The sequence below is a fragment of the Allobosea sp. RAF48 genome, assembly GCF_052114025.1.
Taxonomy (GTDB): Bacteria; Pseudomonadota; Alphaproteobacteria; order Rhizobiales; family Beijerinckiaceae; genus Allobosea.
In genome coordinates, this window is sequence record NZ_JBFRDZ010000002.1 from 1 (window position 1) to 56834 (window position 56834).

Genomic DNA, 56834 nt, shown 5'->3' on the forward strand with positions numbered 1-56834 from the left:
CGACGAGGTCCAGACGGGTCTCGGCCGCCTCGGCGACCATTATTTCGGCTTCGAGCAGCAGGCGGTGCGGCCGGACATCGTCGTGCTCGGCAAGCCGCTCGGCAACGGCCACCCGATCGGCGCGGTCATCACCACCCGCGCCATCGCCGAGCGCTTCGCCGAAGGCCCTGAATACTTCTCGACCTTCGGCGGCTCGAACCTGTCCTGCCGCATCGCCTCCGAGGTGCTCGACATCGTCGAGGAGGAAGGGCTCTCAGCCAATGCCAAGGCGATGGGCGACAAGCTGCTCGCGGGCATGCGCGCGCTGATGGCGGACTATCCTTGCGTCGGCGACGTCCGCGGCATCGGCCTCTTCCTCGGCCTCGAGCTGGTCACGGATCGCGAGACGCTCGAACCTGCGACCGACGCGGCCGCCCATGTCATGAACCGCCTGCGCGACATGCGCATCCTCGTCGGGCGCGAAGGCCCGGCCGACAACATCCTCAAGATCCGCCCCCCGCTCACGGTCGGCGCTGATGACGTCGAGATGATCCTCGACCGCCTCAGGATCTGCCTGCGCGAGGTCGAGGCCGCGCGCTGAAGGCGGCTCCGGCCCGTCCTCAGGGATGGGCCGGCATCAGCTGGCGGGACGACGCTCAGCCAGCCTTCGACTCGTCCTGCAGCGTGTAGCGGAAGTTGCAGTGGGTCGCGCCGCCCATGATCGTCTGCGTGCGTTCGAGGGTGATGCGCGGGTCATAGCCCGTGCAGAACACGCCGTCGCGGTTGCAGGAGAGCAGATGGCCGATCTTGCCGAGCCCCATCTCGCGATAGGTCTCGGCATAGCGGCAGCGATGGACGTTATAGTCGAACTCGGTGTCCGTCGCCTTGACCACCTCGATGACGAGCGCATCGTCCTGCGTCCAGAGCGCCTGCAATTCCTGGAAGCTGCGCAGGCTGGTGCCGCCCGGCGTCTTGGCGGCGAAAGATTGGCCGGCTGCGATCGCCGCCTTGCGGATCGCCTGATCGAGGATCGATTGCGCGATCTCCTCGCCCAAGCGCTCGCGCATCTCCTCATAGATCGGCGCGATGATGCCGGCTTCGATCCGCCTGCGGGCCAGGATGCCGATCTCGCCGTCGAAGACCGGGTTATCGCCTTGCTCGACCGGTTTCTCCGTCTCGCTCATCTCCCGCCTCCGTTTGTCTGCATGCGGCACCGCAAGTTTAGAACGATTAGAGTTCGCCGGGAAACACGCTGCCCCCACGATCATCGACCGCGGCGCGGCGGCGAGGGCAGGAAATCGAGCTTCTCCTCGATCACGGCGCCGTCGTCCGAGACGATGGCGAACCAGCGCCGGTTGCCGCAATGCACGGAGAGCCGCCAGCGGCCCTGATCCTCGCCTTCGCCGCGCTCGACGCGGCTCGTCACCAGGCCACGCCGCTGCATGCCCAGCCATTCCCCCGCCGACCAGCCGAAGCGCGCCGCAATGCGCTCGGCATCGAGCACGAAGGCACCGCTGGCGTCGCGAAGGATCGGGAGATCGGCTGGGTCAGCGCGCTGCTGTTCCATCTTCCACTTCCGGAGACGTGGCCGGCGGCGGCATGACCCGCAGCGTCTCGGCCAGACACAGGAAGAGATGATAGAGGACACGGGACGGCAGCGATACCGGCAAAGGCCCACCGGCACGGTCGAGCTGGTTGTGCCAGAGCCCCGTCCGTGCATCGACGAAGTGGCGGAACATCAGCTCGATATGGCGCGGCAGCCGCAAGCCTGCATCTTCGTCGCCTGCGAATTCGAAACGCGCCCCGAGCGCCTTGATGAACTCGGTCTGCGGCCAAAGCAGCTTCGTCGGCGCAACGACAGCCCCGTCTGGGTTGACGCCATCGAGCACCAGCGCTGGGTACCCCGGATCACGGTCGAGCCCATGCGCGAGGCCGAAGCCGTAAAGCCCGTCGGCAAGCGCACGCGCCTTGTCCCAGCCGGTCAGGCGGTGATGGTGATGCAGCAGCCAGACCCACTCGAACTGGTGACCAGGCTCGCGCAACTGGCCAGCATCGCCGGCAACGGGCCGCCAGTTTGTGTCGAAGAACTCGCCGAGCGTGCCCTTGGCGTCGATGAAGCGCTCCGCTGCCAGCCGGACGATGCCGTCGGCTGCATCGAACCAGCGCTGGTCCCCGGTCGCTTCCGCTAGCGCGTGGAAGGCTTCTAGCAGGTGCATATGCGGATTCTGGCGGCGCGGCAGCGTTCCCAGATCGTCTTCCGCATAGCCGCCGAACGGGGCGGCAAGCTCGGTCTCGATCAGGTCCATTGTCACCCCGGCTAGGCGGATGGCGGCAACGTCGCCGGTCGCCCGGTGGTAATGCGCGCAGCCGAAGAGCAGGAAGGCCAGGTCGTAGAGATCGCGCTGCGGGACGCTCGCTGCACCATCGGGGAGGAAGCGCTTCGGCACATAGCCGTTGGCCTGATGCGCCTTCAGCAGAAGCGCGAAGCCGTGCTGCGCCGCCTCCATCGCCGCCTTGCTCCCGCTCAGCCGGGCGGCATGGCTGAAAGTGTAGGTCAGGCGCGCCGTCGTCAGCGCACTGCGATCGGGCGCGGCGACCGGCAGGCCATCCAGCGAGACCCCCTCGACGAAGCCACCCGTCTTGCGATCGACCGCACGCTCGATCCAGGCCGGGATCAGCGTCCCATAGGTCCAGCGCTGCAGGCCGGCGGGCGACAGGTCAGGCATGGGCCGCCTCAATGCGCCTGAGTCTGCGCGTGCAGAATCTGGCCGAGGAACTTGCGCGTGCGCTCGTTCTGCGGCGCCGTGAAGAACTGATCGGGCGGCGCGACCTCGACGATCTCGCCCGCATCCATGAAGATCACGCGGTCGGCGACCTTGCGGGCGAAGCCCATCTCATGGGTGACACAGAGCATGGTCATGCCGCTCTCGGCGAGCTCGACCATCACATCCAGCACCTCGCTGACCATCTCCGGATCGAGCGCCGAAGTCGGCTCGTCGAACAGCATGATCTTCGGATTCATGCAGAGCGAGCGCGCGATCGCGACGCGCTGCTGCTGGCCGCCGGAGAGCTGGACAGGGTATTTGTGCGCCTGCTCCGGAATATGGACGCGCTCCAGAATCTTGCGGGCGTTCGCCTCGGCTTCCGCCTTGGGAATGCCGCGCACCTTCATCGGCGCGAGCGTGCAGTTTTCCAGCGCCGTCAGATGCGGAAACAAGTTGAAGCTCTGGAACACCATGCCGATCTCGCGGCGGATGTCCTCGATGCCCTTGAGCCCGGCATCGACGGTCGTGCCGTCGATGACGATCTCGCCCTTCTGGTGCTCCTCGAGCTGGTTCAGGCAGCGGATCAGCGTCGACTTGCCCGAGCCTGAGGGGCCGCAGATGACGATGCGCTCGCCCCGCGCCACGGTGAGGTCGATATCGCGCAGAACATGGAAGTCGCCATAGAACTTGTCGACTTTGCGCATCTCGATGATCGGGGCGCCGATCTCGGCTTCGGTTGAGGCGATAGCGGCCATCTGGAAAACCGTTCTGGACTGGCTGGTGGAAGAAGAGCCCGGTCTATGACCGGGCGCTTCCGCTGTTACAGGAACCGATGCGATCGCGCTGGCTCGTACGTCGTCCCGGATTCAACCCGGGACGACGTCGTGGTTGCGTGGGCAATCAGAATTTTCCGGATTCGAACACCGGCATGGGCGGCAGCTTCGGAAGCGGGATGCCGAACCACTTCTGGTTGATCTTGGAGAGTTCGCCGTTGCCCTCGATCTCGGCGATGAACTTGTTCGAGAACTCGGCCAGCGCCGTGTCAGCCTTGCGGAAGGCCATGCCATTGGCCTGCTCTTTCAGCGTGATCTTCGGCTCGATGCCGAGCTGCGGATAGTCCTTGTTGAGCTGGGCGAGGATGGTGTTGCTCGCGCCCATCGCCTGGACCTGGCCGGAAATCAGCGCCTGCAGGGTCGTGGCGTCGTCGTCGAAGCGCTTGAGCGGCGTGCCCTGCGGGACGACGGCGCTGAGCGCGATGTCCTGCGTCGAGGCGCGCGCGACGCTGATGGTCACGTTCTTCAGGTCTTCCGGCGTTTTGATGCTGAGGCTCTTGGGAGCCAGCACATAGATCGTCAGCGTGCTGTAGGGGTTGGAGAACAGCACCTGCTTCTGACGCTCGGGGGTGATGCCGAAGGTCGCGATCAGCAGGTCGACCTTGTTGGTCAGCAGATAGGGGATGCGGTTCGGGCCGGTGACCGGGACGAGCTCGAGCTTGACGCCGAGCGACTTGGCCATGAGGGCGGCGACGTCGGCATCGTAGCCGGCGGGCTGCTGGTTGGCGTCGGTGCCGCCGAAGGGCGGGTAGTCGGTCAGCACGCCGACCATCAGCTTGCCGCGGGCCTTGATCTCGTCGGGCGTCGCGGCCTGCGCCGGGGCGGTATTGAGCGCGGCGGCGGCGAGGCCGGCGAAGACCAGCGCGCCGAGGCTGCGGCGGCAAATCGATTTAAACAGCGACATGGACGTTCTCCTCTGTGGTGTAGGCTTGGTGTTGCGCAGCCGCGCTCAGCGCGCGGCGACGAGGAGCTTCTGCTCCATTCTCTTGCTGTAGGCCGAGAGCGGCCGGCAGATGACGTAATAGACCAGCGCGACGAGCGCGAAGATCGTGAAGGGCCGGAAGGTCGCGTTGTTGATGATCTGCGCCGCGCGGGTCAACTCGACGAAGCCGATGATCGAGGCGAGCGAGGTGCCCTTGATGAGCTGCACGAGGAAGCCGATCGTCGGGGGAATGGCGATGCGGACCGCCTGCGGCGCGAGGACGAGCACCATCTTCGGCCAGTAGCGCAGGCCGAGCGAGGTCGCCGCCTCCCATTGCCCGCGCGGCACCACCTCGATCGCGCCGCGCCAGATTTCGCCGAGGAAGGCGCTGGCATGGAGCGAGAGGCCAAGCGCGGCCGCCGTCCAGGGGTCGACCGACCAGCCGAACAGCCCGGGCACGAAGAAGGCGAGGAACAGCTGCATCAGCAGCGGCGTGCCCTGGAAGACCTTGATGTAGCCGGCCGAGGCGATCCTGAGCCACTTGTACTCGCCGGTGCGGGCGAGCGCGACCAGCGCGCCGCCGAGCGCACCGCCGACGAAGGCGACGAGCGAGAGCAGCAGCGTCCAGCGCACCGCCATGATGATGTAGATGATGTCGGCTGATCCGAGCGTGCGCATCGTCGTCACCTCACCGGGTTGGTTTGCGCAGGAAGGCGCGCTCGATCCCGGCGAACACCGTCCAGAAGAAGACGGACAAGCCGAGATACATGCAAGTGACGACGAAATAGACCTCGAAGCTGCGGAAGGTGCGCGACTGGATGTCGCCCGCCACCGCAGTCAGCTCGCTCGCCGCGATCGCCGAGCAGACGCTGGTGTTCAGCATCAGCAGGATGAACTGGCTGGTCAGAGATGGGTAGATCGCCTGGATCGCCGGCTTCAGGATGATGTAGCGGAAGATCTGGAGCGGGCGCATGCCGAGCGACTTGCCCGCCTCGACCTGCCCCTTGTGGATGCTCTCGATGCCGGCGCGAATGATTTCGATGCCGTAGGCACCGACATTCACGACGAGCGCCAGCAGCGCCGCCATGTTCGAGGACATCTTCAAGCCCATCGAGGGCAGTCCGAAATAGATCACGAAAATCTGGATCAGGAACGGCGTGTTTCGGATCAGCTCGATATATTCGTCGATGATCCGCCGCAGCCATTTCGGCCCCGAAGTCTTGCCGAGCGCGCCCGCGATCGAGACCACCATGCCGATCGCCATCGCCAGCGCCGACAGCACGAGCGAATTGAACAGCCCCTGCAGCAGCTCGGGCCACGCCGCGAAGACGTCGGCGAAATCGAATTCATAGCTCATGCGAGCCGCCCGTTCCGTGGGGCGAAAGCCGAACCGCCTTCATGCGCCTTCCTCATCCAATCCTCCCGGCCGGCATTGTTCCACCAGCTCGGCCGATGTTGTCGCACCATCCCTACAATCGCGGAATCAGCAAGCCGCCATCGACGTTGATCACTGTTCCTGTTGCATAGGCGAATTGCCCGCTGGTCAGAGCAGCGACGCAGGCTGCGACATCCTCGCCTTCGCCCCAGCGCCCGGCGGGGATCAGCCCCTCGGCGATACGCGCATCGTATTTGGCGGCGACCTTCGCGGTCATATCGGTACGGATCACACCCGGCCGGACCTCGAAGACCGGAATTCCCTCGGGAGCGAGCCTGACGGCAAGCGCCTTCGCCCACATCGAAAGGCCGAGTTTCGAGACGCAATATTGCGCGCGGTCGATCGAGACGAGTTCCGTGCTGGCCGAGGTGACGAAGACGATCGCGGGACGCTGCGGCTTGTCCGCGAGCATCGCCCTGGCGACCTCCTGGCTCAGGAAGGCGGCACCGCGCAGGTTGACATCCATCACGACGTCGAAGCTCTCCGGCGTGATCTCCAGCATGTCGCCGCGCACCGGCGCGCCGATGCCGGCATTCGAGACGAAGAGATCGAGCCGGCCGAAGGCAGCCTTCACATCCGCGACGAGAGCGGCATGGCTGTCGATCGCCGAAACGTCATGCTTGAAGAACCGCGCTGCAGCGCCGGCCTCTTCGAACAGCTTCAGCGCCTCGCCAACCGCCTCGTCCTCGGCAATGTCGGTGAAGGCGACGTCATGGCCCGCCTTTGCGAGGGCGATACCGATGGCGCGGCCGATGCCGCGCCTTGCGCCGGTGATCAGGGCGACGGGACGCGTCATCTCACTCTCCCCGGTAATGCGGCGCGCGCTTCTGCTGGAAAGCGGCAACGCCCTCCTTCACATCCTCGGTGTAGGAGACGAGCGAGCTCGCCAGCGCCTCCATGATCGCGCTGCTATCCTCGTTCTCGGCGGCGTTGATGAGCTGCTTGACGACGAGGTTCGCCACCGGCCCGCGCTGGCTGACGCGCTCGGCCATCGCCTGCGCCGCCGCGAGCGCCCCGCCCTTATCGACCACCTGATCGACGATGCCGAGCGTCAGCGCCGTCTCGGCGGTGACGATCTCGCCGGTCAGCGCCAGCCGGCGCGCGACCTGCCCGCCCAGCCGCTTCACCAGGCGCTGCGTGCCGGACCAGCCGGGGATCATGCCGAGCCCGGTCTCGGGCAGGCCGATCTTGGCCTGCACCTCGCAGATACGGATATCGGCGGTAACGGCGAGCTCGAGGCCGCCGCCCAGCGCATGGCCGTTCATCGCGGCGATGACCGGCGGCTTCATCCGCGCCAGCTTGTCGAAGGCGCGGTGGCCGGAGCGCACCCAGCCCTGCCCCATCTCCAGCGGCGACAGCCCGCCCCAGGCGACGATGTCGCCGCCGGCGCAGAAGGCCTTGCCCTCCCCGGTCAGGATGACGGCGCGCACCGAGCGGTCGGCATCGATCGCGTCGGCGAAGCGGCCGAGCAGCCCGACCATGACATCGTCGAGCGCGTTGAGCTTTTCCGGCCGGGCGAGCGTGATCGTCGCGATGCCGGAGGCGATGTCGAGGCGGGCGGGGTCGCTCATGCTGCCCTCCTGGGAACGTTGAGGCCGATCAGGGCCTCGTCGAACAGCGCGGCATCCATCAGCTTCGGCGGCTTGGGCACCAGCAGCGGGAACTCGCTCTGGCTGAGGATGTCGCGCTCAAGATCGACGCCCGGCGCGATCTCGGTGACGACGATGCCTTCCGGCGTCAGCTTCATCACGCAGCGCTCGGTGATGTAGGTCACGTCTTGACCTTGCGCGACAGCGCGCGGCCCGGAGAAGGAGATGTGCTCGACGGCCTCGACGAGCTTCTTCACCTTGCCCTCCTTCTCGATGACGAGCTTGCCATCGGCGATCGCGAGCTTGGCCGCGGCGCTGAAATAGCCGGAGAAGACGATGCGCTTGGCCCGGGCGGTGATGTCGATGAAGCCGCCGGCGCCGGCCGTGACGTGAGGACGCACACCAAGCTTCGAGACGTTGACGCAGCCCTGCCTGTCGATCTGCAGGAAGGAGAGCAGCGACATGTCGAAGCCCGCCCCCTGGAAATAGGTGAACTGGTAGGGAGACGGCACGATCGCCTCGGCATTGGAGGCGCAGCCGAACTGGAATTCGAGCAGCGGCACGCCGCCGACGGCGCCCTGCTCGATCACCCAGGTCACGGCGCCGTGCTGGCCCTCCTCGATCAGGATGCGCGGGACATTGGCCGAGATGCCGAAGCCGATATTGACGGCATCGCCGTGGCGCAGTTCCTGCGCCACACGCCGCGCGATCACCTTTGCAACGTCGAAGGCCGGTGTCTCGAAGCTCGACAGCGGCCGCCGCACCTCGCCGGAGATGGCGGGGTCGTAGACGGTCTGCGTCGTCTGCATCTGGTCGGGCGCGACCACGATCGCATCGACGAGGATGCCGGGCACGAAGACGGCCTGCGTGTTGAGGCTGCCCGCCTCGACCACGCGCTTCACCTGCGCGATGACGACGCCGCCATTGTTGCGCACGGCCAGCGCCTGATCGAGCGGCCCGAGCAGGCCACCCTCATGCTCGTAGGACAGGTTGCCGCGCTCGTCGGCCGTGGTGGCGCGGATGATCGCGACTTGCGGCACGATGCTGCGGAAATAGAGCCAGTCCTCGCCGTCGAATTCGACGCGGCTGACGATCGGCTCGGCCATGGCGCGCGCATTCATGGCGCAGCCCTGGTGCTTGGGATCGACGAAAGTGTCCATGCCGATCTTGGTCAGCACGCCCGGTCGCTTGGCGGCGGCTTCGCGATGCATGTCGAACAGAATGCCGCTCGGGATATTGTAGGCCGGGATCTCGTTGCCCGTGACCATCTTCCAGATCGCCGGCGGCTCGGCCGAGGACGGGCCGGAGGGGTAGGAGCCGCCCATGATCCGGGCCAGCAGGCCGGGCTTTGCGATGTGATCGACGCCCTTGACGCCCCACATGTCGCCGGCGGCGATGGGGTGCAGCGTGGTCAGATTGCGCGGATGGCCGGACGCATCGAAGCGCCGGCCGATCGCCGCCAGCACCGCGTCCGGGCAGCCAAGCCCCGAAGAGGAGGAGACAGTGACGATCGCGTCGTCCGGGATCAGAGCGGCGGCTTCGTCGGCGGAGAGGATGCGGGGAAAGGCCATGGTTTTTGTCTCTGGATGAACGTTTCAGCCGGCGGCAGCGAGCGCACGCTGATAGGCGCCGCAGGATTCGCGGATGACGAGGTTGGCGGGGCCGATGAAGCTTTCCGGCTCGGCGGCGGGATCGGCGATCTGCTTCAGCAGCAGCGCGGCGGCGCGTTCGCCGAGCCCGACGGGATCGACCGCGACGGTGGTCAGCGCCGGCGAGACATGGCGCGCCTCGCTGGTGTCGTCGAAGCCGACGATGGCGATGTCGCGGCCGACCACGAGCCCGTGCCGCGCCGCTGCCAGCATCGCGCCGATGGCGACGACGTCGTTATAGCAGACGACGGCGGTCGGCCGGTCTGCGAGGGAGAGCACCGCGCTCATCGCGCCGAAGCCGCCGTCGCGCGTCGGCATGCTCTCGAGATTGAGCGCCGGGTCGACATTGCGGCCGGCCGCTTCCATCGCCGAGAGGAAGCCGCCATGGCGCTCCTGCCGGACGACCATGGAATGCATGCCGCCGAGGAAGGCGATGCGCTCATGGCCGAGATTGATGAGATGACGCGTGACCCGGCTGGCGCCCGCGACGTTTTCCGGCACGACGAGACTCGCCTCAGCGCCCGGCAGGCGACGGATCGCCACCAGCAGCGCGGTGCCGGCCGCCTTGACCCAGTCGAGATGCTCAGGCCGCGTATCCAAAGCCGGGCAGAGAATAATGCCGCCAGCACCGTGCTCGCGCATCATCCGCATCACCTGCTCCTGCCGCACCACGCTCTCGGCGGTATTGGCCATGAAGGCGACATAGCCCGCCATCTGGAGCACCTTCTCCACCCCAATGGCGAATTCGGCGAAGAACGGATTGGAGAGGTCGTTGAGGACGAGGCCGACGATATGGGACTGCGCATTGCGCAGATTGGCCGCGCCGCGATTATAGACATAGCCCAGCCGGTCCATGGTCTGGAGAACCTGCTGGCGCGTCTCGGATTTGACGCTGCCGCGCCCGGTCAGAACAAGCGAAACCGTCGATTTCGAGACGCCGGCGGCGTCCGCGATCTCGATGATCGTCACCTTTCCCTTGCTGCCTTTCGGCTGCGGCATCGTTTCATCCCTGAAGTGGCGTACGCCATTCTTATCTTGGAACGTTCCATTATCAGCCTTTGATCACCCACGCAATCTCCCTCTTTCAAACGATTTTATCGCCATGTATAACGCCTCCAGCACGTTTCATTGATGGAACGTTCCAATAATCAAGATCGGAGGAAGCGATGGCCGAGATCACCCTGCCCCGCATGGACGGCAGCAGCGAGCGCTACAGGCTGGCCCCGCCCTCGCCATTTCCGCGCACCGCGCCGGCGAACGGCGTCCGCACCGTCTATGCTGCCGCCCATGTCGTCGCCGACCCGCTGAAGCTCCAGGAGCCCTGGCGCGTGCCGGCGGTCGATTGGGACGCCACCCTCACCTTCCGGCATCACCTCTGGGGCCTCGGCTTCAAGATCGCCGAAGCGATGGACACCTCGCAGCGCGGCATGGGGCTGGACTGGCCGAACGCCGCCGAGTTGATCACCCGCGTCCTCGCCGAGGCCAAGGTAACGCCGGGCGCCGATCTCGCCTGCGGCGCCGGCACAGACCAGCTCGATCCGCAAGCCGCGCGCAGCCTCGACGACGTGATCCGCGCCTATGAGGAGCAGATCGGCCATATCGAGGAGCACGGCGGCAAGATCATCCTGATGGCCAGCCGGGCGCTCTGCCGCGTCGCCAAAAGCCCGGAGGACTACCTCTCCGTCTACAGCCACCTCATCCGCCAGTGCCGCGGCAGGGTGATCCTGCACTGGCTCGGCGAGATGTTCGACCCCGCGCTCGCCGGCTACTGGGGCAGCCGCGACTTCAAGCCGGCCATGGAGACGGTGCTCACCCTGATCCGTGAGCACGCCGCCAAGATCGACGGCATCAAGATCTCGCTGCTCGACGCCGGCAAGGAGATCGAGATGCGTCGCCTCCTGCCCGAGGGCGTCGTGATGTATACCGGCGACGACTTCAACTATGCCGAGCTGATCGGCGGCGACGCGCAGGGCTTCTCGCACGGCCTGCTCGGCATCTTCGATCCGATCGCCCCGGCCGCAGCCGCGGCCTTCGCCAAGCTGGAAGGGGGCGACCGCGCCGGCTTCCACACCATCCTCGATCCGACCGTTGCGCTGTCGCGCCGGCTCTTCGAGGCACCGACGCAGCATTACAAATGCGGTGTCGTCTTCCTCGCCTGGCTCGGCGGCTTCCAGAACCATTTCCGCATGGTCGGCGGCGCCGAATCTGCGCGCGGCATCCTGCATTATGCCGATCTCTTCCGCCTTGCCGACCAAGCCGGGCTCTTCGTCGATCCCGAGCTCGCGGGGCACCGCATGGCGCATCTCTGCGCCCTCAACGGCATCGCCTGAGGAGAAAGCCATGCACGCCCCTCTGCTCGACGCCGAGATCTACGACCAGATCCGTGAGACCGCCCGGCGCTTCGCCGAGGATGTCGTCAAGCCCGTCGCCATCGATCTCGACCGCGACGAGACCTTTCCCGCCGAGATCTACCGACGGATGGGAGAACTCGGCCTGTTCGGTATCACCGTGCCGGAGGAGCATGGCGGTGCCGGGCTCGACGCCTTCGCCTATGCGATCGTGATGGAGGAATTGTCGCGCGGCTATTCCTCCGTCGCCGACCAATGCGGCCTCGTCGAACTCATCGGCACGCTGCTCACCCGCTACGGTACACCCGAGCAGTTGAGGCACCTGCCTGACATCCTCGCCGCGAAAACCCGCATCGCCTATTGCCTGACCGAGGCCGAAGCCGGCTCCGACCTCTCAAACGTCCGCACCGTCGCGCGCGAGACCGCCGAGGGCTACGTCATCGACGGCGGCAAGCTCTGGATCCACAACGCGCCGGTCGCCGATCTCGGCTTCGTGCTGGCCTCGACCGATCCCGCCGCCGGCCATCGCGGCATGAGCATCTTCCTAGTCGATCTCCATGCGCCGGGCGTCTCGCGCGGGGCGAAGGAGCACAAGATGGGCCAGCGCGCGAGCCAGGTTGGCGCGCTGACCTTCGACGGCGTGACCGTACCGCGAGAAGCGCTGCTGGGACCCAAGGGGCGCGGCTTCCACATCATGATGAGTGTGCTGGAGAAGGGGCGCGTCGGCATCGCCGCGCTGGCGACCGGCATCGCGCAGGCGGGGCTCGAGGCGGCGCTCGCCTATGCACGCGACCGGCGCCAGTTCGGCAAGCCGATCCTCGACAATCAGGGCCTGCAGTGGATGCTGGCCGACATGGCCAAGGACATCGCCGCCGCCCGCGCCCTCGTCGAGCGCGCCGCGCTCTTGATCGACCACGGCAAGCCCGCGACCTCCGCCTCCTCGATGGCAAAGTGCTTCGCCAGCGACATGGCAGTAGCGCAGACCGCCAACGCCGTGCAGATCTTCGGCGGCTCAGGCTATATCCGCGGCTTCGAGGTCGAGCGGCTCTACCGCGATGCCAAGATCACCCAGATCTACGAGGGCACCAACCAGATTCAGCGCACCATCATCGCGCGGGAGCTGATCAAGGGCGCCTGACGGCGCCAGGCGCGCTGGAGAAGCGACAGGCGCCCCAGCAGAGGTGGTCACGATCGGACCGGGCGCCGCCCGTGCTCCGCCATGCCTGAAGAATGCGTCAGGCCACCAGGACGACGACGTCGTCCTGCCGCGCATAAAAACTCTGCGAATGGCATCGCTTCAGATGTGCCTCGCGCAGCTCGAGCGCCGCATCGGACAGCTCGGGCGAATGGTGGACGCAGGCAAGGCGCTTCGCCCCGGCAGCCTCCAGCAGGCGCAGTCCCGCTTGCCAGGTCGAGTGCCCCCAGCCGCGATGCGGGTCGTAGTCGGTCGCTTCGTCCCACATCGCGTCGTAGACGAGAAGATCGGCGCCTCGGCAGAAGGCGGTGAACGCCGGGTCCGCATCATCGCCGGCATGTTCATGATCCGTCAGGATCACAAGTGTCTGCCCGCCATAGCGGAACCGAAAACCGGCCGCGCACGGATCATGCTGCAGCGCGATCGTCGCGACGTCGATGCCCGAAAGACCGAGATCGCCACCCGCCGTGAAGCTCGAAAAGCGAACCCGGCTGGGAGCCTGGGCAAAGCTGACGGGGAAGAACGGTTCACTGAACAGAGCCGACAGATTCGCCTCGGCACGCGCTGCCGTGCAGGCCGGCACATGCATCGCAATCTCGCCGGGCATGCGCCAGAGCGGCGCGAATGCGGTCAGGCCGATGACATGGTCGAGATGGAGATGGCTGAACAGGAGCGTCGCATCACGCTCCCCGGCAGCTGCCATGGCCTGCCCGAGCCGGCGCAGTCCGGATCCTGCATCGACGATGACACGGCGACCGGCGATCCGGACCTCGAAGCACGTCGTATCCCCGCCGAAACGATTACAGGAGCGGCCGGAAACCGGAATCGATCCACGCGTTCCCCAGAACCGGATGCCGAAGCTGCAATCGAGCAACCGCGCCGTCTCAGTCACGCGCCGGGCCTTCGAGCTCGCGCTTGGAAACAATCGCGACATTGTCCTGCAATCGCTTGACCATCAGCCGCATGACGGAGAGCGTCATGTCCGGAAATTCTTCCATCAAGGCGATGAACACCTCCTTACGGAGCTTCAACGCGGTCAATTCGCTGGTCGCCCGGATGGTCGCCGATCTGACCTCTCCGGTGACGACTCCCATCTCGCCGACGATCGCAGGAGCCTCGATCCGGGAAACGCAAACGGCGTTCTCCGGAGGTCCGATCAGGACGTTCGCGGTGCCGGCCATCACGACATAGGCCGCATCGGATTCCGCCCCCTGCTCGAACAGCAGGTCGCCGGCGGCGAAAACGGTTCGCTCGCTGGTAAAGGCCAGCAGCTTGATGCGCGCAAGATCGAGATTGGCAAAGATCGGCACGGCTCTTAGCGCTCTGACATCGTCACGCTCGCTGCCTACCTCGTCGATCGGTGCCCCGGCCGCCGCGGGTTGCAGGCCGGGAACCGGGCGCAGCCTGGCGCCGTCGAAGACGACGGAGAGGTCCATGGGAATATCACCGTCGTCATCACGCGCGACGACGATCAGGGTCCTGCCCTTCATCGCATCGCGAAGGCGCCGCAAGATTGCCTTGCCCTCCGTCGGGCTCAAGCTGCTCAAGGCGTTGTCGAGGATCAGCAGCGCGGGGCGCTTGATCAGGCAGCGTGCCAGAGCAACCTGGGCTTTGACCGCCGGGAACAGCAGGCGGCCAGCATAGCCGGCCGGCTGCGCAAGGCCGATCCGGAAAATCTCGTGATCGAGCCCGAGCTCGGTCATGGCATCGCGAACGGCCTCGTCGACCCGCTCGCGGACACCGGCGCTCGCTTGCGTCACCCGCCCGAACAGGATGTTCTCGCGGACCGATGCGGCTCCCCATTCACCGGAGTCGTAGAAATCGATGATCTTTGCGGCGTCCTGCGAAATGCGTGCGCGAAAGGCGTGACGTGCCAGCAGGATGCGCCTTTTCATCCCCTCGTCGAGAAGGCCGAGGCGGTGCAGCGGCTCGGCGTAGAGAAACGACAGCTCCAGGAACCGGGCCCGATCAGTCTCGTCGATCTGCCCGGCCTCGGCCCGCGCCAGGCGCTCGCGATAGGCGGGAAACTCCTCTGCGGCGATGAAGGAAAAGCTATCGAGAAGGAGGTGGTCCGGGGTCAGATCCGAGAAGATTTCGAGCATGGTCGCGGCGATGCGCAGACCGACCGTCGTCAGATCATCGCTCAGGGCAAGCGAGTCGAGAACGTCCTGCGTCAGCGCATGCTCGGCCAGCCTGGTTCCGCTGATCGCGGCATCGTTCGGAACGCCGAAGAGGATGTTTTCGCCGATCGTGGCGGTGTGGATGTAGTGCGTCGCATCGTAGGGCTCGACGGCATCCTGCGCTCCTCGTGCAGCCAGTACCTTGCGGATATGCGCCCGGATTTCCCCCAGCCGGCCGACCAGAACGGGGACTTCGTCCGCGTTGGGTCTGCTAGCGAGGCCATAGCGGAACACGACGCCGGAAAGACCGACGATGTGCAGCGTTGCAGCCAGTTGAGCTGCCGACAGCTCGTCGTCGGCCGTTCCCAAGGTCTCGCCTTCCCTGGTCGGACCCACATCGCGATCTGTCTTCGAGGCGTGACCGCGCAGGCCGTAGACGATGTTGTCGCGCAGGGTTCCATCGAAGATCGCCGGCTCACTGCCCGCATAAGCGATGCAGCGGCCGCGAGCCGCCTCGGAAATCCTGTCGAGCGAGACATCGCCGATCTTGAGCGCGCCACCGCTCGGCGTCAGCCGTCCGCCGAGGATGCGCGCGACGCAACCCGCGCCCTCTCCCATTCCCGACAGCAGGACATGCTGCTTCAGCGGCAGTGTCAGGGAAACCCGGTCGAGCATTCGGTCGCCCGTGGCGCTGACCGCGCTGAGCCCCTGCAAGGCGATCACGCCGGTCTCGGGGAATTGGTGGCTGACCGGCTCCCTTTGAGTTGACGGAGCGGAGAGTGCGAACTGCTCCGTAACCTGCTGAAACTTGGCTTCGACATCGAGACGCTGCTGATCCCAGTCGATGAGGTCCTTCACGGGCGGCGGCAGGTCGCGATAGGCCGCGATCACCGCCACAAGCTGGCCGATCCCGAGATTCCCGGTCAGGGTGGCGTAGCCGCCGATCGTGTAGAACAGGAACGGGGTGATCTGCGCCATCAGATTGTTGAGGGCTTTGACGGCGAATTTCCGCCCGTACAGCCGGTAGCGAATGCCGAACAGAGTTTCGAGCCGTTGTGCGACCTGTCCGCGTTCAAGCGCGGCGGTCCCATGATTGGAAACCTCGTCCAGCGTCTCGACCACCTCCCCGATCTTGCCAGCCAAGGCGCGGGAAGCGATTTGGCGCTGCTTGCCAAGCCGGATCTGCTCTCGCCGCAGCCGCGGAATGACCAGAACCTGCGAGGAGATCATCGCGACGGCGACAAGGCCGAGCAGAGCATTCTGCATCAGGATGAAGATGAGTGCAGTCAGGGCCTGCCCGCCCAGGAAGACCGGCTGAACGAACGCATCTCCGACGAAGCCACCGACGGGCTCGACCTCATCCTTGATGATCGAGGCGGCTTCCGAAGGCTTCAAACGCTGACGCTGCTCGGGCGTCGACAAAAGCAAGGACGAAAACAGATCGAAGCGGAGCCGCTGCAGTAATCTCTCACCGAGAGCCCCCTTTTTCATGTTGATGATATACTTGAAATACCCATTGATAACGATCAATATAAGAAATAAAAAAGACAGAATGAAAAGATACGAAATACGATCGACTCTAATTCCTCCGGATTTTATTTCCAATCCGAACAGACTTATACCCGTATCGAACGGCATAAATATCGCATATTCTTTTCCATCATCGAAAGCTTTTCCCTGCAATGCACCAGATATGATATATTTCGGCAGTTCAAGAGAAAGATAATAAAATGGCAGAGATAAAACAACAATCGAGATAATTCCGACCTGATCACGGTAGCTATTCTTCCATATATAGGAAAAAAGCTGGTTCACATGGGGCATTATTTTTCCCGCTTCGAAACGCACACGAGTCTTAGGCGCCTCAAGCCGTGGAATAAAACGCACTTCTATGAATACGAGGGCGAAGCGATACGATCCAGGCGGAGCATCTATAGAGTATTCAAATCAAAAGGAGACGGGCTCCTAAGCCCGTCTTCAGGTCGTCAGCCCGTCGCAAGCTTCGCCGCGATCTGCGCGACGTGGCGACCCTGATAGCGGGCGCCGGCAAGCTCGTTCTCGGACGGCTGGCGCGAGCCGTCGCCGCCGGCGATGGTGCTGGCGCCGTAAGGAGAACCGCCGCTGATCTCGGCCATCGTCATCTGACCCTGGAAAGCGTAGGGCAGGCCGACGATGACCATGCCCTGATGCAGCAGCACGATCTGGGTCGAGAGGATCGTGCTTTCCTGCCCGCCATGCTGCGTGGCGCTCGAGGAGAAGACGCTGCCGACCTTGCCGACAAGCTTGCCCTGGAGCCAGAGGCCGCCGGTCTGGTCGAGGAAGTTCTTCATTTGCGCCGGCATGTTGCCGAAGCGGGTGGGCACGCCGAGGATGATCGCGTCGTAGCCGGGGAGTTCGTCGATCGTTGCGATCGGGGCGGCCTGATCGAGCTTGAACCCCGATTTGCGGGCGATTTCCTCCGGCACGAGTTCCGGCACGCGCTTGACCACCGCTTCCGCGCCGGCCTCGCGTACGCCTTCGGCGACCGCCTGCGCCATCGCCTCGATATGTCCGTAGCTGGAATAGTAGAGAACCAGAACCTTCGTCATGAGAGCGATCCTCCTTTGGGTGCCAGCCGCCGGGGCCGCCGGCCCTGGCGGCAGCAGGTTAAGGAAGCAGCCTCATCGTCCGTTGACAAGGGCGCCAGGCGAGCCGCGCCAAACGTCGCGCAGCGTCGGCCCGCCCGAAAGCGACCGGAGAACCGGGCCGGCTATCACGCGGGCCACGATCGATCCTTGACTTGGCGCAAACAGCGCGCTTCATTCGCTACAAGCATCAACTCGATAAGTTGATGCATAGAGAGAATTGCTATGACCCAGACCACAGGTCCAGAGGCGTCTCCCTGGCTCGATGCGAAAGCCCTGATCGCGGCGCAAGCGCGCGCCAACATCATCGAAATGAGCCGCCAAGCCGAGGCCGCCGTAATCCAACCCCGCGATCCCGGTGGATTTCCCGCACAGTGGCGCATCGCGATGGCAGCGCGCATCGCGGCCCTGAACGGCCTGACGGATCTGGCCAAGCACTATCTCGCATTGATTGCTGAGCCGGCTTTTCATGACCTTGCCGATCCTGCCCAAACCGGCAGCGATGCGCGGGAACGGGCCGTCGTTGCCTTCATGGACAAGGTCGCCGCCGAGCCGCGTGCGGTCGTCACCGGGGATATCGGCGGGCTGAAGTCGGCTGGCGTCGCCGAGGCCGACATCGTGCGCCTTTGCGAACTCAATGCCTTCATGAGCTACCAGTGCCGCGTCTTCGCCGGGCTCGCTGTACTCAAGGGAGCTGCGGCATGAGCCGGGTCGTCCATCGCTTCACCCGCACCGTCCCGGAATGGCAGCCTCGGGTCACCCCGGTCGATCTGGCCAGCGCCACCCCCGAGCAGCGCGACGCGCTGAAGATCACGCCGTCGAACACCAAGGTCTCGGACTATGTGCTAGTCTTGGCGCATGATCCGGAGACGCTGGCGGTGCGCTCTCCGCTGTTCAACGCGATCATGTACGATCCCGGCGGCATGAGCCGGGCCGAGCGCGAGCTCGGCGCCATCGGCGCCTCGATCGTCAATCGCTGCATCTATTGTGCCGCCGTGCATGCTTCCCGCCATGCACAGCTCAGCAAGGACACGGCCGTCACCGACGAGCTCTTCGCGCGTGGCGAACAGGCAAAGCTTTCGCCGCGCGACCAGGCGATCTTCGACTTCTCGGTCAAGCTCTCGCAATCGCCCCCGGCGGTCACCGAGGCTGATGCCGCCAAGCTGCGCGAGGCCGGCATCAGTGAGGCCGAGGCGGTCGACCTCATCCTCTCCACGGCGCTGTTCGGCTGGGCCAACCGCCTGATGCACGTGCTCGGCGATCCCGTCCGTAACGACTGACGCAATGAGCCGCCTCAAGACCCTCGAGGCGTATCTGCAGGTTGCCTCACTGGGCAGCGTCACCGCGGCGGCGCGCCATCTCGGCGTGTCGCAACCTTCGGTGAGCCGGATGATCCAGGAGCTGGAGCGCGACCTCGGCCAGCCGCTCTTCGAGCGCGCCGGCCAGCGGCTGGTCCTGACGCCGAAGGGCATGGTGCTGCGCGACGATGTCGAGCGGGCGCTGGCCGGTTTCGTCAATCTGTGGGAGCGTGCCCGCGAAGTCGTCGGCGAGGCCGAGCCGCCTATCCGGGTTTCCGCAGTCTCCGCCCTTGCCTTCGGGCTGCTGACCGATGCCTGGAAGGCGATCGGATGCCTCGACGAGCCGCCGCGGCTCGCAATCGAGGTCGAGAATCCCGACCGCGTCCAGAACTCCGTGATGTCTGGCACTGCCCAGATCGGCGCGACCAGCGCGCCCTTGCTGCATCGCGATCTCACCGTCGAGTGGCTGGGCACCGCGCCTTGCGTCCTGGCCGTGCCCGAAGGCGACCCGCTGGCGCGTCGCGAAGGGCCCGTCGAGCTGCAAGCGCTCGCCGGGCGCAGTCTCGTCGGCATGTCGATGCGCCGCGGAGTGCCCGCGCGCATTCGCGCAGCCCTCAACGCAGCCGGCGTCGATGTTCGCGTCCGGGTCCGCACCACCTCGACGATCAATGCGCTCTCCTTCATCGAGGCCGGAGCAGGTGTGGCGATCGTCGAGCCGCTGACATTGACCGGCCGCCCGACGCCGGGCGTCCGCATCCTGCCGCTGGCGACGCCGATCCCCTATTGCTTCGGGGTGGTGACGGCACGCGGCGTCGCCGTCCCCGACAAGGCCCGCGAGCTGATCGCGGCGCTGCAGATTGCGGCGCAGGAGCGGCTGGACGATTTCACCCTGATCCCGCCCGAGGAGCACCACGCCCTCCTCGCCTCGCTGACCAAACAGGAGATGCGGCTGTGACAGCCGATCAAGACAATTTTCCCGAGGGGCTGGCAGCGCTGAACCGCCGCGTCGCCCGCGAACTCGAACTGCTGACTCTCCCGGCCGCCCAGTGGGTGCCCGCGCGCAGCGCCGAGGGCGAGCCGCTGCTCGACGTCGCGGTCATCGGCGCCGGCATGGCCGGGCTGGCAGCGGCAGGCGCGCTGCGCAACATCGGCGTGCGCGCCGTCAATTACGATCGCCGCCCGAAGGGCTTCGAAGGCCCCTGGGCAACGACCGCGCGCATGGAGACGCTGCGTTCGCCCAAGACCCTGACGGGGCCGGCGCTCGGCATTCCATCGCTGACCTTCCGGGCCTGGTTCGAGGCGCAGTTCGGCGCCGAGGATTGGGAGCAGCTCGACAAGATCCCGCGCCTGATGTGGATGGATTATCTGCGCTGGTTCCGCGACGTGCTGCGCCTCGATGTCCGCAACGGCCATGACGTCACCGCGATCCGCCTGCATCCGGACCATATCGCGGTCGAGATGGCGACGGAGAAGGGGCCTCGCCATGTGCGCGCCCGCCATGTCGTGCTGGCGACCGGCCGTGACGGGCTCGGCGGTCCGGTCGTGCCCGAGCTCGCCCGCGATCTGCCGCGCGAGCGTTGGGCCCATTCCTCCGACCCCAATGATTACGCCGAGCTGCGCGGCAAGCGCGTCGCCGTCATCGGCGCTGGCGCCTCGGCGATGGACAGCGCCGGCACGGCGCTCGAAGCCGGCGCGGCGCAAGTCGACCTGCTGATCCGGCGTCGGGACCTGCCGCGCATCAATCGCGGCAAGGGCATGGGCCATGCCGGCGCCGTTGCCGGGTATCGCTATCTGCCCGATGACTGGAAGTGGCGGATCAACAGCTATGTCGCTCGCGAGCAGGTGCCTCCCCCGCGCGCCAGCGTCCTGCGCGTCTCCGGCCATCCCAACGCCTTCTTCCGGCTCGGCACCTCGCTGGTCTCGGCCCGGATGGAAGGCCATGAGGTCGTCCTTGAGACCAGCATCGGCCCGATGCGGTACGACTTCGTCATCTTCTCGACCGGCTTCAAGGTCGATTGGGGCAATCGTCCCTTCCTCTCGGAAATCGCCGCATGCGCCCGCAACTGGGTCGATCGCGGCGTTCCGCCCGATGCGGAGGAGAGCCTCGGCGCCATGCCCGATCTCGGCCCGGCCTTCGAGTTCCTGCCCAAGATTCCCGGCACCTGCCCCGGCCTCGCCCGTGTGCACTGCTTCTGCTATCCGGCGATGATGTCCCACGGCACCGTGTCCGGCGACATTCCGGCGATCAGCGACGGAGCCCTGCGGCTTTCGCAGGCCATCGCCGGGCGACTCTATGTCGAGGATGTGGAGAGCCATTTCCAGCGCGGGCAGGACTACGCTGAGCCCGAGATCTTCGGCGACGAGTGGGTGCCGATCCTGCCTGAAGAGACGGCGGTTCCGGTCTGATGCTTGGCTGGCTGCTCCAACGTATCGCGCAAGCGCTCCTCGTCATCGTGGCGATGTCGCTCGTCGTGTTCCTGGGCATGCACGCCATTGGCAATCCCGCCGACATTCTGCTTGCGCCTGACGCGACGCAGGCCGACCGTGCCGAGCTCATCGCGCAGCTCGGCCTCGATCGCCCGCTCTGGCAGCAATATCTCAGCTTTGCAGCGAGTGCGCTGCGGGGCGATCTCGGCCGCAGCTTCGTCTACAACGTCCCAGCTGTGACGCTGATCCTGCAGCGCCTGCCGGCAACGCTCGAACTTGCCTTCGCCGCGACGATCTTCGCGATCACCCTCGGCGTGCCGCTCGGGCTCTATGCCGGGCTCTATCCCGAGCGCCCATTTTCGAAGCTGATCCAGACCGGCAGCATCCTCGGCTTCTCACTGCCGACCTTCTGGGTCGGGCTCCTGCTGATCATGACCTTCAGCGTGTCGCTCGGCTGGCTTCCGGCAAGCGGGCGCGGCCAAACGGTGCGTGTCTTCGGCGTCGAATGGTCCTTCCTGACACTGAATGGCTGGCGCCACCTGCTGCTGCCGGCGATCAACCTGTCGCTGTTCAAGGTCTCGCTGGTGATCCGGCTGACGCGGGCCGGCGTGCGCGAGGTGCTGCCGCTCGATTACGTCCGCTTTGCGCGGGCGAAGGGGCTGCGCCGCGGCCGGATCGTCATGATGCACATCCTGCGCAACATCATGATCCCGCTGGTGACGGTGCTCGGGCTCGAGCTCGGCTCGACCATCGCCTTCGCGGTTGTGACCGAGAGCATCTTCGCCTGGCCGGGCTCCGGCAAGCTCATCCTCGACAGCATCAACGCGCTCGACCGGCCGGTGGTCATGGCCTACCTGCTCGTGGTCGTGACGCTCTTTGTCGTCATCAATCTCGTCGTCGACATTCTCTACCGCATCCTCGATCCGCGCGTCCGCGAGGAGGCCTCGGCATGACGAGCGTTCCCGTCGTCACCGGCCGCCGCCCCGCGATCAGCGCGCTCATCCGCTTCCTGCGGGCGCCTGCGGCCGTGATCGGGCTTGGCCTGCTGACGCTGCTGATCCTTGGCGCCGTCTTCGCCGCACAGATCGCGCCGCAGAACCCCTTCGACCTCGCGGCCATCGACGTGCTCGACGCAAGGCTTCCACCCGGCTCGGCCTCCTCGGGCGGCGATCTCACCTATTGGCTCGGCACCGACGGCCAGGGCCGCGATCTCTTCTCCGCCATCCTCTACGGACTGCGCACCAGCCTCACGGTCGGCGTCGGCTCGGCGGTGCTGGCTGGCATTCTCGGCATCCTGCTCGGCCTGATCGCGGCCTGGAGCGGCGGGTTCGTCGATGCGCTGATCATGCGGCTCGTCGACCTGCTGATGTCACTGCCCTCGATCCTCGTTGCGTTGCTGATGCTCGCGCTGCTGGGCCGGGGCATCGGCAATGTCGTGCTGACGCTGGTGCTGCTGGAATGGGCCTATTACGCCCGCACGGCGCGCGCCCAGGCGCTGGTCGAGCGCAAGCGCGACTATTTCGAGGCGGCGCGGGGGCTGGGGCTTCCGACCTCGCGCATCCTGCTGCGCCATGTCCTGCCCAACTGCCTGCCGCCGCTGCTCGTCATCGCCGCCTTGCAGGTCGCGCGCGCGATCACGCTGGAGGCGACGCTCTCCTTCCTCGGCCTGGGCGCCCCGGTGACGCAGCCCTCGCTGGGCCTGCTGATCGCCAACGGCTTCCAGTTCATGCTCTCGGGCGAATACTGGATCAGCTTCTTTCCGGGCCTGACGCTGCTTACCGCCATCGTCGCGATCAATCTGGTCGGCGACCGCCTGCGCGAGGTGCTCGATCCGAGGGCGCTGAAATGACCGCGCCGCTGCTCGAAGTCCTTAATCTGCGCACCCGCTTCCGCACGGATCGCGGCGATCTCGACGCCGTGCGCGACGTCTCCTTCACGCTGCGTGCCGGAGAGACGCTCGGCCTCGTCGGCGAGAGCGGCTCGGGCAAGTCCGTGACCGGCTTCTCGATCATGGGGCTGATCGATCCGCCCGGCCGGATCGTCGGCGGCGAGATCCTGTTCCGCGGGCAGGACCTGACAAAGCTCGACGAGGAGAGCCTGCGCCGCCTGCGCGGCAACCGCATCGCCATGGTCTTTCAGGACCCGATGATGACGCTGAACCCGGTGCTCCGGATCAGCACACAGATGATCGAGACGATCCGCGCCCACGAAACGATCGACGAGGCCTCGGCCCGCATCCGCGCGCGGGATCTGCTGGGCGCTATGGGCATCCCGAGCCCGGAGGCGCGGCTCGACGCCTATCCGCATCAGCTCTCGGGCGGCATGCGCCAGCGCGTCGCCATCGCCATCGCACTGATCAACCGGCCCGACCTGATCATCGCCGACGAGCCGACGACCGCGCTCGATGTCTCGATCCAGGCGCAGATCCTGGCCGAGGTGCAGCAACTGACCCGCGAGAGCGGCACTGCGCTGCTCTGGATCACCCACGACCTCTCGGTCATCGCCGGCATCGCCGACGAGATCGCCGTGATGTATGCCGGCCGCATCGTCGAGCAGGGTGGCGCCGATGCGGTTCTCGACCGGCCGAGCCACCCCTACACGGCCGGGCTGATCGGCAGTCTGCCGGGCGCGAGTGCGCCGGGCTCGATGCTGGTCCAGATTCCCGGCACCACGCCGGACATGGTCGACCCGCCTGATGGCTGCGCCTTCGGGCCGCGCTGCGCGCGCCGTGCCGATGATTGCGCCCGCCAGCCCGCCTTCACGCAAGGCGAACACAAGCTGCGCTGCTTCCACCCTCTCTCCGGCCCGGCTTCGCTCGCCGAGGTGGCGGCATGACGACGATCGCTTCCTCTTCCGCTCCCGCGCTTGAGACGCGCGACCTGAGCCGCCGTTTCGGCCGTGCGGACGGGCTTGCGGTCAAGCTGCGTCTCGCCAAGCGTCAGCCTGTCATCCATGCGCTCGACGGTATCGACCTCACCATCCCGACCGGCGAATTCGTCGGCCTCGTCGGCGAATCCGGCAGCGGCAAGTCGACCCTGGGGCGCATCGCTGCCGGACTGCTGCCGCCGAGCGGCGGCGATGTTCGCGTCTTCGGGCGCGATCCGCAGGGTGACCGCTCGGTTCATCGCGACGTGCAGCTCATCTTCCAGGACCCGCAGGCGAGCTTGAACCCGCGCATGCGCGTCGCCGCGGCGATCGGCGAGGCGCCGCTCGTCCACGGCATGGTCGGTCGCTCCGAACTCGACGACTATGTCTGCGCGCAGATGCGCCGGGCCGGGCTCGATCCCGCCTATCGCCAGCGCTTTCCGCACCAGTTCTCCGGTGGGCAGCGCCAGCGCATCTCGATCGCCCGTGCGCTCGCCATGCAGCCGCGCTTCCTGGTCTGCGACGAGTCGGTTGCCTCGCTCGACGTCTCGATCCAGGCTCAGATCCTGAACCTGTTCATGGAGCTGCGACGCGATCTCGACCTGACCTATCTCTTCATCAGCCACGATCTGCGCGTCGTCCAGCACATCGCCGACCGCGTCGTCATCATGTATCTCGGTCGCATCGTCGAGGACGCGCCCGCCGCTCGGTTCTTCGGCAGTCCCAACCACCCCTATACGCGCGGACTGCTGGCGGAGATCCCCGACCTGAAGCAGCGCCGGCGGGTCTATGCTCCGGTCAAGGGCGAGATTCCGAGCCCCGCCGCGCCGCCGCCCGGCTGCCATTTCCACCCGCGCTGCCCGGCCGCCTTCGCGCGCTGCCGTGTCGAAAAGCCCGTCCTGCGCGCGATCGCGCCGAGCCACCGTTCCGCCTGCCACCTCAACGACGCTTCCGCGGTTCCAGCCCGCGCGCAAACAGGAGAGATCGCATGACCAAACTGAGTAGGCTTGCCCTGTCCGCGGCACTGATCGTCGCCGCGGGGACCGCCCGGGCGGACGATCTGCGCATCGGCTTCGCCGATCCGGTCTCGGCCATCGATCCCCAGCTCAACAACTATGCCGGCGACCATTCGGTGGCGCAGCATTTCTGGCCCGCCATCGTCGCGCAGAAGACGATCGGCGGCCTGGCCCCCGGCCTCGCCTCGGCCTGGAAGAACACCTCGCCCACCACCTGGGAATTCAAGATCCGCGACAAGGCGGTCTGGACCGACGGCCAGCCGGTGACAGCCGAGGACATCGCCTTTTCCTACGAGCGCGCCCAGAACGTGCCGGGCTCTGCAGCGAGCTTCAAGAGCTTCCTGCGCAGTGTCGCCAAGGTCGAGGTCAAGGACCCGCATACGCTGGTGATCACCACCAAGGAGCCGGACCCGCTGCTGCCGATCAACATCTCCAGCATCTACATCGTCAGCAAGCATATCGGCCAGAAGGCGACGACCGACGACTACAACAGCGGCAAGGCGATGGTGGTCGACGGCCCCTATGCCTTCGTCAGCTACACGCCCGGCGACCGCGTCGAGATGAAGCGCAACGACACCTACTGGGGCGAGAAGGCCGAGTGGGACAAGGTCAGCTACCGCTATATCGCCAATCCGGCGGCGCGCACCGCGGCGCTGCTGTCGGGCGATGTCGACGTGATCGACAAGGTCTCGTTCTCCGACATCGAGAAGTTGGAGAAAAACCCCAAGGTCAAGGTCTGGTCCTATCCCGGTCTGCGCGCGCTGATCCTGCAGCCGAGCTTCAATCCCGCACCGTCGAAATTCCTCACGGACAAGGCCGGCAAGCCGCTCGACAAGAACCCGCTGCTCGACGCGCGTGTCCGCCAGGCGCTCAACATGGCGATCAACCGCGAGGCGATCGCCGACCGCGTCGCGCGAGGCGGCGTGACGGTCGCGACGCAGTGGATGCCGGAAGGCACCTTCGGCTACAATCCCGACTACGCCAAGATCGCGGTCGATCCGAACAAGGCGAAGGCTCTCCTGGCCGAGGCCGGCTATCCCAACGGCTTCAAACTGACCATGCATGTGCCGGGCGAGCGCTATCCGCTGGCGCCCGAGACCGCGCAGGCCGTCGCCCAGTTCTGGACCCGCATCGGCGTCGAGACCCAGGTCGAGGTCGTGCCCTTCTCGGTCTATGTCGGCGGCGCCAACAAGAACGAATACGCGATGAGCATCATCGGCTGGGGCAACGGCACCGGCGAGGGCACCTATGCCATGACCTCGATCCTGGCGACCGTCGATCCGGCGAAGGGGCTCGGCGCCTCGAACTGGGGCCGCTACAGCAATCCCAGGCTGGACGAGGCGCTCGCCAAGGCCGGCGCCGAATTCGACGATGCCAAGCGCGAAGCGATCATCAAGGACGCCGTCAAGGTAGTGATGGACGATGCCGGGATCATCCCGCTCTACCATTACAAGAACATCTGGGCGAGCCGGCCGGACCTCAAGGTCGTGCCCTGGAACAGCGACCGTACCGTCGCCATGCAGGTCAGCAAGGCGAAGTGACGGTCGCAGCTATGGCCGTCGCGCTGATCGTCGAACCCGCCGTCGAACTGATCGACGTGCCCCGCCGGATTGCCCTCTCCGGGTTGCCGGCGGGCGCCGAGGTGACCCTCGCAGCGGAAACGCTGCGGGGAGACCAGCTCTGGCGGGCAGACGCGGTCTTCATCGCCGCGGCCGATGGGACCGTCGACCTGATGCGGGATGCGCCGTTGCGCGGCGACTATGCCGGCGTCGAGCCAATGGGGCTGATCTGGGCCCAGACCGGGACCGGCGACCTGTTCGATCCCGACATGGCCCGTCCGCTGGAGACGACGCTCTCCGCCCGCCTCGGCGACCAGCCCGTTGCCTCGGCTGGCTTCACTCAGGTTCTGATGGCCGAGGGGGTCGTGCGCCGCCCCGTGTCAGAGGATGGGCTCGTCGGCACGCTCTTCCTGCCGGCGGGGGATGGGCCGCACCCGGCGATCATGATCCTCAACGGCTCCGGCGGCGGCATCAACGAACCGCGCGCGGCGCTCTGGGCCTCGCGTGGCGTCGCGGCACTGGCGCTCGGCTATTTCGGCGCGCCCGGCCTGCCGAAATACATCTCGAACACGCCGCTTGAATATTTCGCTGGAGGACTCGACTGGCTGCGCGCCGCGGTGCGCCCGAAGAACGATTTCGTCGCGGTCGCCGGGCAATCACGCGGCGGCGAGCTCGCGCTGCTGCTCGGTGCGAGCTTTCCCGAAAAGGTATCGGCGGTGCTGGGCTATGTGCCGAGCGCCTTCGTCCATGGCGGGCAGGCCGCCGCCGATCCTGCACCGGGACTCGGCCGCGACGGCCCCTGCTGGACGCTGGATGGCAAGCCGCTCGTCCATCAATGGCAGGACAACGCCACGGCGAGCTGGAAGCCCTATGACGAAGCCGCGGGTGTGCGCCGCAATGCCGATGCGATGCGCACGGCGCTCGGTGATCCCCGCGCAATGGCGCGCGCACGGATTCCGGCCGAGCGGATTGCCGGCCCGGTGCTGTTGCTCTCAGGCGGGGATGATGGTGCCTGGCCCTCGGACCTCTATTCCCTCATCGTGCAGTCGAGCCTGATGGCTGCTGGCCATCAGCATGAGGTCGTCTGGGAGAATTGGTCCGAAGCGGGGCATTCCATCCTGTTCCCCTACACCCCGGCCACGCGCATCTCCCATCGCCACCCGATGAACGGGACCTCTTCGACCATGGGCGGAACGCCCGCCGCGAATGCAGAGGCCAACGCAGGTGCCTGGGCCAGCGCCTATGCTTTTGTGAAGCGTCACTCCGGGCTGGCCGGCTGAGGGCAATGAGCGGAGCGGGTGCGCTTGCGCCGTGCCGCTTTGCTCTTGATGCCAGGCACACGCGGCGCCGGGCTTCGCCGTCTGCATCATGACGACCCCTGCCCTCGCCCTTCAGACGCTGACTGGCGCAGGCCTTTTCGTAAGGCGCGGTTGAGCCCTCTTTTGCCCGCCCAACATTAGATCGATGGCTTGCTCGCATTCAGGCGCCATCCCGCTCTAGTCCGCGGCAACGCCCTGCGACGTTCGAGACGGATCAACAGTCCCTGTGGCTAGCCGGATGACGAGCTTGCCCCCAGAACGCAGTTAAGTTTCATTAACCATGCAGTCGGGGGGCTTCATGTCGACGCGTCCTGCCAGATCGAGGTTGATCATGACCGGGTCGAACGTGGAGCTTACGGACTCAGCCGAAAGGCCGCGAGTGCGCGAGGCCCAGCTTACGTCAACCGCCGCACGGGAGACACCGAACCGGCAAACCCCGTCGGAAGCGAGTTGGCCATCAACCGATGTGGGCACGCTGTTGCTGCATTGGCTGACGGTGGGGGCCGTGATGGTGAGCCTCGCCACCGGATTGCGCATTTCCGCCGATGCGCTCGATGCCGTGATTTCGCGATGGATGGCGCCGATCTTGCCGCAGGGCGAGATCTGGAGCGTCCATATCATCGCCGGCCTCACGCTTTTCGGGGCATCGACGGCCTATCTCGCCTATATGGCGCTCAGCGGCCTCGGCAATCGCGTCGCTCTTCGGCGGCTGAAGATGTGGCGGATGGCCACCACGTCAAAGCTGCGCTGGATGAGCGCGAACATCCTGCTCCATTGGCTGCTCTATGCCCTGGTCATCGTGCTCACCGTGACGGGCATCCTGCTATATCTCGGCTTCGGCGGTTGGGTTGTTTCCGTCCATGTGACGGCGGCAATGAGCATGCTCGCCTATACGCTCGTCCATATCCTGTCGCATTTCGGCTATGGCGGCTGGCGCCAGCTGCTCCGGATCTTCAGGCCGGCCCGGCTCATGCCGGCAGCGGGGCGACGCAGCCAGCGGCCTTTGCTGATGGCCACCGTTATCGCAATCCCGGTCGCCGCCGCTGCGGTCGGGCTCGATTTCGGTAGCCGCGACGAACTGGTCGTCGGGCAGGCGCGAACCCCGCCGACGCTGGATGGAGTGCTCGACGAAGACGTCTGGCGCAACGCGCGGCCGGTTCGGGTCAGGACGCAGCAGGGGGCCAATCTCGGCGGATCAGGCGAGTCGACCGTCGAAATCCGCGCCGTGCACGATGGCGCCAAGATCTATTTTGCCTTCCGCTGGCAAGACCCGACGCGCTCGCTCGCCCGGCTTCCCCTGCTCAAGCAGCAGGATGGCTGGCATGTCGTCGGCACGCATGCCGGCGAAGCCGATGTGGTCGATTTCTACGAGGACAAGTTCGCTGTAATCTTCTCGCGCTCAGACGGTTTTGGAGCCGGCGGAGCGACCCATCTCGGCCCGAAGCCGCTCGACGACAAGCCCTCTTCGCTCAATCAGCGAGGCCTCCATTACACCGGCGATGGGTCGGTCATCGACATGTGGCAATGGAAGGCCTCCCGCGGCGGCCTGCTTGGCTACATGGATGATCAATATATCGGCCCCCCGCGCGAGCCGACGGCCGACGAGGCGGCCAAGCGGGCACGTTACCAAGGGGGATACTGGAACGATCCCGGCCGAGCCTTCTACAGCTATAATTTCGGCTTCGAAGGGCCTGGCGGCTATGCCGGCCCCGTCACGCCGAAACGGTTGCCCAACGATCCCGCCGCGACCATGGCCGCTCTTGGCCGGTTCGACGCAAAGAACCCCGAGCTGATTCATGATGAGGGCACCCGGTGGTGGCTTACCGAGACCGACAGCGCCCCCTACAGCGCAGAGGCCGATGCACGCATACCGGTCGGCACCGTCATGCCCGGCGTGGTGATCCTGGGTGCCTATGAAGGAGATCGCGCCCAGATCCGTGCCGGAGCGCGCTGGAAGGACGGGTACTGGACCCTGGAAGCCTCGCGTGATCTCAGAACGGGCAGTGCCTACGATGTCGATTTCGAGCCTGGAACGCCCGTTTATCTCTGGGTGGCAGTGTTCGACCACACGCAGACGCGGCATACGCGGCACGTTCGCCCCGTCACCCTCAAGCTGCACTAAGGCAGCCGGCCACTTTTCGGAGAAGGCGCTCACACAAAGGCCTGGATCGCCACCTCGCGTCCGATAAGGCGCGCGGCGATCCAGCCAGGGCAGGTCGCCTCGATCAGCACCGCGAACAGAGTAGGCCATGGCTAAGCAGGTATCCCTCGTCGTGAATGGCAAAGCAGCCGCGGTCGCGCGGGGCGACAGCCTGCTCGAAGCGGCCATGGGCGCGGGCATCCTGATTCCGCATGATTGCTGCACAGGCCAGTGCGAGACCTGCCGCGTCCGGGTCTATGCTGGCGAAGTCGATGCGCAGGGAACGCAACAGGGCGATACGGTGTTGGCTTGCCAGGCCCGCGTGATCGGCGACGCCGTCCTCCAGTTCGATGCGGTTCCCGAGGTTCGCAAGCTGGCCGCAACAGTCTCGGCCATTCGCCCGATCTCACCCGACATCATCGAAGCCACGCTCCTGCTCAGGAGGGATTTCACCTACCTCCCGGGCCAATACGTCAAATGCAAATTCAACGGGTACCCGAGCCGCGACTACAGCCCGACCTTGCGCACCGACGGAACCGGGGAGCGCAATGAGCTGATCCTGCAGATCCGCCGGCAGGTCGGCGGGGTCGTATCGCCAGACCTCGGAACACGCATCCGCCCAGGGCACAAGGTGACCGTGCAAGGGCCTTACGGCAGTGCATTCCATCGGACTGGCGCCGGGCGTATCGTTCTGGTCGCAGCCGGCACCGGCTGGGCTCCCATCTGGGCCATTGCCCGCGCAGCGCGTTACCGCGAGCCGTCACGGGAGATGGTCGTGATCGTCGGTGCGCGCGACGCCCGCAATCTCTACATGGCCGACTCGCTGGCCTGGTTGGCTGAAACCGGCGTTGCCAGCATCATGCCCACCAGCAGCGGCGCCAAGGCAGCCGGCATCCTGAGTGGTCGCCCGACCGATCATATGCCGGCGCTCCGCCCGGATGACGCGGTCTACGTCGCCGGCTCCTTCGAGATGGTGGCGGCGGTGCAGGCGCGTTGCGAGGCTGCCGGCACGACCTGCTACGCCGACCCATTCGTCGCCTCGGTGGCAAAGCGGACGATAAGGGACAGGATCGCGGGCTTCTTCTTTGCGCGCTCTGCAAACTGGCCCAAGGCGCCGCAGACCCAGACGACTGAAAACCTCCGCCCCTGAAGCAGCGCTGTCTCGCCGGGCTCAGGGCGCTGTCGGAATGGCGCCGAACTCCCGGATCACGCTGCCCGCATCTGGGATGCGGGTGAAGGCGATGAACTTCTCCGCCTCCGGCGTCAGCGCACCTTCCTTGTAGACATAGGCTATTTCACCGCTGCTCGAATAGCGCGGATCCAACGGATGGAGGCCGTCGACCTTCAGCACCTGTGTGCCGATGTCGAGAAGCCGGCTATACGGCCCGAAGCCGATCGTGCCCTCCGTCAGGCGAACCGTCTCGACGGCCTCCTGGGTCGACGTCGCCGTCTTCGAGCGTTCGGTGATCTCGAGGTTTCGCCAACCCGGCATGGTAGCCCGCAAGGTCGTGAGCGTGCTGTCCGCCTCTTCGCGCCGGACGACGCGGATGCGCTGGTCGGCTCCGCCGACGTCCTTCCAGTTGGAAATCCGGCCCGCATAGATGCCTGTCAATTGCTCTCCGCTCAGTTGCGTAACGCCAGCGCTGGGATGAACGAAGAAGGCGCAGGATATCTTGGCCACCGGGACGTAGATCAAGCCGCGTGCCCGCTCGGCATCGGTGAGCACACGGGCGACGCGAGCCAGCTTCGCCGTTCCGGAGCCGACAGCGGCAATGCCGCCGCCCGAGCCGATACTGGGAGGAATCTTGACCTCTATGGTCGGTTCGACGTCCCGGAAGCGCTTGGCGACGGCCTGAAGCATCTCCACGCCATCCCCCGTGCCGACCACGATCAGCTCGTCGGCCCTGACGGGATTGCAGAGAGCCAGGAGACCAAAGATCAATGCAGTCGAGCAGGATGTCATAGATCGATAAAATCTTCCGCTGAAGGATGATCAGAATTGCCATGACCGCATGAACAATTTCTAACCGAAAACGTAAAAATGATAGGATTTTTCTTCTAGTTTTGAATTTACGTAAGCTTCAATGGTTGCTGCCAGGATGGACGAAAAATTTCCGTCGTGGAGTGGGCTTCGTGCCGCAGGATCAGGCCAGCGCCAGGCAGATCGATAAACCTGGCCGCACGGATGGGCGTTCCCTGCGCCATGTATTAAGGTCCATGGGCGCCCGGAGGTGGCGCCTGCGCTCAGCTTGGCGTGATTGGATTTCGACGGCTCATATCGGAACGCATCTTGCCTTCGTGGTCATGGTGACGGGAGCCGTAACCTTTGCCGTCGTTGGGCTCGTTGCCCTGTTGCGCCTCAGTGAGGATGCCGTCGAGCAGGCGCATGCGCTGGCACAGCTGTCCCGTCAGCAGATCGCGCGCAGGCTCGACGCCGAAGCCTTGCTCGCCCAGGCACGCGTCTCGGTCCTGCTCGGCGAAGCGAGTCGGCAAACGCGGTATCTCGCCCAGCGGCTCGACATCGTGAAGGCAGTCGATTCCGCCAATCATGTGGCCATTCAGGAGTTGCTGGCTCCCGCCAGCGTCACCGGCGAACTCGACGCTTTGCTCGTCGCCGATGCGACCGGCTCCGTCATCGGCGGCAGCCGCGTGTCAGACCTGCTCGCCGCTTCGGAAGCTCTCTCGGCACTTGGCGTCAAGGAGGCCATCACTTCGATCTTCAAGGACAATCGCCGCCTGGTCCGATGGTCTCATCACGCAACGTACCGGGTGTCGGAAAGCTTCAATGCCGCGGTAGGGCTCCCGCAAGGCCGAACCATCGCACATCTCGCGATCGAACCCGTCTTTGACGACTTCGGCGATGTGGCGGGAGCGCTGGTGGGTCTGAGAACGCTCGCCCCTTCGGAGAAAACTCTCGAGCTCTTCGCCGGAATTGTACAGGCCGGGGTCGCTGTCGTGGATAGCGACAAGATCATCTCCGCCGGCGGTGAGCCGCCGGTCGGCCTCAAGCCAGCGGCTTCGCAAACACCGGATGGTCTGCTCACGATGGACGGGAGCGGGCGCGTGGCGCGTTGCGTCCCCGATCAACTCGGCCTTCTGGTCTGCGTCCATGTCGATGCCGCGCAGGTCGAGGAAACGCAGAATGAACTGCAGCGCATCAGCGAGCGCCAGGCCGGCACCCTGTTTCGATGGTTCCTGTTTCTTGCTGCTGGCGCGCTCGGCGTGCTGGTGCTGGTGGTCTTGATCAGCGTCAAGCGCGCCACCCGCGGTCTGCCTCAATTGGCGTCCGCCGCGACGTCGGTGGCGCGCGGCGACCTCGATATCCCGTTCAACGCATCCGGTATCGGCGAGGTGCGCAGCCTCGGGCAAGCCTTCGAAGTGATGCTCTCGAACCTTCGCGAGAGCCTTGGCCGCATCCGGCAGCTCGCCTTCTTCGACCAGATGACGGAGCTCGCCAACCGGGAGAAGATCCGCATCGAGGGGATGAGCACCTTGCTGAGCGGCAAGGATGTCGTGGCCTTCTTCTTCATCGACGTCGACCGCTTCAAATCGATCAACGACACGTTCGGCCACAAGACAGGCGACGTTCTGCTTCGGCAGTTGGCCTCTCGCCTCAAGCAGTTCTTCGAGGAGCGGCAGGAGGCTGGAGACTTCCGTCATTTCTCGGCCGGGCGCTTGAGCGGTGACGAGTTCCTGATCATTCTGAGCGGGCCGCTGACCGTTGATGGCCTCCGTGCTTGTGCAGAAGCTCTGATCCAGAGATTGAGCGAGAATTACGTCATCGATCGCACCCATATGACGATCGGAGCAAGTATCGGAATTGCGATCTCCGGCCGGGACGGCGTCAGATATGACGAACTTCTCGTCAACGCCGATGTTGCGATGTACGAAGCCAAACGGAAGGGGCGGAACTCTTTCGCGTTCTTCACCGCGGAAGCGGCGGAGCTCATGCATGAGCGGAGAGCGCTCGAGCAGGACCTGCGAACCGCATTGCGGGACGGCTCGCTCGATGTCTTCTACCAGCCGATGATCTCTCTGGCCGACAACGGAGTTGTGGGGGCCGAGGCTCTGGTGCGTTGGGCGCATCCCTCGCGGGGCGCCATTCCTCCCGGAAAGTTCATCAGCGTCGCGGAAGAAGCAGGCTTGATCGCCGATCTCGGCCAATTTGTCCTCGCGCGGGCGATAGAGGAGCTTCGCCAAGCGGGCGAGATCAGAATCTCGGTCAATGTCTCGGTCCTGCAACTGGAAGATCCGACTTTTGCCATCTCGGTGGAGAACTGCCTCCTGAAGGCAGGTGTGCCGCCCTCGCGCCTCGAGTTGGAGGTGACCGAGTCCGTGGCCATGCGTGCTTCGGACGTTGTTCAAAGACAGCTGAGGCAATTGCGGGCGCTTGGCGTCCGCTTCTCGATCGACGATTTCGGAACCGGCTACTCCAATCTCTCGATGCTCGCCCGCCTGAAGTTCGATACGCTCAAGATCGATCGTTCGCTGGTTCAGGGTGCGCGAGCGAGCGTCGAACAGCAGGTGATCGTCCGGACGATTCTGTCGTTGTCGCGCTCGCTGGGCTTCGGCACCATTGTCGAGGGCATCGAGCAGGTGGAGGATCTGGCCTTCATGATGAAGGAAGGTGCCGACGTGGCTCAAGGCTACTATTTCAGCGAGGCACTTCCGATCCGGAGCTTTGAGGCCTTCGTGAATGCAAGACGCCTGCGCCAGATCTCCAGGTCCGGCAAAATGCTCCTGAGCCAGCTTGAACCTTATCCGGATATCAAGCGCTCATCGCGATAGGCCCAGAACGCTCTGGCTCGCGACCTCCCTGACAATGGCATCGGGTCCGATCTTGCGCGGCAGCTGATTTGGGCAGTGCGGGGCGCGGCGATCCCCGTCCGTATCAAACGCTCCAGGTCCTTGGGTCGGTCCGTCGGAAGAAGCCCTTCCGCTCGGCAAATCGAGCAGTCGCGGTTTTTCAGCGGCCGTTTACCGGAGCGCGATAGTTCATCATGCATGTATTCCCGTCCAGTGACGGAGGAGCCGCCGTGCCGCCCAAAGAATCTGCCCCACCCGGCGGCTTCGAGCCTCGCCTGCATCGTTTCATGAGCGTGACGCTGGAACTTGCTCCTGGCGTTCTCGTGCCGCGTCAGGAAACCGAGCTGCTCGGAAGGCGCGCGATCGCGATCCTTCACGATCGCGCTCCGGGTTCCACGGTGATCGACATGTGCTGCGGCTCGGGCAACCTTGCTTTGGCAATCGCAGCCGGAGTTCCATCGGCCCGTGTCTGGGCGGCGGACATGACCGACAGCACGGTTGCGCTGGCCCGGAGCAATGCCGAGCGCTTGGCCGTTCAGGACCGTGTCACCATCCGGCAAGGCGATCTGTTCGGCGCCCTGGCAGAGGACGGGCTTGCCGGCGCGGCCGACATGATCGTCTGCAACCCGCCTTATATCTCGACCGCACGCCTCGAAGGCGAGAGCGCTCATCTGCTGGAAGCCGAGCCGCGCGAGGCCTTCGACGGGGGGCCTTATGGCATCTCGATCCATCAGCGGCTGATCCGGGACGCAGTCGATTTCCTTAAGCCGGACGGCTGGCTGCTGTTCGAGTTCGGGCAGGGGCAGGACCGCCAGGTCACGGCGCTGATAACCAGAACCAAAGCCTATGAGCCCGTGACATTCGCCGCGGACGAAGACGGAATGCCGCGCGTCGCGCTTGCTCGCAAACTGCGGAACGGCGCGCCCGCGACCGCATCCTCGGCTGGTTGAGCATGAGCCAGGTTCGCCCCCTGCAGGTCGCAGATATTCCGGCTGTCGCCGGGCTCTTTCAAAGAACCTTCCGGGACGACAGGAAACCGCCTCCGCCGGCGCTCGAAGCCTATCTGCGCCGGCTGTATCTCGAAGCTCCGCTGTGCGATCCGGATATCGCGTCGCTTGTCCATGTTGCGAGCGAAGGTGACATCTCCGGCTTTGTCGGCGTGAATGTGCTGCCGATGAGCCATGGCCCTCGCAAGCTGCGTGCCGCCATCTGTGGCTCGCTGATGGTCGAGCCGCGGGCGAACGACCCGATGGCCGGCGCAAGGTTGCTCAGAACGTTCCTGGCCGGGCCGCAGGACATCTCGTTCAGCGAGACCGCGAACGCCCTGTCGACGCAGATGTGGACGAGACTGCGCGGTGTCGCCCTGCCCCAATACAGCCTGGACTGGCTCCGGGTGATCCGGCCCTCCGCCTTCGTGCTCGACCTGGCGTCGAGACGGATCGGCGCCGCCCGCTTGTTCGACCCGCTCGCGCGCGGGCTCGATCGCTACCTGCGCGGACGGATGCAGGAGAATGAGCTGCGTTGGACCGGAGTTCCGGAGATCTGGACCAGCAAGGGCCTCAAGGTCACCGAAACCGATCGGGCCGGCTTTGCGGCCCTCATAGAGCCGCTGACGCGCCAGTTCGCCCTCCGCCCCGACTGGAGCGAGGAGCAACTCGCACACATCATCGAAGAGGCGTCCCAGAAGCCGGACTATGGCGCGGCGGTCTTCGCGTCCGTCTCCTCCGCCAACGGGGCTCCGATCGGCGCCTTCCTCTACCATGCCCATCCGGGCCGGGTCGCGCGCGTCCTGCAGGTTCTGGCTGTGCCGGGGCAGGCTGGTTCCGTTATCGACTGCCTGATCGGCCATGCGGCGCAGCGCGGCGCTGCCGGTCTGCGCGGCCGGACGCAGCCCGCCCTGCTGGCCGCGATGCTGGGTCGGCGTGTTGCCTTCACCCAACCCGCCTCGACCGTCGTGCATTCGCGCGACGAGGAGTTGGTGAACGCATTCGTGAACGCGCAGGGCTTCTTCAACGGGCTGGCCGGTGAACACTGGAATCGCCTGGCCGGGGAGCCGTTCGAATAGCCGGCGCCTGGTCGATCGCCGCGCTCCGCAACGACGCCGATAGGCCCAACCGCGGCGCCGGTCTCAGCCGGCGATTTCCGCGACAGGGCGGACGAGTTGCGGGCCAAGGTGGAGATAGCGCGTCGCCCTGCGCTTGGCCGCGATATCGGCCCAGACCCGCTCGACCTCGACCGCCGTCAGCTTCGCGGCGGCGCCGACTTCTGCGGCCGAGATGCCGTTGTTGAGGCCGAAGAGGCAAAGATCCATGCGGTCATAGGGCAGGGAGAAGTAGAACTCCTCCTGCGTCTGCGCGAGGGAATAGGTGTCGGTCGTCGGCGGTCGCCGGCGGATCTCCTCGGGAATGCCGAGATGGGCGGCGAGCGCATAGACCTGGCTCTTGTAGAGATGCGCGATCGGCTTGACGTCAGCGGCGCCGTCGCCGTTCTTCACGAAGAAGCCTTGGTCGTATTCGAGCCGGTTCGGCGTACCCAGCACGGCGAAGTTCAGCCGGTCGGCGTGATAGTATTCGACCTGCTTGCGCGTGCGCTGCTTCATGTTGGTCGCAGCGACGATGCCGAGATAGACCGCTGGCGGCATGCGCAGCTTGATCTGGCGGCCTTCGGGATCCTGAACCACCAGCGAGGAGATGTTGTAGCCGTCGCCTGCGAGCGAATAGGCGATGACGATCTTCGAGGCCCAGCCAGACCCGTAACCGGGCACCAGCTCGCGGATGAAGGCATCGCGCCGCTCGTAGCAGCCCATCGCCTGCAGCGTCGGCCCGATATCCTCCACCACCGCCTCGACGCCGAAGGTCTGGGCGACCAGCCGGCCGAGGCGGAGACTCTCGGGATCGGAGTCGCTTTCCGGCATGAACAGACAGAAGACGTTCTTTGCGCCGACGGCGCGCACTGCCAGCGCGACCGAGACGCTGGAATCGATGCCGCCGGAAAGACCGAGTACGAGCCCGCGCTTGCGCATGCCGCGCAACTGCTCGCGCAGCCCGGTCACGATGCGGTCGGTTTCCGCGGCGTCATCGAGCGTCAGCGTCTCAGCCGAGAAGGCAGGACGGCTCGAGGCAGGCGAGATGTTCATTCCGCCGCTCCCAGCGTTTCGGCCGCCAGCCTTCGGCTGACCTTTCCGGTATCCGTCTTCGGCAGTTCATGGCGGAATTCGATGAGCTTCGGCACCATGAAATCCTCGAGATGAGCGGCGCAGTGGCGGATGATGTCCCGTTCGCTCAGGGTCTCGTCCGAGAGAACGACGACGGCGGCGATGGCGTGGCCAAGCACCGGGTCCGGCACGCCGGTCACCACGGCTTCCGCGATGCCGGGATGCGCATGCAGCACCGCTTCGACTTCCTTCGGGGCGACCTTTTCGCCGCGCGTCTTGATGATGTCGTCCTTGCGGCCGACGAAATAGAGGAAGCCTTCCTCATCCGTCCGAAACAGGTCGCCGGTATGGAGGCGCTTCTCCCAGGGATGCGGACCAGAGCGCAGCATCTGCGCAGTCGCGACTTCGTTGCGCCAATAGCCCTGCATGACATGCGGGCCACGGATGACCAGCTCCCCCGCCACGCCGGGCGGCACGCGGTTGCCCTCATCGTCGACGACGATCGCTTCCGTGTTGGGGATGGCGATGCCGACGGAACCCGGCCGCCGGTTCAGTTCCTCCGGCGGCAGATAGGTGCAACGCTTGCACTCGGTCAGGCCATACATGGAATAGATCCGCACGCCGGGGAAGAGTTCGCGCAGGCGGGCAATGTGCGGGGGCGGCAGGGCCGCGGCGGTGTTCGAGATATAGCGCAAACTCGGCAGGAAGCCCGGTTCGAGATCGCGCATCTGCAGGATCAGCGCCGCCATCGTCGGCACGAGCGGGAAGCCGGTGACCTGCTCAGCGCGGATGCGCTCGAAAATCGCCTGCGGGAAGGCAAAGGATTTCTCGAGGACGAGGGTCGCGCCGAGCCGCATCGCCATCAGCAACTGGTAGAGGCCGTAGTCGAAAGCCAGGGGCAGGACGTTGAGGATGACATCGTCGGGGGTGTTGCGCAGATAGGTGGTGATCGACTCCGCGGCAGCATCGATATTGCGATGCGTCATCATCACGCCCTTCGGGCGGCCGGTGGAGCCCGAAGTGTAGATCAGCATGGCGAGGTCGATGTCGATCCCGCCATGACTGACGGACCCGGGCGCGACGTCGAGACAATCCTCGAAGGAGGCGGCGCCATCCGGCGTAAGGCCCGATGGCGCCTGCGTCGACGCAACGAAAAGCGGTCCGTCCGACAACGCAAGCGCCTGCGTCACGACGGGCATCAGCTTCGCCTGGGTCAGGATCGCCGCAGCCTCGCAATCGCCGATGACATAAGCAAGCTTGTCGACCTTGGTGGAGGCGTTGATCGGGCTGAAGGTCGCGCCCGTCTTGAGAACCGCGAAGATCGAGACGACGGCTTCCCAGCAATTATCCATGAAGACGAGAACGCGGTCGCCGCGCTGCACGCCATTCGCGGCGAGAGCAGCCGCGAGCCGGTTCGACAGGTCGTCCAGCTCGTCATAGCGCAACCGCTTCCGGTCGGTGACGAGCGCCGTCTTCGCGCCATGCGCGGCCGCGCTTGTGATGAGGAATTGCTCGACCCGCATGAACCCAAGACCTGTGCTGCTAGCCGTCAGGCCGTGACGAGCGATGCGGTCTTCAATGCGATGAAGGCCGTGATGCGCGCCAGTGAATCGAGATTGGCCGGCACGATATCGGCGTCCGCGACGGTGATCTGGTAACGGTCCTCGATAAAGGCCACGAGTTCCAGAACGCCGGTCGAGTCGATGATGCCGTTCTCGATGAGCGAGTCCGTATCGGCGATGGCGTGGGTGGTGTCGCCGAACAAAAAGTTCTCGATGACAAAGGCCTTCACGGCGTCTCGGATCGTATCTGTCATGTCTTTCCCTCTCTTGGATGGTGTCAGGCCGCCTTGGCGCTGCAGCTGCCTGTGCCGGTGAAGGCCTTCAGCCAGAGTTGCGTCGACAGGATGCCGACGAAGGCCGCATTGTCGCGAAAGCCGGAGGCCGGGTGGCGACTGCATTTCTCATGCAGCTTTGCCACCGCCTTCGGATTGAAGAGCCCGCCGGCGCCGATCTCGGCTTCGCTCAGCGCCGTCCGGACATAGTCTCTCGCCCCCGCCCCGACGAAGGATTGGCTGTCCGGTGCACGATAGGGTTGCTTGGGTCGCCTGCCGATCGCAGGCGGCAGCAGATCCTTGGTCGCTTCCCGAAGAATATGCTTCTCCACGAGCCCCTTCAGCTTCATCTCGGGAGGAAGGCCGGCAGCGAACTCGACCAGACGATGGTCAAGGAAGGGAAAGCGGCCCTCGATGCCATGGGCCATCGCCATGCGGTCGCCCTGGCTCGACAGGATATAGCCGGGCAGAAGGAAGCGGGCTTCCAGATATTGCGCCTGGTGCAGGGGGTGCCAGCGGGCGAAAGCCTCGGGCAGCCGCGCGGCGAGGTCCTCGGCCGCATCATATCCCGACAATGTCGCACGCAGGTCGCCCGAGAAGAACAGTTTCGTCGCCGCCGTGCCGTCGAGCCGCGCGCGATGGGAGAACAGCGGGTCGTCGAGCCCCGTGCCGCCCGCCCCGAAGAAGGATGCCAGATATTCGGCCGATTGCTGCCTCAGCCCCGGCAGATAGGGGTAGAGCTTGCGGAACAGATGCGGCCGCATGCGGGAGCCGGGCTGCCTGGCGCAGAAGCGACGAACCCGGGCCTCCTTGAAAATGTCGTAGCCGGCAAAGATCTCATCGGCGCCTTCGCCGGTCAGCACCACTTTCAGGCCGGATTCCCGTACGAGGTGCGAGAGCTTGTAGAGCGGCGCGGGGGCGGTCCTGAGGATTGGGCGCTCGGTGAAGCGGATGACGTCGGGAAACACGGCGGCGATGTCGCCTTCGCCACAGGCGACGGCGCTATGATGCGTGCCGAGCGCGCGGGCCATCTCGAGCTGGAAGGCGCTCTCGTCATGTTCGGCGCTGTCGAAGGTGACCGAGAAGGTTCTGAGGCCCCCCGGCGCCCTGCCCGCCGCCAACGCCGATGTGATGGAGGAATCGAGGCCGCCCGAGAGATAGGAGCCGACCGGCACATCGGCGCGCATGCGGATACGCGTCGCCTCCGTCAGCAGGGCGCGCAGTTCCTCGGCCACGGCGCGCTCGTCCCGATGCCGGGACGGCGCGTCCCGGTCCGGATAGGCCAGACTCCAATAGGGCCGCGTCGAGACGCTGCCCTCCTGCACGATCATCAGGCTTGCGGGTTCGAGTTCGTAGATGTCGCGGAAGGCCGTGCGTGGCGCGATCGGGGCCCAGAGCGTAAAGATCTGGTCGAGCGCGACCGGATCGAGTTCCGCCACGACACCCGGGACCTGGAGCAGCGCCTTGACCTCCGAGGCGAAGTAGAGGCGCTCGCCGCGCCGGGTATAGAAGAGCGGCCGGACTCCCATGCGGTCGCGCGCCAGAACCATGCGGCGGCGGCGGCCGTCCCATATCGCAAAGGCGAAATCGCCATTGAGCATGGAGACGCAATCCTCCCCCATCTCGTCATAGAGATGCAGGATCACTTCGGTATCGCTGGTTGTCCGGAACTGGCGGCCTTTGGCGCGAAGCTGCTCGCGCAGTTCCACATAGTTGAAGATCTCGCCGTTGAAGGCGATCGTCAGTTGGCCCGTTGCGTCGGACATGGGCTGCTGGCCATCGCCCAGCCCGACGACGGACAGCCGCGCATGGCCGAGGCCGGCTGCTTTTGCAGTGAAGAACCCCTGCTCGTCGGGGCCGCGATGCGCAATGGCGGCCGTCATCCTCTCGAGGAGCGTCCTTCCATCCGGGACGGTCCCGAAATAGCCGCCAAAACCACACATGCCGAGTTATTTCCAAGTCTATCAGCGCGACTCGGACTATAGCCAGCAAGACACCGAGAGGCGTTAAACATCCCGGACTATTCGCAGGAATGGTAAATTTTGACGCGCCGTCACAGGCGCTTTTTCTGCGTATGCGCAGGTCTGCCAAGAGGTGTCGTCCAGGGCAACGCAAAGGAACATGGTTCTGTCGCGCAAGCCGCGTCTTCGCATTTGGAGGCGCAATGCGCGAGGCCGCGCGCGGGACAGGAACCATCAACTCGGAACCGCCAACCGGCGATGGACCGGAGGACCGCGCGTAGCGACCTCATCCATATCCCCATGGCGCGGGGCCTCATCGATCCGCCGGCTGTCGCCGACTGGTCAGCCGCCAAGGCTGGCTTGGCAGCTGGCGATCACCATGGATGTCGCCGTCCGCGTCGAGACGGTCGAGGAGGATATGCCCCCTTCGGCAGGCCTGAATCGTCAAGGGCCATCAAGGCCCGCGGCTTGCCGGCGGTAAGTTCATCGCCCTGCTGATCGCTCCCGGCATCAAATTCGCTTCCACGGCAAGGGCCTGACTCGACAGCGTCTTCGTCGAGCGCATCCGGAAATCGGCCAAATACGAGGAGGCTTACCTGCGCGCATACACCCGCACGCTCGGGATTGTGATGCACATACTACTCGAATTTCGATATTTAATACAAATTATCAGGCGCCGATTTTGGATGGCTCCTGACGAAATACTCAATAATTACAAATTTGAATCGAGCATTAATTTATATATTTGATATGTATTTAGGATATATACGTGGATATTATCAATAATACATTCATCAATATCAACCTTCCTGCAGTTGAATCCGAGGATCTGATCTTATCATACGAACGCATATTGGGGTATCACTTTCGAACTGAAGAAAACGCGGACAGATCCGGTAGCAACAAGCTCCTATCGATCAAGATCGCCAACACGACGATCATGCTGTCGAGGGTGTCGCAGAGCCTCGAAGGAGCCTTCGTCGATTGCCCGGACAACATCACCGCCATCTTTGTCCTATCGGGGGATGTGCGCCTCGAGGTCCAAGACGGGCTCCTGACTTGTCGCAGGGGCGACGGAGTTGCGTTGAACACCTCCTTGGCGCGGCGAGTGACCTTCTTGGCGGGAACCGAGTTCTGTATGTTCAAGGTCCGGATCGATGACATCGTTCCGCTCTTGGAAAGACTGGCTGGGCGCCGGCTCGATGAGCAGCTTCAGATCGCCACCAGCTTCGACATCCGTCAGGGGACGGGCTATGTGCTTGCCGCGATTCTCGCTGCGACCGTCGCCGGATCGTCGGGCGGCAGAACTCCGGAGATCTCGCCCTGCGCCGCCGATTTCCTGCAATCGAGCTGGGTCGCGCTGGTGCTGGAAAACCTTCCCCATAATTACTCGCGGGGCATGTCGCACGGGGGCACGCAGAATGCTCCCCTGCAGATCAGGCGAGCTGTCGACCACATCCTCGCCCATGCTCACGAGGACATTACGGTCCAGGATGTAGCCCACGCGGCGGGGGTTGGCCTTCGAACGTTGCAGCAGAGCTTCCGAAAGGTCCTGCGGACGTCGCCGCAGGAATACATCAAGGCCGCCAAGCTCCACGGCGCGCGCCGCGAGCTAGAGGATCCGCATTCGCAACGCTCGGTAGAGGAGATCGCGCGCCGGTGGGGCTTCGCCAACCGCGGTCATTTTGCCGCGCAGTATCGCCGACTTTTCGGCGAGTTGCCGTCAGAGACTCGTCGCGCACGGTGAATGCTGTTGCCCACCGAAACGGGAAGCCCCGGCGGCTCCGACGCCCAAATTGCGCGTATGGTAAACGCGGAGTTACGCAACTACTCCACTGCGACTCCGGGAGCGCACGCACGACACGCTCGGCGAACAACCGTAAAGAATTGTATAATATTCGTCGCAACTCCCTTAATATGTCATCAATCTAGTTCGTAAGACATGTGCATCCGGATGATGTTTTCATTGGGAGAGCACTGAGTATGCCGCAGGCGATACCGGAATCGATCGCAACACCGGTTCGGCTCAGCATGCCGCCGGATTGTTCGATCAGGGGCGTAGGCGCCGTCGCGGAAAGGATGCGCGACCTGCTTGCCGCAGGCCAACCCGCCGAGATCGACTGCGCGAACATCGAGGCCGCCGACATCACCTTCGTTCAGCTCGTTGTCAGCGCCCGCTGCAGCTTCGCTGCGCGCGGGCTGCGGCTGACGATCGAAGGGGCCTCCGCGGCCGTTGTTTCGGCCTTCGCCCGCACCAGCGTTTCACTGGCGTAAACACCCGCCTTCTTTCCGGAAAGTGATGATTATGGCCAGCGTTCTGACGGTGGATGATTCTCCAAGCATTCGGCAGATGATCAAGCTCGTCCTTGGCGGCGCCGGCCATCAGGTAGCCGAGGCTGGCGATGGCGCCGATGGGCTGGCCAAGGCGAAGGCGCAGCGCTTCGACCTCGTGATCACCGATCTCAACATGCCGGTGATGAACGGGCTGGACATGATCCGCGGCATGCGGGCGCTGCCCAGCTTCACCGGCGTGCCGATCGTCTTCCTGACGACCGAATCCAATGAAGTGATGAAGCAACAGGCCAAGGCTGCCGGCGCGACGGGCTGGATCACCAAGCCCTTCAAGCCCGAGCAGCTTCTCGCGGTCGTCGCCAAGCTGGTGCGCTGATGCAGGAGCTCGATCCGGCAGAGATCTTTCGGCAGGAAGCCGCCGAACTGCTCGAGACGCTCGAGACGGTGCTGCTAGACCTAGGTCAGCGACCAAACGAAGGCCATCTCGTCGATGCCGCCTTCAGGGCCTTGCATACCATCAAAGGCTCCGGCGCAATGTTCGGCTTCGACCGCGTTGCCGCCTTCACCCATGATTTCGAAACCGCCTTCGACCTGATCCGCAAGGGCCGGATCGAGGCGAACCATGACATCGTCACCGTCGCGCTCTCGGCCAAGGACTACATCCGGATCCTCATCGAGGATCCCGACTCCACAGACGAGATCATCGGTGAGGCTATCGTAGCGGGATTGCACCGCCTGGTCGCAGGGCTCGGCGACGCTCCGGCGGCGGCGAATGCGCCGACCGCGCCTGATCTGGCGCCGGGTTGGCTGATCGACATCGCTTTCCTGCCGGACGTCCTGCGCAACGGCACCAATCCGCTCAACCTGCTTGATGAACTGCGCGACCTCGGCCCCTGCTCGGTCACCGCCCATCTCGACGATGTGCCCGATCTTGCTGCGCTGGATCCGGAAGGCTGCTTCATCCGCTGGCGGGTCGCACTGAGTGCTCCGTGCCCGCGCGAGGCGATCGAAGACATCTTCACGTTCGTTCGGGACGAAATGACGCTCGCGATCACGCCGCTCGACGCCGGCGCATCGCAGGAGACGGTGACTGCGTCCGGCGCCGTCACCGATGCGGCGGCAGCTCCCGCATTGGTCACGCCCACCCCCTCGGCAGCAGCCAAGAACAAGCCGGCGGCCGGGAAGATCGAATACAACCGCCGGGCGGACGACAAGAGCTCGACCGTGCGCGTCCAGGCCGAACGGCTGGACGAACTCATGGACCGTGTCGGGGAGCTGGTCATCGCCCAGGCTCGCCTGTCCCAGCTGGCCCATGCCAGCGAAGACCTTGCGATCAAGGCCATCGCCGAGGAGATCGAGAGGCTCGCCTCTGGCCTGCGCGATACGACCATGGGCGTGCGCATGGTGCCGATGGGCTCGCTCTTCGGGCGTTTCCGGCGTCTCGTCCACGATCTCTCGCGCGACCTCGCCAAGCCGGTCGAGTTCGTCACGGTCGGCGAGGACACCGAGATGGACAAGACCATGATCGAGCGCCTCGCCGACCCGCTGGTCCACCTCATCCGCAACGCCATCGACCACGGCATCGAAAGCCCCGAGCGCCGTGCCGCGATCGGCAAGCCGGCGAGCGGCCGCATCGAGCTCTCCGCACGCTATGTCGGCGCCCAGGTCCTGGTCTCCGTACAGGACGATGGCGGCGGCCTCGACACAGATCGCATCCGCGGCAAGGCAGAGGAGCAGGGACTGCTCCAGGCCGGCGCCAGCCTCTCCGAACACGACATCCATCAGCTCCTCTTTCACCCCGGCTTCTCGACGGCGCGGACTGTCTCGGCACTGTCCGGCCGTGGTGTGGGCATGGACGTGGTGAAGCGCACCATCGAGGGCATGCGCGGATCGATCGACCTGGCCACCATCCCGGGCCATGGTTCGGCCATGACGCTGCGCCTGCCGCTGACGTTGGCCATCATCGATGGCCTGCTGATCCGGGTCGGCGAGGGGCGCTACATCATCCCGCTCTCGGCGGTCGAGGAATGCATCGAGCTGACCCTTGCCGACGAGAACCGCTCCAGGGCGCGCAGCTTCCTCAGCGTGCGCGGAGAGCTTGTCCCGTTCTTGCGGCTGCGCGAGCAGTTCGGCGCGGTGGGCGAGCCGGACCCACATCCCAAGGTCATCATCATCTCGACCGGCGAGGTCAGGGTCGGACTCGTCGCCGACCAGATCATCGGCAGCCACCAGACGGTGATCAAGTCGCTGTCGAAGCTGCATGCCGACGTCACGATGTTCTCGGGCGCCACCATTCTCGGCGACGGTTCGGCGGCGCTGATCCTCGACGTGGCCCAGCTCGTCGGGCTGGGGCAAACGCAGGCCGAAATGGGCAAGATGACGGAGGCGGCGTGATGATGCGGACGCAAACGCCCCCCATGCGGGCCGGCGTCTCTCCGGGCCCCGCTTCGCGCGGCGCCATGAAAGCCCTGATGATCAGCCTCGGCCCGGAGATCTTCGCGATCGAGACCGAGATGGTCCGGGAGATCATCGACCCGGTCCCGCTGACCCGCGTCGCAGGAGCCCGTCCGCATCTGCCCGGGCTGATCAATGTCCGCGGCAACATCATCCCGCTCGCCGATATGCGCGAGCGCTTCGGGATGCCGCAGATCGAAGCCACGCCCGACACCCGCATCGTCGTGATCGAGGTCGAGATCGACGGCGACCCCGTCACGCTCGGCATCATCGCCGACAAAGTCTACGAGGTCACCGAGATCTCGCAAGACGATACCCAGACGACTCCACGATTCGGCATGAGCTGGCGACCTGAATACATTCGATTCATCACGAAATGGAACGGCGAATTCATCATAATTCCCTGCATATCGACCATATTGATTTAAAGAAATCGACGCAGATCGGGGCCACACATGCGATTCACCATCAAAGCAAAGCTTGCGACGTCGTTCGGCGTCATCATCGCCCTTTCGGTCACCGCCAGGGGCCTTGCCTACAATCGCCTGGCAGAGATGGAGGAGGCCCAGCAGCGAATCTTGCGGCAGGCCAAGCAGGTCAGCCTGCTCGGTGATCTTCAGGCGGAATTCGAAGGCCAGGTCCGCTCCGAGAAAAACGTGATCCTGGCGTCCGAAGGCCGGGACATCGAGGCTTTCGCTGCCGATGTTCTTCAACGGCGGGAGAAAGCCGGCAAGATCATCGCCGAGCTCGAGCAGAAGGCCAGCGATCAGGGCAAGATGCTGCTCGACAAGATCGTCGGCACCCGAAAGACGCTCGACACGGTTCAGGACGAGACCATCCGGCAAGCGAAGCTCAATTCCGGCAACAAGGCCGAGGCTCTGTGGACCGCGCGCGGTCTTCCTGCTCTGAACGCCCAGAACACCGCTTTGGACAGCCTCGCCCGCGATCTCGCTCAGCAAGGCGGCTCGGCGCAAGAGGCGGCGGCGCGCCAGGTTCTGATGATGCGCTATCAGACCGCTCGCGCGCTGCGGATGACCTATGAGATCTTCACGGCGACCACCGAAAGCGAACTTGCCGCCCGCAGCGCGGCCGCTTTGACCCAGACGGAACTCCTGCGCCCGGCCACCGCATCGGCCCTGTCCGCGCTGAAGGAGGCCGGTCTCTCGATCGGGTCTCTCGAAGCCCAGTCCGAGCAGTTGCAGACGGCCATGAGGAGCGCCATCGAGGTCGCGCGCGAAGGCGGGAACATCAAGGCGACGCAGCTCAGCAAGGGCGACGGACGCAACGCACTGAACGCCACGATCGCGGCCATGGATCAGTACAGCACCTTCGCCGAAAAGCGGATGGGCGAGATCAACGCCGACGCGGCCGAAGTGGCGAGCCTCGCCAAGATGTTGCTGGTCGCGATCGTCGCCATCTCGGCCCTGATCTCGATGGTCGTCGCGACCTGGATGGCGCTCGGCATCAGCCGCGGTCTCGCCGGTGCCGTCGGCCTCGCCAATGCCGTGGCCGCGGGCGATCTGACCCGCACGATGAGCGCCCGCAGCAATGACGAGGTCGGCGACCTGCTGACCGCATTGAACGGCACCGTCGAGAGGCTGCGCGAGGTCGTGTCCGACGCTTTGCGCGCCGCCGAAAACGTCTCCGCCGGCTCGCAGGAGCTGTCGGCCAGCGCCGAGCAGCTTTCGCAGGGCTCTACGGAACAGGCCTCCTCCACCGAAGAGGCCTCGGCCTCGATGGAGGAGATGGCGGCGAATGTGAAGCAGAACGCCGAGAACGCCAGCCAGACCGAGCAGATCGCGGCCCAGTCGGCCAAGGACGCGGAGGCCTCGGGCATCGCGGTCGGCAAGGCGGTGGACGCCATGCAGACCATCGCCTCCAAGATCACCATCATCCAGGAGATCGCGCGCCAGACCGACCTGCTCGCCCTCAACGCGGCCGTCGAGGCCGCCCGGGCGGGCGAGCACGGCAAGGGTTTCGCCGTCGTCGCCTCCGAGGTCCGCAAGCTCGCCGAGCGCAGCCAGGCTGCCGCCGCCGATATCGGCACGCTGTCGACCGATACGGTCAAGGTCGCGCAGGAGGCCGGCTCCATGCTCGCCAAGCTCGTCCCCGACATCAAGAAGACCGCAGAGCTGGTCGAGGAAATCACCGCCGCTTGCCGCGAGCAGGATGTCGGCTCCGCGCAGATCAACCAGGCCATCCAGCAGCTCGACAAGGTGACGCAGCAGAACGCCGCGGCTTCGGAGGAAGTCTCCGCGACGTCCGAAGAGCTCGCGGCTCAGGCCGAGCAGCTCCAGACCGCCATCGCCTTCTTCAAGATCGATGCAGCCGGCACCGGTGTGGACCGCGCGGTGGAGCAGCTCAAGGCGCAGGCGAGCAAGATGAAGGCCGCCTCCACCCCGAAGGTTGCCAAGCCCGCGGCCGGCAAGGCGCTTGCGGCCAAGCCTCACGCGAAGGCGGCCTCCGGAGGCTTCTCCTTCGATCTCGACGACGCCCACGATGCACGGGACGCAGAGTTCCGCCGCGCCTCCTGAAGACGAGCGGGCGCTCCGCTTCGGCGGAGCCGCCTTTCCCGCCGGCTGCCGGCGCCTGACGACTTCCCCCTGCGGAGACGGCATTGACCCAGAACGCACAATATCTGACGCTCGGGATCGACGGCGAGTCCTTCGGCATCGACATCGCGCATGTGCGAGAAATCCTCGACATGCGGCCGATCTCAAAGCTCCCGCACGCCCCCGACTTCCTGCTCGGCATGATCGACGTGCGCGGCACCGGCTTCCCGATCGTCGATCTTCGCACCAAGCTCGGCCTTCCGCGCGTCGCGCCGACGGAGGCGACGCGGATCATCATTCTGGACGTGCCGCTGGACGGCCGGACTCTCGGCGTCGGTTTCGTCGCCGACCGTGTCTTCGAGGTGACGAGCCTCGATTCGGCGCAGACCGACGCGCCGCTCGACGTCGGAGGCCGTTGGCAGTCGCACTACATCGCCGGTCTCGGGCGCAAGGGCGAAGCCTTCGTCATCGTCCTAGACCTCGCACGGCTCATGGCAGGTGCCGGGGTCCCCCCTGATGTCGACGCGAGCGAAGCCGCGTGACGGCCCCGGCGACGACAGAGCCCATGGGCGACCATCTCAAGGAGCGGCATTTCAATGCCATCGCGAGCCTCGTCGAGCGCAATGCCGGCATCAAGCTCCCGCGCACCAAGCGCACGATGGTCGAAGGTCGCCTGCGCAAGCGGGTCCGCGCGCTCGGCCTGAGCAGCCTTGCGGACTATGGGCACCTGCTGTTCGAACGCGGCGGCCTGGACAAGGAATACGTGCACCTGATCGACTGCGTCAGTACGAACAAGACCGACTTCTTCCGCGAGCCAAGTCATTTCACGTTCCTGTGCGACACCGCGGTGCCCGCACTCCGGCGCCTGCACGGCCCCCGTCCGACCAGGCTCAAGATTTGGAGCGCTGCCTGCTCCATCGGCGCCGAGGCCTATACCATCGCGATGCTGCTGCAGGACCTCGCGAATGCCACGCGCGGAAGCACTGGCGAGCTGAGCTTTTCCATCCTCGGCACCGACATCTCGACGCAGGTTCTCGCCGCGGCACGCACCGCCATCTATCCGACCTCCTTCGTCTCGCCGATCCCGGCCCCACTGCAGCAGCGCTATCTCATGCGGGCCCGCAACCCGGCGCAGGACACGGTGCGGATCGCTCCCGAGCTGCGTCGCAGGGCCCGCTTCGAGCATCTGAACCTGATGGACGAAGCCTACCCCTTCGATCGCGACATCGATGTCATCTTCTGCCGCAACGTGCTGATCTACTTCGGCCGCCGGACCCAGGCCGAAGTGCTGTCGCGACTGGTGTCCCATCTGCGTCCCGGAGGCTATCTCCTGCTGGGGCATTCCGAATCCATGGCGGGAGCCGGGGTGCCCGGCCTCCACTCGGTCGCGCCGACCGTCTACCAGGCGAAACCGGCCGCCCTCGGGAGGAGCGCAGCATGACGCGCAAGCCCATACGTGTCCTCGTCGTCGACGATTCCGCCTCGGTGCGGCAGGTGCTGAGCTCGATCCTGTCGCAATCGCCCGGCATCGAGGTGATGGGCACGGCCGGCGATGTCTACGCGGCGACCAGGCGCATGCAGAACGAAGTGCCGGACGTGCTGATCCTCGACATCGAGATGCCGGGGATGGATGGCCTGACCTTCCTGCGCAAGATCATGGCGCAGCGGCCGATCCCGGTGATCATCTGCTCGACCCTGACCGGCACCGGCTCGCCCACCCTGTTCGAGGCGCTGGAAAGCGGGGCCGTCGAGGTGCTGGCCAAGCCGCGGATCGATACCCGCAACGCGCTGCTGGAGACCGCCGACCGGCTGCGCCATGCGGTCCATGCCGCCGCGCAGGCCAAGCCGCGACCTCGGGCCCCACGGCCGGTCATGCAGATCGAAGCGAAGCTCACCGCCGACGTCATCATGCCGCCGCCGCTTTCCGGCCGGTTCCATGCGCGCACGGATCGCATCGCCTGCATCGGCATCTCAACCGGCGGCACCGAGACGTTGCGCGAAGTGCTGGAGGCGCTGCCGGCCAATTGCCCCGGCATTGCCGTCGTCCAGCACATGCCGGAGAAGTTCACGGCCGCCTTCGCGCGCCGGCTCGACAGCATCTGCGCCATGGAGATCAAGGAAGCGGAAGACGGCGACGAGATGAAGATCGGCCGCGTTCTGATCGCGCCCGGCAATCGCCACATGCTGCTGCTGCGGGTGGGGCAGCATTATCGCGTCGCGATCAAGGACGGTCCGCACGTCTCGCGTCACCGCCCATCGGTGGACGTGCTGTTCCGCTCGGCGGCGCAGTACGCCGGCGGCAACGCGCTTGGCATCATCATGACGGGCATGGGCGACGACGGCGCACGCGGTCTCCTGGAAATGCGCAAAGCCGGGGCGCGGACGCTGGCCCAGGATGAGGAGAGCTCGGTCGTTTTCGGCATGCCGAAGGAGGCGATCGAGTTCGGCGCGGCCGAGCGCGTCGTGCGCCTCCCGCTCATCGCGCAGGAGATCATGGCGTGGCCGCAGGCGGTGAACGCCGCCGGTCCCGCATAGCGGCATGCGTGAGGATGCGATGAACGCTCCAACAGAACGTCTGATGCGGCTGATCAGGTCATTGGAGGATCACGCCGGCTCGGTCGATGCGACCTTCGCGGTTGCGGGCCGCGATCTCGGGAAGGGGCTGAACCTCTTCGACACCTTGCAGGAACGGTTGAGCGCCCTCTCCGGCCGGCTTTCCGGCGACAGGATCATCGCGGCGGACGCCGCGCTTGCACGCCTTGCCGACGATCTGCGCCCGCTGCGGCAGACGCTGGCCGAGGAGACGCGCTCCCTGGTCGACATTGCCGTACATAGCGCCGCCGCCGGCCAGACTTGGGAGAAGCTGGTCGAGCATATCCGGCTGATCACGATCATCGCCCATTACGCCCGCATCGAGTCGATCTCGATTCAGGGTGTGGGGCGCGACTTCGGCGACTTCGCCAACGAGATCTTCGAGCTGACGACCCAGGCCCAGCGTACGATCGAGGCCTGCGCGCGCGAACATGACCGGATGAGCGCGTTGCTGGCCACGGCGCTGGCTTCCCAGCGCGAATTCGAGACGCAATATGGCGCTGCGCTCTCGTCGCTCTCCGACAAGCTCTCGCTCACGCTGGCCGAGGTCGAGGATCGGCAGCGCAGCGGCATGACGCTCGCGAGCGAAGCGGCGGCGCGCTCCGGCAAGATCGCCATGGCGGCCGGGATGGCGATCGTCGCCTTGCAATCCGGCGATAGCATCCGTCAACGGCTTGAGCACGCGACCGCGGGGCTGCACTTGGCGGAGATCCTGGAGGACGGCCGCCCCGCCGACGGGCTGCCGACGGAGGCCCTGTCCCACGCCCGCGACCTGCTGCTCAGGATCGAGGCGGCACAGCTCGAGGCGAGCGCCGCCACTCTCGGCGAGGACGCCGAGCTGATCGAGCAGAACCTGCTGCTCTTGCGTGACGAAACCATGGACCTTGTCGACCTCGTCCGGTCGCTCTACGGGGCGGGCGGCGCGGATACCGGCTCCTTCATGGCGCAGCTCGGGGCCGATCTCGCCCACGCGTCGGCGCTTCTGGGCAAGTGCAACAGCGCCCGCGCCGGCGCCGACCAGGTCGCACAGGCGTTGACCGCGCTGCTCGACACTTCCCAGCAGACAGTCGATGCGCTTGCCGCGACCGTCTCGAATATCGTGCTCATCGGTACGAATGCCAGCCTGCGCGCCGCGCGCGTCGGCAGCAACGGCCGCAGTCTGGTCATCATCGCGCACGAGCTGAAACTCGCCGCCGACCTCGTCGCCAGCGTCTCCAGTCGCCTGCCGGCGATCTTCGAGCAGATGCAGCGGGCCGCCGGCGAGCTGAAACGCCAGGATCGCCTCGATGCAGCACATTTCGGCGCGCTCGATCGCGAGATGAGCACCGCGCTCATCGTCGTGCAGGAGACGGCCTCGGAGCTGGCTTTGGAGCTCAGCCGCCTGATGCGCGAAGGCGCGGCCTTCGGCAAGGTCGTCGATCAGGCCCGGCTCGGCTTCTCTGGCGCGGCCGCGACGGGAGAAGCCATCGGGGCGGCCGCACATGCGGTTGCAGCGATGGCCTCCGACAAGCCCGCCGTTCCCGCTGAAATGAACGAGCTCGTGCGGGGCTGGCTGAACGGCACCGTGTGGCCGCATTACACGATGGCGATCGAACGGACGATCCATTGTGGAGTGATAGAGCGCGTCTGGGACCCGGCGGCGCAAGTATCGACGGCGGAGCCGGCTTCCGATGATGTCGATGCCCTGCTGTTCTGAGGTCCCGAGAGCGACGGCGCCGCCGAATTCGGCAGCCTAGCCGGCCATGCGGACCATGGCGGGTTAGGCTTCTATCCGGCGACGGTCGCGTTCACTCGGCGTAGGATTGCGTCGCCCAGGCCGCCTTCAGCTTCGGGCCGACATGGGCCCCCAGCGGCCCGAACCACTTCATGTACAAGGCCTCGGCCTCGCCCGACTTGAACATCTTGCCCATCGTGTGATTGACGATCCAGAGGATGGTCGGATTGAGCTTGGGCACCATGAAGCCCTGCGGCGCGTAACCATATTCGTCGCCGACGATCTCCAGCGCATCTGGCTTCTTCGACTGCTTGATCAGCCCGTAGAACGCCCCGTTGTCGCTGAAATAGGCATCGGCCCTGCGGGTTTCGACAGCGATCAAGGCGGCGGCATGGTCATCGACATTGATGACGCGCAGGTTGAGCTTGCGCTCGGCCACGAGCTTCTTGAGATCGGGTTCGCTGGTGCCGCCCGTCGCCACAGCGACGATCTTTCCGTTGAGGTCGTCATAGTTCCTGATGCCCGAGCTCTTGAGAACCAGGAGCTGGCTCGCCGAGACGTGGCTGACCGACGAGAAATCGACCTGCTTGTTGCGGCCGAAGGTGTTGACCGTTCCCTCGCATTCGAGATCGATCGTTCCGTTGGCGACGAGTGCCTGGCGATTCTGGATCGTCATCGGCACGTATTTGATCTTGATCTCCGGCAGGTTCAGCTCGGTCTTGATGTCGTCGATGATGCGCTTGCAGAACTCAACCGCGTAGCCCGTCGGGTTCTTGTTGTCGTCGAGATAGCTGAACGGAAACAGCGCCTCGCGCACGCCCATGGTGATGGTCTGGGTGTCGCGCAATTTCTTGACGATCGCGTCGACCTCCTGGGCCCCGGCCGCTGAACTCGCCAGATTCAGGGCCAGAAATGCGCCTGCAGCTGCGAAAAGATGGAATCTCATAAGCTCTCTCCCGTTTTGCGATCGCTCGCCTGGTGCCCGCCCTCGATGGAGGACGGTATCTAGAATCCGTCCTTCGCCCGCGCGGCCAGTTCCTCGCGTGTCATCACGTCGAAGCCGAGCGCGGGCAGCAGTTCGTTCTCGCGGGTGAAGTCGCGCCCATAGGCGGCCGACAGCAGGGTCAGTCCCGCCTCGTGCAACGTCGCCGGCCGCCCGATGAGCCCTCCGAGCAGCACGGTGGGCAACAATCCGTAGGGCGCATCTTCGAGAACATAGCGGCTCTCCAACGTCGCAGGGCCGAAACCGCCCTTCCCGCGGCCGTGCAGCTCGGCGTTCATCTCCGCGATGCTGGCGACCGGGAGCTGGTAGGAATAGGCATAATGCTCGTGGATCGTCCTGACCGAAACGCCAAATGCTTCGGCGATGGCGAGCCGCTCAGCATCGAGCGCTTCCATCACGCGCCCAACCGCGGGCGTGACATTCTCCGCCTGGCCCCAGCTCTCGCCGCGCTCCATCCGGGTCAGGTTGAACAGAGCAATCGCGAGATGGTTCTGAGGGTTGAGATTGCTCAGCGCGATCGCAAGCAGCCCTTCGCGGAGGACGAAACGCTCGCCGAACAGAGACGTGCACAGCGCCAGCGCTTCGGCCGACGCGTCCTGCGGCACCGTCGCGAGATCGATCTTCGAACGCAGCGAATTCACGGCGACCTCGGTCGGCGAAACCTTGCGGCCGGTCGTCAGCGTCGTGCCCCATGCGATGATCGGCGCGTGGATCTTTCGGGCTGCCAGCAATCGCGAAAGATACAGCGCACCGAAAGAGGCATGCGAGCTGATGATGACGGGCTGCCCTTCCCTCAGATGAGGCGCGATCGCATCGAACGCCATCTTGTGGGCGTAGCCCGGCATCGCGAGCATCACGACGTCGGCAGTGGCGACGGCGTCCGCGGCATTGCCAGCGATGCGCGGGTGGAAGCTGGTTTCGATCGCGGCCGTTGCGCGCAGCGGCGCGCCGGCTGCAAGCGCCTCCGTGCTCCGACCTGACGGCGACCAGAGCATCGGATCATGCCCCATGACCGATAGCTGGGCGGCGGCACCGCAGGCAGCCGCCCCCGCACCCAAGATACTAACGCGCATATGAAATCGCCTCTTCTGCTAGGAACGGCAGCCCGCCAAAAATGAGGCCCGCCGCTTCGGAGAAACTGAAACCCGGATATATTCGCGTCTTAAAGGGCATTTCGCCCCTTCGACGACTTGCGATAGAGCAGCACCATCAGGCCGCGCGACGACTTCTCCAGCGGATTGCTGATGGAATGCACCACATCGACCGGATATCGCGCCGTCTCACCTTGCCTGAGCAGGTGGCGGGAACTCCCGCTGGCGATCACGAACTCGCCGGAGAGCGCCGTGAAATGCTCGACGGCTCCTGGAGCATGAGGCGAACTGTCGAGGCATCCGCCAGCCGCGATCTCGACATCGTACCATTCGATATCGCCGGATAGGCTGGGTGGACTCAGGATGCGCAACTGGCAGGAACTGTCGGCACTGCGGATCGTCGGCGTGCGCTCCAGTGACAGCATCTCGATGGCGTTGTCGGCGCCCGCCGTCGCCTGCCTCTCTCCCAGCAACGCAACGAAGTCGATCCCCAGTCCGCGCGTCAGGCTCCAGAGCACGGCAAAGGTCGGATTGGCCTCCCCCCGCTCGATCTGCGACAGCATCGATTTTGAAACGCCCGATAGCGCGGAGAGCTGCTGCAACGTCAGACCCCGCTCCTTGCGTTGGCGTTGGAGAAGCGGGCCGATCTGAGGGGCGTTCAGCTCGTTCATTGGCCCCTCAGTGCGTCAGGACCTGCTTCAGGAATTGCTTCGCCCGCTCCGAGGAAGGCGAAGTGAAGAACTGGTCCTTGGGCGTATCCTCGACGATCTCTCCGCGATCCATGAAAAGAACGCGATCCGCGACACGCTGGGCGAAGCCCATCTCATGGGTGACGACGATCATGGTCATACCCTCGAGGGCGAGTTCCTGCATAACCTCGAGCACCTCGTTGATCATCTCGGGATCAAGCGCCGAGGTCGGCTCGTCGAACAGCATCGCCTGCGGATTCATCGCCAGCGCGCGAGCGATCGACACGCGCTGCTGCTGCCCGCCGGAGAGTTGAGACGGGCGGTTGCCGAGCTTGCCGCCGAGCCCGACCCGCGTCAGGATTTTTTCGGAACGCGCGTCGGCCTCCTTCTGCGAGCGCCCGAGCACATGGACCTGCGCCAGGCTGACGTTTTGCAGCGCGGTCATGTGCGGGTAGAGCTCGAAACTCTGGAAGACCATGCCGATCCGCGAGCGCAGGGCCGGGAGATCCGTTTTCGGCGACGAGACCGAGACGCCGTCGACGGTGATCATGCCCTGTTCGAAAGGCACCAGGCCATTGATGCACTTGATCAGCGTGCTTTTGCCGGAAC

The 56834-nt window shown here is 65.3% G+C and carries 51 protein-coding genes (1 of these 51 running past the window's edge); 28 read left to right on the forward strand and 23 right to left on the reverse strand.

What is annotated here, in order from left to right:
• On the forward strand, nt 1–580 hold a 580-nt coding region (locus AB4Z10_RS03430), incomplete at its 5' end, for an aminotransferase class III-fold pyridoxal phosphate-dependent enzyme (RefSeq protein ID WP_441468977.1).
• A 55-nt stretch (nt 581–635) separates the two neighbouring features.
• Here the strand turns inward: AB4Z10_RS03430 and AB4Z10_RS03435 are convergent.
• From AB4Z10_RS03435 to AB4Z10_RS03485, 11 genes are all read right to left on the reverse strand, one after another.
• A complete protein-coding gene (locus AB4Z10_RS03435) occupies nt 636–1163 on the reverse strand; it encodes an L-2-amino-thiazoline-4-carboxylic acid hydrolase (RefSeq protein ID WP_441468978.1) in 528 nt (175 codons plus the stop codon).
• 80 nt (nt 1164–1243) lie between these two features.
• Nucleotides 1244–1546 (reverse strand): DUF6522 family protein, encoded by a 303-nt coding sequence (locus AB4Z10_RS03440; RefSeq protein WP_441468979.1) that lies wholly within the window; start codon nt 1544–1546, stop codon nt 1244–1246.
• Complete coding sequence (locus AB4Z10_RS03445) at nt 1527–2705, reverse strand: AGE family epimerase/isomerase (protein WP_441468980.1); 1179 nt, start codon at nt 2703–2705, stop codon at nt 1527–1529. Before AB4Z10_RS03445 ends, AB4Z10_RS03440 begins: the two co-directional genes overlap by 20 nt.
• 8 nt (nt 2706–2713) lie before the next feature.
• Nucleotides 2714–3448, reverse strand: a complete 735-nt coding sequence (locus AB4Z10_RS03450; protein ID WP_441469499.1) for an amino acid ABC transporter ATP-binding protein — start codon at nt 3446–3448, stop codon at nt 2714–2716.
• 196 nt (nt 3449–3644) lie between these two features.
• A complete protein-coding gene (locus tag AB4Z10_RS03455) occupies nt 3645–4481 on the reverse strand; it encodes a transporter substrate-binding domain-containing protein (RefSeq protein ID WP_441468981.1) in 837 nt (278 codons plus the stop codon).
• A 45-nt stretch (nt 4482–4526) separates the two neighbouring features.
• On the reverse strand, nt 4527–5177 hold the full coding sequence (locus AB4Z10_RS03460; RefSeq protein ID WP_441468982.1) for an amino acid ABC transporter permease: 651 nt from the start codon (nt 5175–5177) through the stop codon (nt 4527–4529).
• A gap of 10 nt (nt 5178–5187) precedes the next feature.
• Complete coding sequence (locus tag AB4Z10_RS03465; RefSeq protein WP_441468983.1) at nt 5188–5856, reverse strand: amino acid ABC transporter permease; 669 nt, start codon at nt 5854–5856, stop codon at nt 5188–5190.
• Between the two features lie 112 nt (nt 5857–5968).
• Nucleotides 5969–6730, reverse strand: a complete 762-nt coding sequence (locus AB4Z10_RS03470) for a 3-ketoacyl-ACP reductase (RefSeq protein WP_441468984.1) — start codon at nt 6728–6730, stop codon at nt 5969–5971.
• Nucleotide 6731: 1 nt separating this feature from the next.
• On the reverse strand, nt 6732–7505 hold the full coding sequence (locus AB4Z10_RS03475) for an enoyl-CoA hydratase/isomerase family protein (RefSeq protein ID WP_441468985.1): 774 nt from the start codon (nt 7503–7505) through the stop codon (nt 6732–6734).
• Entirely contained in the window at nt 7502–9094 is a 1593-nt protein-coding gene (locus AB4Z10_RS03480) for an acyl CoA:acetate/3-ketoacid CoA transferase (protein WP_441468986.1), read from the reverse strand. The genes AB4Z10_RS03475 and AB4Z10_RS03480 overlap by 4 nt, the downstream gene beginning before the upstream one ends.
• A 24-nt stretch (nt 9095–9118) precedes the next feature.
• On the reverse strand, nt 9119–10171 hold the full coding sequence (locus AB4Z10_RS03485; RefSeq protein WP_441468987.1) for a LacI family DNA-binding transcriptional regulator: 1053 nt from the start codon (nt 10169–10171) through the stop codon (nt 9119–9121).
• A 167-nt stretch (nt 10172–10338) separates the two neighbouring features.
• On the opposite strand from AB4Z10_RS03485, the gene AB4Z10_RS03490 reads away from it, so the two are divergent.
• Together AB4Z10_RS03490 and AB4Z10_RS03495 are read left to right on the forward strand one after the other, a co-directional pair.
• Nucleotides 10339–11502, forward strand: coding sequence for a dihydrodipicolinate synthase family protein (locus tag AB4Z10_RS03490; RefSeq protein WP_441468988.1), 1164 nt, complete (start codon nt 10339–10341; stop codon nt 11500–11502).
• Nucleotides 11503–11512: 10 nt separating this feature from the next.
• The gene (locus AB4Z10_RS03495) at nt 11513–12658 is read left to right on the forward strand and encodes an acyl-CoA dehydrogenase family protein (protein ID WP_441468989.1); all 1146 of its coding nucleotides are present in this window, start codon (nt 11513–11515) and stop codon (nt 12656–12658) included.
• Between the two features lie 97 nt (nt 12659–12755).
• Here the strand turns inward: AB4Z10_RS03495 and AB4Z10_RS03500 are convergent, their stop codons facing one another.
• The 3 genes from AB4Z10_RS03500 to wrbA all read right to left on the reverse strand — a co-directional run bounded on the left by AB4Z10_RS03500 (nt 12756) and on the right by wrbA (nt 17423).
• A complete protein-coding gene (locus AB4Z10_RS03500) occupies nt 12756–13607 on the reverse strand; it encodes an MBL fold metallo-hydrolase (protein WP_441468990.1) in 852 nt (283 codons plus the stop codon).
• Nucleotides 13600–16659, reverse strand: a complete 3060-nt coding sequence (locus AB4Z10_RS03505) for a cyclic nucleotide-binding domain-containing protein (protein ID WP_441468991.1) — start codon at nt 16657–16659, stop codon at nt 13600–13602. The genes AB4Z10_RS03500 and AB4Z10_RS03505 overlap by 8 nt, the downstream gene beginning before the upstream one ends.
• Before the next feature lie 161 nt (nt 16660–16820).
• A complete protein-coding gene (gene wrbA, locus AB4Z10_RS03510; protein ID WP_441468992.1) occupies nt 16821–17423 on the reverse strand; it encodes an NAD(P)H:quinone oxidoreductase in 603 nt (200 codons plus the stop codon).
• 261 nt (nt 17424–17684) lie between these two features.
• Here wrbA and AB4Z10_RS03515 point away from each other — a divergent pair, with 261 nt between their 5' ends.
• The 12 genes from AB4Z10_RS03515 to AB4Z10_RS03570 all read left to right on the forward strand — a co-directional run bounded on the left by AB4Z10_RS03515 (nt 17685) and on the right by AB4Z10_RS03570 (nt 31233).
• A complete protein-coding gene (locus tag AB4Z10_RS03515) occupies nt 17685–18164 on the forward strand; it encodes a hypothetical protein (protein WP_441468993.1) in 480 nt (159 codons plus the stop codon).
• On the forward strand, nt 18161–18739 hold the full coding sequence (locus AB4Z10_RS03520; protein WP_441468994.1) for a peroxidase-related enzyme: 579 nt from the start codon (nt 18161–18163) through the stop codon (nt 18737–18739). Before AB4Z10_RS03515 ends, AB4Z10_RS03520 begins: the two co-directional genes overlap by 4 nt.
• Before the next feature lie 4 nt (nt 18740–18743).
• Complete coding sequence (locus AB4Z10_RS03525; RefSeq protein WP_441468995.1) at nt 18744–19712, forward strand: LysR family transcriptional regulator; 969 nt, start codon at nt 18744–18746, stop codon at nt 19710–19712.
• Nucleotides 19709–21163, forward strand: a complete 1455-nt coding sequence (locus tag AB4Z10_RS03530) for a SidA/IucD/PvdA family monooxygenase (RefSeq protein WP_441468996.1) — start codon at nt 19709–19711, stop codon at nt 21161–21163. Before AB4Z10_RS03525 ends, AB4Z10_RS03530 begins: the two co-directional genes overlap by 4 nt.
• Nucleotides 21163–22137, forward strand: coding sequence for an ABC transporter permease (locus tag AB4Z10_RS03535; RefSeq protein WP_441468997.1), 975 nt, complete (start codon nt 21163–21165; stop codon nt 22135–22137). Before AB4Z10_RS03530 ends, AB4Z10_RS03535 begins: the two co-directional genes overlap by 1 nt.
• Nucleotides 22134–23033, forward strand: coding sequence for an ABC transporter permease (locus AB4Z10_RS03540; RefSeq protein WP_441468998.1), 900 nt, complete (start codon nt 22134–22136; stop codon nt 23031–23033). The genes AB4Z10_RS03535 and AB4Z10_RS03540 overlap by 4 nt, the downstream gene beginning before the upstream one ends.
• Nucleotides 23030–24019 carry an ABC transporter ATP-binding protein gene (locus AB4Z10_RS03545; protein WP_441468999.1) on the forward strand — a complete coding sequence of 330 codons (990 nt, stop codon included), beginning with the start codon at nt 23030–23032 and terminating at the stop codon, nt 24017–24019. The genes AB4Z10_RS03540 and AB4Z10_RS03545 overlap by 4 nt, the downstream gene beginning before the upstream one ends.
• A complete protein-coding gene (locus AB4Z10_RS03550) occupies nt 24016–25041 on the forward strand; it encodes an ABC transporter ATP-binding protein (RefSeq protein WP_441469000.1) in 1026 nt (341 codons plus the stop codon). The genes AB4Z10_RS03545 and AB4Z10_RS03550 overlap by 4 nt, the downstream gene beginning before the upstream one ends.
• Entirely contained in the window at nt 25038–26606 is a 1569-nt protein-coding gene (locus AB4Z10_RS03555) for an ABC transporter substrate-binding protein (RefSeq protein WP_441469001.1), read from the forward strand. Before AB4Z10_RS03550 ends, AB4Z10_RS03555 begins: the two co-directional genes overlap by 4 nt.
• Nucleotides 26603–27904 (forward strand): acyl-CoA thioesterase/bile acid-CoA:amino acid N-acyltransferase family protein, encoded by a 1302-nt coding sequence (locus tag AB4Z10_RS03560; RefSeq protein WP_441469002.1) that lies wholly within the window; start codon nt 26603–26605, stop codon nt 27902–27904. Before AB4Z10_RS03555 ends, AB4Z10_RS03560 begins: the two co-directional genes overlap by 4 nt.
• A gap of 505 nt (nt 27905–28409) precedes the next feature.
• Nucleotides 28410–30065: an ethylbenzene dehydrogenase-related protein gene (locus tag AB4Z10_RS03565; protein ID WP_441469003.1), complete on the forward strand. Its 1656-nt coding sequence runs from the start codon at nt 28410–28412 to the stop codon at nt 30063–30065.
• A 127-nt stretch (nt 30066–30192) separates the two neighbouring features.
• Nucleotides 30193–31233: a 2Fe-2S iron-sulfur cluster-binding protein gene (locus tag AB4Z10_RS03570; protein ID WP_441469004.1), complete on the forward strand. Its 1041-nt coding sequence runs from the start codon at nt 30193–30195 to the stop codon at nt 31231–31233.
• A 21-nt stretch (nt 31234–31254) separates the two neighbouring features.
• Here the strand turns inward: AB4Z10_RS03570 and AB4Z10_RS03575 are convergent, their stop codons facing one another.
• Nucleotides 31255–32046 carry a PstS family phosphate ABC transporter substrate-binding protein gene (locus AB4Z10_RS03575; RefSeq protein WP_441469005.1) on the reverse strand — a complete coding sequence of 264 codons (792 nt, stop codon included), beginning with the start codon at nt 32044–32046 and terminating at the stop codon, nt 31255–31257.
• 101 nt (nt 32047–32147) lie between these two features.
• Between AB4Z10_RS03575 and AB4Z10_RS03580 the strand changes: the two genes are divergently transcribed.
• The 3 genes from AB4Z10_RS03580 (at nt 32148) to AB4Z10_RS03590 (ending at nt 36954) form a co-directional block, all read left to right on the forward strand.
• The gene (locus AB4Z10_RS03580) at nt 32148–34871 is read left to right on the forward strand and encodes a bifunctional diguanylate cyclase/phosphodiesterase (protein WP_441469006.1); all 2724 of its coding nucleotides are present in this window, start codon (nt 32148–32150) and stop codon (nt 34869–34871) included.
• Between the two features lie 305 nt (nt 34872–35176).
• A complete protein-coding gene (locus tag AB4Z10_RS03585) occupies nt 35177–35839 on the forward strand; it encodes a N5-glutamine methyltransferase family protein (protein ID WP_441469500.1) in 663 nt (220 codons plus the stop codon).
• A 2-nt stretch (nt 35840–35841) separates the two neighbouring features.
• Nucleotides 35842–36954: a hypothetical protein gene (locus tag AB4Z10_RS03590; RefSeq protein WP_441469007.1), complete on the forward strand. Its 1113-nt coding sequence runs from the start codon at nt 35842–35844 to the stop codon at nt 36952–36954.
• A gap of 63 nt (nt 36955–37017) precedes the next feature.
• Here AB4Z10_RS03590 and nadE read toward each other — a convergent pair whose 3' ends face one another.
• The 4 genes from nadE to asnB are packed head-to-tail and all read right to left on the reverse strand — an operon-like array spanning nt 37018 to nt 41820.
• Entirely contained in the window at nt 37018–38025 is a 1008-nt protein-coding gene (gene nadE, locus AB4Z10_RS03595; RefSeq protein WP_441469008.1) for an NAD(+) synthase, read from the reverse strand.
• Nucleotides 38022–39566: a class I adenylate-forming enzyme family protein gene (locus tag AB4Z10_RS03600; protein ID WP_441469009.1), complete on the reverse strand. Its 1545-nt coding sequence runs from the start codon at nt 39564–39566 to the stop codon at nt 38022–38024. The genes nadE and AB4Z10_RS03600 overlap by 4 nt, the downstream gene beginning before the upstream one ends.
• 26 nt (nt 39567–39592) lie before the next feature.
• Nucleotides 39593–39859 (reverse strand): acyl carrier protein, encoded by a 267-nt coding sequence (locus AB4Z10_RS03605; RefSeq protein ID WP_441469010.1) that lies wholly within the window; start codon nt 39857–39859, stop codon nt 39593–39595.
• Nucleotides 39860–39882: 23 nt separating this feature from the next.
• A complete protein-coding gene (gene asnB / locus AB4Z10_RS03610) occupies nt 39883–41820 on the reverse strand; it encodes an asparagine synthase (glutamine-hydrolyzing) (protein ID WP_441469011.1) in 1938 nt (645 codons plus the stop codon).
• 787 nt (nt 41821–42607) lie between these two features.
• Between asnB and AB4Z10_RS03615 the strand changes: the two genes are divergently transcribed.
• The 10 genes from AB4Z10_RS03615 (at nt 42608) to AB4Z10_RS03660 (ending at nt 53424) form a co-directional block, all read left to right on the forward strand.
• Entirely contained in the window at nt 42608–43585 is a 978-nt protein-coding gene (locus AB4Z10_RS03615; RefSeq protein WP_441469012.1) for an AraC family transcriptional regulator, read from the forward strand.
• A gap of 284 nt (nt 43586–43869) precedes the next feature.
• Nucleotides 43870–44112, forward strand: coding sequence for an STAS domain-containing protein (locus AB4Z10_RS03620; RefSeq protein WP_441469501.1), 243 nt, complete (start codon nt 43870–43872; stop codon nt 44110–44112).
• Nucleotides 44113–44143: 31 nt separating this feature from the next.
• On the forward strand, nt 44144–44506 hold the full coding sequence (locus tag AB4Z10_RS03625) for a response regulator (RefSeq protein ID WP_441469013.1): 363 nt from the start codon (nt 44144–44146) through the stop codon (nt 44504–44506).
• The gene (locus AB4Z10_RS03630; protein WP_441469014.1) at nt 44506–46524 is read left to right on the forward strand and encodes a chemotaxis protein CheA; all 2019 of its coding nucleotides are present in this window, start codon (nt 44506–44508) and stop codon (nt 46522–46524) included. Before AB4Z10_RS03625 ends, AB4Z10_RS03630 begins: the two co-directional genes overlap by 1 nt.
• 77 nt (nt 46525–46601) lie before the next feature.
• The gene (locus AB4Z10_RS03635; RefSeq protein ID WP_441469015.1) at nt 46602–47012 is read left to right on the forward strand and encodes a chemotaxis protein CheW; all 411 of its coding nucleotides are present in this window, start codon (nt 46602–46604) and stop codon (nt 47010–47012) included.
• Between the two features lie 27 nt (nt 47013–47039).
• Nucleotides 47040–49118 carry a HAMP domain-containing methyl-accepting chemotaxis protein gene (locus tag AB4Z10_RS03640; protein WP_441469016.1) on the forward strand — a complete coding sequence of 693 codons (2079 nt, stop codon included), beginning with the start codon at nt 47040–47042 and terminating at the stop codon, nt 49116–49118.
• Between the two features lie 83 nt (nt 49119–49201).
• Complete coding sequence (locus tag AB4Z10_RS03645) at nt 49202–49678, forward strand: chemotaxis protein CheW (protein ID WP_441469017.1); 477 nt, start codon at nt 49202–49204, stop codon at nt 49676–49678.
• A gap of 23 nt (nt 49679–49701) precedes the next feature.
• The gene (locus AB4Z10_RS03650) at nt 49702–50577 is read left to right on the forward strand and encodes a CheR family methyltransferase (protein ID WP_441469018.1); all 876 of its coding nucleotides are present in this window, start codon (nt 49702–49704) and stop codon (nt 50575–50577) included.
• Entirely contained in the window at nt 50574–51671 is a 1098-nt protein-coding gene (locus AB4Z10_RS03655; protein WP_441469019.1) for a protein-glutamate methylesterase/protein-glutamine glutaminase, read from the forward strand. Before AB4Z10_RS03650 ends, AB4Z10_RS03655 begins: the two co-directional genes overlap by 4 nt.
• Before the next feature lie 19 nt (nt 51672–51690).
• Entirely contained in the window at nt 51691–53424 is a 1734-nt protein-coding gene (locus AB4Z10_RS03660; protein WP_441469020.1) for a hypothetical protein, read from the forward strand.
• Nucleotides 53425–53515: 91 nt separating this feature from the next.
• Here AB4Z10_RS03660 and AB4Z10_RS03665 read toward each other — a convergent pair whose 3' ends face one another.
• From AB4Z10_RS03665 to AB4Z10_RS03680, 4 genes are all read right to left on the reverse strand, one after another.
• Nucleotides 53516–54388 (reverse strand): amino acid ABC transporter substrate-binding protein, encoded by an 873-nt coding sequence (locus tag AB4Z10_RS03665; protein ID WP_441469021.1) that lies wholly within the window; start codon nt 54386–54388, stop codon nt 53516–53518.
• A gap of 59 nt (nt 54389–54447) precedes the next feature.
• A complete protein-coding gene (locus AB4Z10_RS03670) occupies nt 54448–55518 on the reverse strand; it encodes an NAD/NADP octopine/nopaline dehydrogenase family protein (RefSeq protein WP_441469022.1) in 1071 nt (356 codons plus the stop codon).
• Nucleotides 55519–55607: 89 nt separating this feature from the next.
• Nucleotides 55608–56207: a helix-turn-helix domain-containing protein gene (locus tag AB4Z10_RS03675; protein ID WP_441469023.1), complete on the reverse strand. Its 600-nt coding sequence runs from the start codon at nt 56205–56207 to the stop codon at nt 55608–55610.
• A 7-nt stretch (nt 56208–56214) separates the two neighbouring features.
• Nucleotides 56215–56834, reverse strand: partial view of an amino acid ABC transporter ATP-binding protein gene (locus AB4Z10_RS03680; RefSeq protein ID WP_441469024.1) — the 3' portion only. The gene runs 109 nt beyond the window's last position; only the last 620 of its 729 coding nucleotides appear in the window; the start codon falls outside the window, past its right edge; the stop codon is at nt 56215–56217.

What these genes read in the sequence shown, in the direction of transcription:
- AB4Z10_RS03435 (WP_441468978.1), bottom strand. Translation starts at nt 1,163, where the DNA reads ATGAGCGAGACGGAGAAACCGGTCGAGCAAGGCGATAACCCGGTCTTC.
- AB4Z10_RS03440 (WP_441468979.1), bottom strand. Translation starts at nt 1,546, where the DNA reads ATGGAACAGCAGCGCGCTGACCCAGCCGATCTCCCGATCCTTCGCGAC.
- AB4Z10_RS03445 (WP_441468980.1), bottom strand. Translation starts at nt 2,705, where the DNA reads ATGCCTGACCTGTCGCCCGCCGGCCTGCAGCGCTGGACCTATGGGACG.
- AB4Z10_RS03450 (WP_441469499.1), bottom strand. Translation starts at nt 3,448, where the DNA reads ATGCGCAAAGTCGACAAGTTCTATGGCGACTTCCATGTTCTGCGCGAT.
- AB4Z10_RS03455 (WP_441468981.1), bottom strand. Translation starts at nt 4,481, where the DNA reads ATGTCGCTGTTTAAATCGATTTGCCGCCGCAGCCTCGGCGCGCTGGTC.
- AB4Z10_RS03460 (WP_441468982.1), bottom strand. Translation starts at nt 5,177, where the DNA reads ATGCGCACGCTCGGATCAGCCGACATCATCTACATCATCATGGCGGTG.
- AB4Z10_RS03465 (WP_441468983.1), bottom strand. Translation starts at nt 5,856, where the DNA reads ATGAGCTATGAATTCGATTTCGCCGACGTCTTCGCGGCGTGGCCCGAG.
- AB4Z10_RS03470 (WP_441468984.1), bottom strand. Translation starts at nt 6,730, where the DNA reads ATGACGCGTCCCGTCGCCCTGATCACCGGCGCAAGGCGCGGCATCGGC.
- AB4Z10_RS03475 (WP_441468985.1), bottom strand. Translation starts at nt 7,505, where the DNA reads ATGAGCGACCCCGCCCGCCTCGACATCGCCTCCGGCATCGCGACGATC.
- AB4Z10_RS03480 (WP_441468986.1), bottom strand. Translation starts at nt 9,094, where the DNA reads ATGGCCTTTCCCCGCATCCTCTCCGCCGACGAAGCCGCCGCTCTGATC.
- AB4Z10_RS03485 (WP_441468987.1), bottom strand. Translation starts at nt 10,171, where the DNA reads ATGCCGCAGCCGAAAGGCAGCAAGGGAAAGGTGACGATCATCGAGATC.
- AB4Z10_RS03490 (WP_441468988.1), top strand. Translation starts at nt 10,339, where the DNA reads ATGGCCGAGATCACCCTGCCCCGCATGGACGGCAGCAGCGAGCGCTAC.
- AB4Z10_RS03495 (WP_441468989.1), top strand. Translation starts at nt 11,513, where the DNA reads ATGCACGCCCCTCTGCTCGACGCCGAGATCTACGACCAGATCCGTGAG.
- AB4Z10_RS03505 (WP_441468991.1), bottom strand. Translation starts at nt 16,659, where the DNA reads ATGCCCCATGTGAACCAGCTTTTTTCCTATATATGGAAGAATAGCTAC.
- wrbA (WP_441468992.1), bottom strand. Translation starts at nt 17,423, where the DNA reads ATGACGAAGGTTCTGGTTCTCTACTATTCCAGCTACGGACATATCGAG.
- AB4Z10_RS03515 (WP_441468993.1), top strand. Translation starts at nt 17,685, where the DNA reads ATGACCCAGACCACAGGTCCAGAGGCGTCTCCCTGGCTCGATGCGAAA.
- AB4Z10_RS03520 (WP_441468994.1), top strand. Translation starts at nt 18,161, where the DNA reads ATGAGCCGGGTCGTCCATCGCTTCACCCGCACCGTCCCGGAATGGCAG.
- AB4Z10_RS03525 (WP_441468995.1), top strand. Translation starts at nt 18,744, where the DNA reads ATGAGCCGCCTCAAGACCCTCGAGGCGTATCTGCAGGTTGCCTCACTG.
- AB4Z10_RS03535 (WP_441468997.1), top strand. Translation starts at nt 21,163, where the DNA reads ATGCTTGGCTGGCTGCTCCAACGTATCGCGCAAGCGCTCCTCGTCATC.
- AB4Z10_RS03540 (WP_441468998.1), top strand. Translation starts at nt 22,134, where the DNA reads ATGACGAGCGTTCCCGTCGTCACCGGCCGCCGCCCCGCGATCAGCGCG.
- AB4Z10_RS03545 (WP_441468999.1), top strand. Translation starts at nt 23,030, where the DNA reads ATGACCGCGCCGCTGCTCGAAGTCCTTAATCTGCGCACCCGCTTCCGC.
- AB4Z10_RS03550 (WP_441469000.1), top strand. Translation starts at nt 24,016, where the DNA reads ATGACGACGATCGCTTCCTCTTCCGCTCCCGCGCTTGAGACGCGCGAC.
- AB4Z10_RS03555 (WP_441469001.1), top strand. Translation starts at nt 25,038, where the DNA reads ATGACCAAACTGAGTAGGCTTGCCCTGTCCGCGGCACTGATCGTCGCC.
- AB4Z10_RS03570 (WP_441469004.1), top strand. Translation starts at nt 30,193, where the DNA reads ATGGCTAAGCAGGTATCCCTCGTCGTGAATGGCAAAGCAGCCGCGGTC.
- AB4Z10_RS03575 (WP_441469005.1), bottom strand. Translation starts at nt 32,046, where the DNA reads ATGACATCCTGCTCGACTGCATTGATCTTTGGTCTCCTGGCTCTCTGC.
- AB4Z10_RS03585 (WP_441469500.1), top strand. Translation starts at nt 35,177, where the DNA reads ATGAGCGTGACGCTGGAACTTGCTCCTGGCGTTCTCGTGCCGCGTCAG.
- AB4Z10_RS03590 (WP_441469007.1), top strand. Translation starts at nt 35,842, where the DNA reads ATGAGCCAGGTTCGCCCCCTGCAGGTCGCAGATATTCCGGCTGTCGCC.
- nadE (WP_441469008.1), bottom strand. Translation starts at nt 38,025, where the DNA reads ATGAACATCTCGCCTGCCTCGAGCCGTCCTGCCTTCTCGGCTGAGACG.
- AB4Z10_RS03600 (WP_441469009.1), bottom strand. Translation starts at nt 39,566, where the DNA reads ATGCGGGTCGAGCAATTCCTCATCACAAGCGCGGCCGCGCATGGCGCG.
- AB4Z10_RS03605 (WP_441469010.1), bottom strand. Translation starts at nt 39,859, where the DNA reads ATGACAGATACGATCCGAGACGCCGTGAAGGCCTTTGTCATCGAGAAC.
- asnB (WP_441469011.1), bottom strand. Translation starts at nt 41,820, where the DNA reads ATGTGTGGTTTTGGCGGCTATTTCGGGACCGTCCCGGATGGAAGGACG.
- AB4Z10_RS03620 (WP_441469501.1), top strand. Translation starts at nt 43,870, where the DNA reads ATGCCGCCGGATTGTTCGATCAGGGGCGTAGGCGCCGTCGCGGAAAGG.
- AB4Z10_RS03625 (WP_441469013.1), top strand. Translation starts at nt 44,144, where the DNA reads ATGGCCAGCGTTCTGACGGTGGATGATTCTCCAAGCATTCGGCAGATG.
- AB4Z10_RS03630 (WP_441469014.1), top strand. Translation starts at nt 44,506, where the DNA reads ATGCAGGAGCTCGATCCGGCAGAGATCTTTCGGCAGGAAGCCGCCGAA.
- AB4Z10_RS03635 (WP_441469015.1), top strand. Translation starts at nt 46,602, where the DNA reads ATGATCAGCCTCGGCCCGGAGATCTTCGCGATCGAGACCGAGATGGTC.
- AB4Z10_RS03640 (WP_441469016.1), top strand. Translation starts at nt 47,040, where the DNA reads ATGCGATTCACCATCAAAGCAAAGCTTGCGACGTCGTTCGGCGTCATC.
- AB4Z10_RS03650 (WP_441469018.1), top strand. Translation starts at nt 49,702, where the DNA reads ATGGGCGACCATCTCAAGGAGCGGCATTTCAATGCCATCGCGAGCCTC.
- AB4Z10_RS03655 (WP_441469019.1), top strand. Translation starts at nt 50,574, where the DNA reads ATGACGCGCAAGCCCATACGTGTCCTCGTCGTCGACGATTCCGCCTCG.
- AB4Z10_RS03660 (WP_441469020.1), top strand. Translation starts at nt 51,691, where the DNA reads ATGAACGCTCCAACAGAACGTCTGATGCGGCTGATCAGGTCATTGGAG.
- AB4Z10_RS03665 (WP_441469021.1), bottom strand. Translation starts at nt 54,388, where the DNA reads ATGAGATTCCATCTTTTCGCAGCTGCAGGCGCATTTCTGGCCCTGAAT.
- AB4Z10_RS03670 (WP_441469022.1), bottom strand. Translation starts at nt 55,518, where the DNA reads ATGCGCGTTAGTATCTTGGGTGCGGGGGCGGCTGCCTGCGGTGCCGCC.
- AB4Z10_RS03675 (WP_441469023.1), bottom strand. Translation starts at nt 56,207, where the DNA reads ATGAACGAGCTGAACGCCCCTCAGATCGGCCCGCTTCTCCAACGCCAA.